Genomic DNA, 56733 nt, shown 5'->3' with positions numbered 1-56733 from the left:
TACGAGCGGGCGGGCTTCGTCCGCACCCCTGACCGGGACTGGAGCCCACTGGCCGACATGGATCCCCTGCACACCTACGCGTTGGAGCTCTGAGCACGGAACGACACAACATGTGGGGGGTGTCTCCAGGGGCGCCCCCCACATGTATGCTCGTGCTCGCTGTCGCCGCAGGGGAATCCGGTGCAAGTCCGGAACTGTCCCGCAACGGTGTGCTTTTGGCGTTTTCATCCGCCAGGTGAGTCCGAGGACCTGCCGACAGTGCGCCCGGTCCGTCCGTTCCGGGTGTCACAGACGTCCGGSCCTCGCGGAGTGGGCCGGCGGCGCGGCGCGCCCTGCGTACGGGTGCCCGGCTGCCCGCTTCCCCCGCCGGCCCCGAGCCGAGCGAGGGAGAGCCCCCACGTGACCATCGCGCCCGCCGATCCGGCCGCAGCGATCGAGAGCGACGGACCCGGGACCGTGCTGCTGCGGATCCTGACCGACCTCACCGCCGATCTCCCCGACACCGACCCCGGCAAGGTCGCCGCCGCCGCGCTGCGCGGCCGGAGCGCCGGCTCGGACGAGGCGGAACTGCGCGAGCTGGCCACCGAGGCGGCCGCCGGCCTGATCGCCGAGGACCCCGCGTACTCCCGGCTCGCCGCCCGGCTCCTGACGATCACCATCGCCGACGAGGCGGCCGGCCAGGGCGCGGTGTGCTTCTCCGCCTCCGTCGCCGTCGGCCACCGCGAGGGCCTGATCGCCGACCGCACGGCCGCCTTCGTCCGGCTGCACGGCGCGACGCTCGACGCGACCGTCGACCCGTCCGGCGACGACCGCTTCGGCTACTTCGGCCTGCGCACCCTGTACTCGCGCTACCTGCTGCGCCACCCGATCACCCGCAAGGTCATCGAGACGCCCCAGCACTTCATGCTGCGCGTGGCCGCCGGGCTCGCCGAGGACAACTCGACGCGCGCGCTGGACGAGGTCACCGCGCTCTACGGCCTGATGAGCCGGCTCGACTACCTGCCCTCCTCCCCGACGCTCTTCAACTCCGGCACCCGCCACCCGCAGATGTCGTCCTGCTACCTGCTCGACTCGCCGCTGGACGAGCTGGACTCCATCTACGACCGGTACCACCAGGTCGCACGGCTCTCGAAGCACGCGGGCGGCATCGGCCTGTCGTACTCCCGCATCCGCGCCCGCGGTTCGCTGATCCGCGGCACCAACGGGCACTCCAACGGCATCGTGCCGTTCCTGAAGACGCTGGACGCCTCCGTCGCGGCCGTGAACCAGGGCGGCCGGCGCAAGGGCGCCGCCGCGGTCTACCTGGAGACCTGGCACGCGGACATCGAGGAGTTCCTGGAGCTGCGCGACAACACCGGCGAGGACGCCCGGCGTACCCACAACCTGAACCTGGCGCACTGGATCCCGGACGAGTTCATGCGCCGGGTCAACGCCGACGCCCCGTGGTCGCTGTTCTCCCCGGCGGACGTGCCCGAGCTGGTCGACCTGTGGGGCGAGGAGTTCGACGCCGCCTACCGCGCCGCCGAGGCGAAGGGCCTGGCCCGCAAGACCATGCCGGCCCGTGACCTGTACGGCCGGATGATGCGGACGCTCGCCCAGACCGGCAACGGCTGGATGACCTTCAAGGACGCCTCGAACCGCACGGCCAACCAGACGGCGGAGCCGGGCCACACGGTCCACTCCTCCAACCTCTGCACGGAGATCCTGGAGGTCACGGACGACGGCGAGACCGCGGTCTGCAACCTGGGCTCGGTCAACCTCGGCGCGTTCGTGGACCTGGCGACCGGTGACATCGACTGGGAGCGGCTCGACGCGACGGTCCGCACGGCCGTCACCTTCCTCGACCGCGTCGTGGACATCAACTTCTACCCGACCGAGCAGGCCGGCCGGTCCAACGCCCGGTGGCGTCCGGTGGGCCTGGGCGCGATGGGCCTCCAGGACGTCTTCTTCCGGCTGAAGCTGCCCTTCGACTCCCCCGAGGCGAGGGCGCTCTCCACGCGGATCGCCGAGCGCATCATGCTCGCCGCCTACGAGGCCTCCGCCGACCTCGCCGAGCGCAACGGCCCGCTGCCCGCCTGGGAGAAGACCCGCGCCGCCCGCGGCGTCCTCCACCCCGACCACTACGACGTGGAGTTCCACTGGCCGGAGCGCTGGGCCGCGCTGCGCGAGCGGATCGCCGCCGTCGGCATGCGCAACTCGCTGCTCCTCGCCATCGCGCCGACCGCGACGATCGCCTCGATCGCCGGTGTGTACGAGTGCATCGAGCCGCAGGTCTCCAACCTCTTCAAGCGCGAGACGCTCTCCGGCGAGTTCCTCCAGGTCAACTCGTACCTCGTCGACGAGCTCAAGAAGCTCGGCGTCTGGGACGCGCAGACCCGTGAGGCGCTGCGCGAGTCCAACGGCTCGGTGGCCGGCTTCACCTGGGTCCCGGCCGAGGTGCGCGAGCTGTACCGCACGGCCTGGGAGATCCCGCAGCGCGGTCTGATCGACATGGCCGCGGCCCGGACGCCGTACCTCGACCAGTCCCAGTCGCTGAACCTGTTCATGGAGACGCCGACGATCGGCAAGCTGTCGTCGATGTACGCGTACGCCTGGAAGCAGGGGCTGAAGACCACCTACTACCTGCGGTCCCGGCCGGCGACCCGGATCGCCCGCGCCGCCCAGGCGTCGACGGCCGCCGCCACCATCCCCGTCCAGCAGGTCGCCGACCCCGACGCGGTCGCCTGCTCCCTGGAAAACCCCGAGTCCTGCGAGGCCTGCCAGTAATGAGCTCGAACGAACAGAAGAACCTTCTCGACCCGGGCTTCGAGCTCACCCTGCGGCCCATGCGGTACCCGGACTTCTACGAGCGCTACCGGGACGCGATCAAGAACACGTGGACGGTGGAGGAGGTCGACCTCCACTCCGACGTCGCCGACCTCGCCAAGCTCACCCCCGGCGAGCAGCACATGATCGGCCGGCTGGTGGCGTTCTTCGCGACCGGCGACTCGATCGTCGCGAACAACCTCGTGCTCACGCTGTACAAGCACATCAACTCCCCCGAGGCGCGCCTGTACCTGTCGCGGCAGCTGTTCGAGGAGGCCGTGCACGTCCAGTTCTATCTGACGCTGCTCGACACCTACCTGCCCGACCCGGACGACCGCACCGCCGCGTTCGCCGCCGTGGAGAACATCCCCTCCATCCGGGAGAAGGCGCAGTTCTGCTTCCGGTGGATGGACTCCGTCGAGAAGATCGACCGGCTGGAGACGCAGGCCGACCGCCGTCGCTTCCTGCTGAACCTGATCTGCTTCGCCGCGTGCATCGAGGGCCTGTTCTTCTACGGCGCCTTCGCCTACGTGTACTGGTTCCGGTCGCGCGGCCTGCTGCACGGCCTGGCCACCGGCACCAACTGGGTCTTCCGTGACGAGACGATGCACATGAACTTCGCCTTCGAGGTCGTGGACACCGTCCGCAAGGAGGAGCCGGAACTGTTCGACGACGAGCTCCGGGAGCAGGTCACCGCGATGCTGCGGGAGGCCGTCGAGGCGGAGCTCCAGTTCGGCCGCGACCTGTGCGGCGACGGCCTGCCGGGCATGAACACCGAGTCGATGCGCGAGTACCTGCAGTGCGTCGCCGACCAGCGTCTGACCCGCCTCGGCTTCGCCCCGGTGTACGGTTCCGAGAACCCGTTCGCGTTCATGGAGCTGCAGGGCGTCCAGGAGCTGACGAACTTCTTCGAGCGCCGTCCGTCCGCCTATCAGGTGGCGGTCGAGGGCTCGGTGGACCTCGACGAGGACTTCTGAGTGATCCGTACGCGGGTGGCGGCCGGCGCCGCCGCCCTGCTCACCGTCGCCGCGGGCCTGGGAATCAGGTCCGCGGCGTCGGGCGTCGTGGCGAAGTACGCGGGTGACGCCCTCTACACGGTGCTGGTGCTGACCCTGGTGGTGCTGATCGCTCCCCGGGTGCGGCCCGCCGTGGCGGCGGGGATCGCACTGGGGTTCAGCGTGGCGGTGGAGTTCTTCCAGCTGACGGGGGCGCCGGCGGAGCTGGCGGCGCGCTCCACGCCGGCCCGGCTGGTGCTCGGCACGTCGTTCAACGCGCCGGACCTGCTCTGGTACGCGATCGGCGCGGCGGTCGGCTGGGCCGTCCACCGCGCCGTGCGCCCGCGTGCGGACGCGGATCAGTCGTTGGCGACGACCGGGTAGCGCGGGGTGCCCTCGGCCATCTGGCGCAGGGCGTCCTTGCGGTCGCGCTTGGAGAGCCGGTCGATGTACAGGTAGCCGTACAGGTGGTCCGTCTCGTGCTGGAGGCAGCGCGCGAAGTAGCCGGTGCCGCGGACCTTGATCGGGTTGCCCTGGGCGTCCTGCCCGCGGACCACCGCGTAGTCGGGGCGGGCGAGTTCGGCGTAGGCCGTCGGCACGGAGAGGCAGCCCTCGTTGGACTCGTCCAGGGCGCGCAGCTCGGCCGGCAGCTCCTCCAGGACGGGGTTGCAGACGACGCCGACGTGACGCACGCCCTCGTCGTCCATGCAGTCGTAGACGAAGACCTTGAGGTCCACACCGATCTGGTTGGCGGCCAGGCCCACGCCCTCGGCGGTCCGCTGGCTGGCGAACATGTCGTCGATCAGCGTCGCGAGCGCGTCGTCGAACTCGGTGACGTCCTTGCACTCCTTGTGGAGCACGGGGTTGCCCACGACCGTGATCGGACGCGACGTCCCCCGCTCGCGGTACGCGAGCTCGCGCGCCTCGCAGTCCTCCGTGTCGACGACGAACCCGTCGTTGATCTGCTCGTCAGTCTCCTGCTGCGCCATTCCGCCGCACGCCTTCCTCAGAACCCCAGTCGATGGTCGCGTACAGCCTACGGGCAGTGGTCAGCAGACTTCTTCGAGATCCCGCCACTCACGGCTGTCGGGGCTGTCGGCGACCCAGCCGTCGAGCAGGCCGCGGACCAGTCCGGCGGGTGCGGCGATCCCGCACTCGCGCTCGGGGACCCACAGCTCGCCGGGCGAGCGGTGGCCGAGCGGCCCCGGGTGGCCGGGTTCGCTGTGGTCGTGCGGGTCGAGGTGCTCGCCCTCGCCCTCCGCGCTCGGCATGGTCGACTCGGAGCACGCGCGGCACAGCAGCCGTACCGACGAGGACCAGTCCTCGGCGGCGAACCCGGCGTCGGCGGCGAGCTTCTCCAGGGCGTCCCGGTCGTCCTCGGTGGCGGCCTCCAGGAGGACCACCCAGGTGGGGACGGGCGACGGCGCCCACAGCTCGATCTCGTCGAAGACGGGGTAGGAGGGACCGGCGCTGGTGGTCCGCTCGCCGTTGGGCACGCCGTCGTGGAGCACGACCTCGCCCCAGCGGCGCCCCGAGGACGGCAGCGGGATGGAGAGCACCTCGATGCGGGCCGGGTCGAGCCGGCGGCCCCACACGACCTCCGCCTCGCCCTCGGGCGAGAGCCGTACGGCCGCGCTGCCCAGCTCCATCCCGGCGGGCTCACCCGTCCCGGCGGAGGCCCCGGGGACCTTCAGCCCGTACGCCTGCCAGGCGCGGCGGGCGAGCGGCCAGTCCTGCAGGGCGGTGGCGGCGATGCCGACGTTCCACCAGTCGGGGGCGCCGGTCTCCTTGTCGAGCAGCGCGACGGCGCGCAGCCCCGCGGCCCGGGCCTGCTCCCAGTCGTGCCGGAACTTGTGCAGCAGCGCCAGGTTGAACCAGGACTCCGAGAGCCAGGGCTCCAGGTCCGCCGCGCGTGTCAGCAGCGCGCCCGCGTCCTCGTACCGGCCGTCGCCGATCAGCGTGAACGCGCGGTCGGTGGCCTGCCGCCACGAGGCGGAGGGCCGATGCCGTACCTTCCCGAAGATCCTCACGATTCCCGCCTGCCGGTCGCTTCACCCTCTTGTTCGCATCCAACCATGCCCGGTTGCACGCGCGCTCATTACCCATGGGTTACCCAGGAGGAGCAGGAGCGACGCCGCCGCGCGCGAGGACTCTGGCGAGGGACTCCACGACCTCGGGGTGGTGGTCGCGGGCGGTGTCCAGCCGGAGGCGTTCGAGGGCCCGCAGGGCGCCGAGGGGGCCGGTGGCGGCGGCTCCGGTGAGATCGTCGTACGCGTTGACGGTCCGGACGATCCGGGCGGGCAGGGGCTGGTCCCGGTACGGGTCGGCCTGGCGCTCCACGACCACGGCCACGGCGGCCGGCACCCCGGTCTGGCGGACCACGGCGCCGCCGAGGAGCGCGATCCGGCGCTGCTCCTCGGGCGCCAGCAGAGCGGTGGCGCCCTCGGGGACCGGGTCGACGAGGGAGAGCTGCCCGATGTCGTGCATGAGCGCGGCGTACTCCAGGACGGTCAGATCGGCTCCGGAAAGCCCCAGCTCCCGGCCCACGGCCCCGCTCAGGGCGGCCACCCGGCGGGCATGCCCCGGTGGGGTGTACCCGGCGATCTCGGTGGCGCGGGCGAGGGAGGCGATGGTCTGCCGGTTCGTGGTCCGCACGGCCGCGTACCGCCGGAAGGACATCTGGGTCAGCAGGAGCGGCACGCAGAAGACGGGCAGTGCCCAGAGTCCGGCGACGGCCGCGCCGAGGGCCATCACGGCGCCGGTGGCGCACACGGCGGAGCCGATGCCGAGCAGGGCGCGCACCTCCCCGCGCAGCAGGGGGCCGAACGGGACGGGGGTGCCGCCCGTGCGGGTGGCGGTGCGGGGGACGGTCCGCGCGCGGTGCATCAGGGCCGCGAGCACGGCGTCGCACAGTGCGGTGAGGACGAGTACGAGGAGCAGGAACAGGGCGTGCAGGGGGCCCTCGCCGAGGCGGCGGGTGAGTTCGCCCGTGTTGTAGAGGGGCTGGAAGCAGAGCCCGGCGAAGCCGACGGTGAGAATGCGCCGGGCCAGGTGGTCGAGCCCGGGCCCCCGGCCGGCGGCCACGTGAGGCACCACCCCGGCGAGCCCGCCGGCGACGACGACGGTCACGACCTGCGGGACTCCGTGGGTGGTGCTGGCCCCGGCGCTGGCGCCAAGCAGGGCGTAGGCGAGGGCGCCGGCGGCGGCGAGCGGCGCGGGCTCCCTGCTCTGCGGCTCCCCGGGGGCGGCGGCGGAGGTTCCCGCGCCCGCGGGGGCGCCCCAGCGGACGAGCTCGCCGAGGGCGATGAGGGTGCCGAAGGCGAGGGCGTGCGCGGGTTCGTCGATCCCCTGCCAGAGCGTGGCGGCGAACCCGGCGACGGTCAGCAGGGCCGCGGCCCCGTACACCGCTGCGACGGTGCCGGCGCCGGGCCTCATCGGCGGCCCTGGCGGCGGGCGAGCGCCTCGGGGCCGCCGGACGCGGGACGCGGGACCGGGCCGGCCGCGCGGGTGCCGCCCGGCGCGGGGGGCCTCGGTGGGGACGGGCTCTCCGCGGGGGGCGCCGTCTCGTCCGCGGTGACCGCCGTCTGCCAGCCGTGCCGGTCCAGTGCCCGGGTCAGGGCGTGGACCATCCGGGGGTCGAACTGGGAGCCCGCGCAGCGCTCCAGCTCCGCGATCGCGGTCTCGACCGGGCGGGCCCGGCTGTAGGACCGGGTCGAGGTCATCGCGTCGAAGGCGTCCGCGACGGCGACCACGCGGGCGAACTCGGGAATCTGGCCGCCCCGGAGGCCGTACGGGTAGCCGCTCCCGTCCATACGTTCGTGGTGGTGCAGGATCGCCGCCCGTGCCTCCCCCAGGAAGCCGATGCCCCGGACCATCTCGTGCCCGTACTCCGGATGCAGTTCGATGACCCGGCGCTCCTCCGGTGTGAGCGGGCCGTCCTTGCGCAGCACCCGGGTGGGCACGCCGAGCTTGCCCACGTCGTGCAGGATGCCCGCGAACCGCACGACCTCCAGCCGTTCCTCGGCCATGCCCAGCTCACGGGCGATCAGCACGGAGGCCCGGCCGACGCGTTCGCTGTGGCCGCGCGTGTAGCGGTCCTTGATGTCGACGGCCTGGACGAGCGCGCGGATCGTCGCCTGGTGCGCGGCCCGCTCGCGGTGGTACTGGGCGAAGACCCAGCAGGAGAGGTACATCGGGAGCAGGACGAAGAGCGCGGCGACCGGGCCGTAGGTGCTGCGCCACAGGACGGCCATCATCAGTCCGGCGAGCCCGTGCACCGCGTGCGGGGCGAGCGCCCGGCCGAACAGGCCCTGCCAGGCGGTGCGCGGTGCCCCGCCACCGCGCGGGGCGACGAGGGGCGCGCCCGTCGCGGCGACCCGCATGGCGCCGTCGAGGGCGGTCAGGACCAGGCAGAAGGTGAGGACCGAGGCCCCGGCGGGCACCAGCGCGTACGGGAAGTCGGGGGCGTACGTGCCCCGGCCGAGCGCGGCGTCCGCCCCGAGGGCACGGGCCACCAGTGCCGCCGCGCCGACGGCGAGGGCGAGCCTGGCGGCGCGCCACACCCGGCGGGGTCCGGCGGGGCGCTGCTCCACCCGGGCGAGCAGGGCCCCGGGCAGCGCGGTGAGCGCGGCGGCGGACGGCGGCAGGAGCAGCGCGGCGGCGAGGAGCACGGGGAAGAAGGGGCCGCTGCCCGTGGGGACCGCGCCGCCGAGCGCGCGGCCGAGCAGCCGGCAGCGCGCGGGCAGCTCGCACCCGGCGTACAGCACGGCGAGCAGCGCGACGGCGCTCCAGGGGGTCCGGGCGCCGGGGCCCAGCGCCGGCAGGACGCAGGCGGCTGCGCCGAGCGCGGCGCAGCCCACGTGGACGCGGGCCGCTCGCGGAATCACCATCACGGCCGTCACGCTAGCGACTTGAGCGGGGCGTGCGGGCCATCAGCCGACGATTCGCACCATCGGGTGGTACAAGCTGATTTACATCGGAGGGCCGCCGCGATGACTCGCGGCGGCCCTCTCCGTACGTGCTTCCCGCACGTGCGGAGGTCACTCCTGGGCGGTCGCCGTCACGTCCTGATCGGGCACCGCGTGGCCCGAACGGATCAGGTCGATCCGGCCCATCACCTTGGCCCGCAGGTCGGTGGGCACGTCGTCACTGCCGCAGCAGCGCTTGACGAGCTTCTTCACCGCCTGTTCCAGGCCGTACTTCTCAAGACAGGGGGAGCACTCCTCGAAGTGCACCTCGAACTTCGTGCAGTCACTGTCGGGCATCTCATGGTCGAGGAACTCGTAGAGATGATCCAGGACCTCTGAGCAATCCGTCTCGTGCGGCTCTCCGCAGCTCATGAGCCCGAGCCTTTCAGATCGTTCGACGACTCTCCGGCGCCCGCGGGTACCAGCCCGCGGTCGCGGGCGTAGTCCTCGAGCATGCCGCGCAACTGGCGGCGGCCCCGGTGCAGTCGGGACATCACCGTACCGATGGGTGTACCCATGATGTCCGCGATCTCCTTGTACGCAAAGCCCTCTACGTCCGCGAGATAGACGGCGATGCGGAACTCCTCGGGGATCGCCTGGAGCGCTTCCTTCACGTCGGAGTCCGGGAGGTGGTCGAGGGCCTGGGACTCCGCGGACCGCAGGCCGGTCGACATGTGCGACTCGGCGCGGGCGAGCTGCCAGTCCTCGATCTCCTCGGCGGCGCTGCGCTGCGGCTCGCGCTGCTTCTTGCGGTACGAGTTGATGAACGTGTTGGTGAGGATGCGGTACAGCCACGCCTTCAGGTTCGTGCCCTCGCGGAACTGGTGGAACGAGCCGTACGCCTTGGCGTACGTCTCCTGCACCAGGTCCTCCGCGTCCGCGGGATTGCGCGTCATGCGCAGCGCGGCGGAGTACATCTGGTCGAGGAAGCCGAGGGCGTCCCGCTCGAAGCGCGCGTTGCGCTCCTCGGTCGTCTCCTCGGGGCCGTCGTCGGTCCCTGTGTCGGTCCCAGTGACCGGACCCACCTCCTCCAGCGCTGCGGCGAATCCGAATGCGGACCCGCTCGTTTCGGAGGATAGACGAGGAACCGCTCCGCCCGCCGCCCGAATAGGGGCGGTCTTGGGCGCGGGCAACACTGTCCAGTCGAGGTCAGCGGCCTGCGCGCGCTCGGGGCAGATGGTCGAACCCATGCGACGGACTCCCTCTTCCTTTGCTCTCACACCGATGTCCGTCACAACCGCCGCCGGGCCCGCCTCATTCCCGAAGTGACGTGAGCCACCCGGAGACTTCACGGACGACGAGCGCGAGGGCCTCGTCCTGACCGAGGGGGGCGCGCTTGGCGACGGCGAAGCCGTGGTCGCCGTGCGGGACCTCGGCCATGGTGTACGTCCCTTCGGGGAACTCCGCCGGTCTGCCGAAGGGGTCGTTGCCGCCCTGGACGACGAGGGTGGGCAGGCCGGTGCCCAGGAGCTCGTCGGCCCGGGACTTCTCGGGCCGGCCGGGCGGGTGGAGCGGGAAGCTGAGCGCGAGCACGGCGTGGGCGCCGAGCTCAGCTCCGGTCCGGCAGGCGACCCGCGCCCCGGCGCTGCGGCCCCCGGCGACCACCGGGAGCCCGGGTGCGGCGAGGGCCTGCCAGATCCCGCGCCAGCCGACGTCCAGGGTCTTCGGCGCGGGCGCCACCTTCTTCCCCGCCACCCGCCAGGGCTGCTCGACGAGCGCCACGGTCACCCCCTGCGCGGGCAGCGCGGCGGCCAGCTCCCGCAGGTCCCGCGCCTCGATCCCGCCGCCGGCCCCGTGCCCCAGGGCCAGTACCGCCCACGGCTCGGTGCCGGCGTGCCAGGTGATCCGCGCGTCCCCGGCCCCGGTCTCCACGATCTCGCTCTTCGTCACCTCCCCATCCTGCCGCGCGGGGGCGGCGCGCACGGACAGGCCGAGGTCAGAACAGCGTGCCGACCTCCGGGGCCGCCAGTTCCTCCAGCAGCTCCGGGCCGTTGTTGCGGACGTTGCTCACCGCCGTCGCCACCGGGTAGGCCCGCATCAGCCCCTCCGCCGGCGCCCCCAGCAGTCCCTGCAGCTCGTCCAGGTCGGTGCGGGCCGGATCCAGCCAGGCGTCCCAGTGGTCCGGCGTCAGCATCAACGGCATCCGCGGATGGATGTCCGCCAGCGAGCGGGGCCCCTCCGCGGGCGCCACGCCCAGCGGCCCGGTCTCGGCCTCGGTCGTGATGACGGAGCAGGTCACCCACCACGCGGAGGGGTGGTCGTCCGGCAGGGTCCGGTCGCGCCAGAACTCGTAGAGCCCTGCCATCGCGAAGACCGAACCGTCCGCCGGGGTCACGAAGTACGGCTGCTTCCGCGGCCTCTTCCGCTTCCCCTCCACCTCCAGGTCCCGCTCGGCGCTCCCGGTCACCCACTCGTAATACCCGTCCGCCGGCAGGATGCAGCGCCGGGAGGAGAACGCCCGGCGGAACGACGGCTTCTCGTGCACCGTCTCCGCCCGCGCGTTGATCATCCGGGCCGCACCCTCGGGCGACTTCGACCACGACGGCACCAGGCCCCACCTCAGCGCCCGCATCTGGCGAACCGGGCGGCGCGATTCCGCGTCTTTCAGAGGACGCTCGAGTATCGCGTACACCTCTTTGGTCGGGGCCACGTTCCAGTCCGGAGCCAGCGTCTCCTCGGGCTCCCACTTCTCGACGTCGAAGAGCTGCACCAGATCCTCGGGTCGACGACTCGCTGCATACCGTCCGCACATACGTGCCACACTGCCACGGTCCACCCCCCACCCGAGGAGCCCCAGCCGGAAATGACCGAAGTCCTCGGCACCCAGACCGCTCCCGAGCAGTGGCTGGTCATCGCGACCGCGATAGCCGCCCTCGCCGCCGTCGTCCCGCGCCGTGTCTGGCGGCTCTCCCGCAACGCGATCACCATCGCCCACGAGGGCGGCCACGGTCTCGTCGCGCTCGTCACCGGCCGCCGGCTCGAATCCATCAGGCTGCACTCGGACACCAGCGGCCTCACGGTCTCCCGAGGCCGCCCCACCGGCATCGGCATGATCCTGACCGCCGCCGCCGGCTACACCGCGGCCCCGCTGCTGGGCCTGGGCGGCGCCTGGCTGCTCACCGAGCACCGGATCACCCTGCTCCTCTGGCTGGCGACCGCGCTGCTCCTCGTCATGCTGGTGATGGTCCGCAACGCCTACGGGATCTTCACCGTCCTCGTCACCGGCGCCGCCTTCCTCCTGGTCTCCTGGCTGACCGGCCCGGACGTCCAGGCCGGGTTCGCGTACTCCGTCGTCTGGTTCCTGCTCCTCGGCGGCGTCCGCCCGGTCTTCGAACTCCAGGGCAAGCGACGCCACGGCGGCGCGCCGGACTCCGACGCCGACCAGCTCGCCCGGCTCACGAACGTCCACCCGGTGCTCTGGCTCTTCCTCTTCCACGCCGTCTCGATCTGCTCCCTGATCGGCGCGAGCCGCTGGCTGCTGGGCCTCTGAGGGGCCTCCTCGACTTCCGGCCGGGGCGCGACGCTCCCTCGCCGACGGGACCCGGCCCGTGTGTGCCCCACTAAAGTGAGGGCATGACCGAAAGCCCCGTGCACACCGCCCCGACCTCCGACCTCTGGCCCGCGCCGTACGCGGACGGAGGCGTCGACGCGACCGTCACCGTGCCCGGATCCAAGTCGGTCACCAACCGCGGCCTCGTCCTCGCCGCGCTCGCCGCAGAGCCGGGCTGGCTGCGCCGTCCGCTGCGCTCCCGCGACACCCTGCTGATGGCCGAGGCGCTGCGCACCCTGGGCGTGAAGATCGACGAGGGCGTCGGCCCCGACGGCACCGGTGAGGCGTGGCGGATCATCCCGGCCGGACTGCGCGGGCCCGCGACCGTCGACGTCGGCAACGCCGGCACGGTGATGCGGTTCCTGCCGCCGGTCGCCGCCCTCGCCGACGGCCCGGTCCACTTCGACGGCGACCCCCGCTCCCACGAACGCCCGCTGCACGGCGTGATCGACGCCCTGCGGGCGCTCGGCGCGCGGATCGACGACGACGGGCGCGGCGCGCTGCCCATGACGGTGCACGGCGGCGGCGGTCTGGAAGGCGGCACCGTCGAGATCGACGCCTCCTCGTCCTCCCAGTTCGTGAGCGCCCTGCTGCTCTCGGCGCCGCGCTTCAACCAGGGCGTGGAGGTGCGCCACGTCGGCGGGAAGCTGCCGTCCATGCCGCACATCCGGATGACCGTCGACATGCTGCGGGTGGTCGGCGCGCAGGTCGACGAGCCCGAGACCGGCGGCGAGCCGAACGTCTGGCGGGTCGCCCCCTCCGTCCTGCTCGGCCGGGACCTGGTGGTGGAGCCGGACCTGTCGAACGCCCAGCCGTTCCTGGCCGCGGCACTGGTCACCGGTGGCCGGGTCACCGTCCCCGACTGGCCGTCCCGCACCACCCAGCCCGGTGACGCGCTGCGCGAGATCTTCACCGAGATGGGCGGCTCCTGCGAGCTGACCGACGCAGGCCTCACCTTCACCGGCACCGGGCGGATCCACGGCATCGACGTGGACCTCGGCGAGGTCGGCGAGCTGACCCCCGGCATCGCGGCCGTCGCCGCCCTCGCCGACTCCCCCTCCACCCTGCGTGGTGTCGCCCACCTGCGCCTGCACGAGACGGATCGCCTGGCCGCCCTGACCAAGGAGATCAACGAGCTCGGCGGCGACGTGACGGAGACCGAGGACGGCCTGCACATCCGGCCCCGGCCCCTGCACGGCGGTGTCTTCCACACCTACCACGACCACCGGATGGCGACGGCCGGGGCGATCATCGGCCTCGCCGTCGAGGGCGTGCGGATCGAGAACGTGGCGACCACGGCGAAGACCTTGCCGGACTTCCCGCTGATGTGGACCGAAATGCTCGGAGTCTGAGGCATGCGGCGTTACGGCAAGCACACCGACGAGGACGACATCCGCCAGCGCCCCAACCGCAAGGGCAACCGTCCCCGGACCAGCATCCGCCCCAAGCACGAGGACGCGGTGGAGGGCATGGTCCTCACCGTGGACCGGGGCCGGCTCACCTGCCTGGTGGACGACCGGATCGTCCTGGCGATGAAGGCGCGCGAGCTCGGCCGCAAGGCCGCCGTCGTCGGCGACCGCGTCTCGATCGTCGGTGACCTCTCCGGCGAGAAGGACACCCTGGCCCGGATCGTCCGGATCGGTGAGCGCAGCTCGGTGCTCCGGCGCACGGCCGACGATGACGACCCGTACGAGCGGGTGGTCGTGGCCAACGCCGACCAGCTGGCGATCGTGACCGCGCTGGCCGACCCCGAGCCACGCCCGCGGCTGATCGACCGCTGCCTGGTCGCCGCGTACGACGGCGGCCTCACCCCGCTGCTCGTCCTGACCAAGTCCGACCTGGCCCCGCCGGACGAGCTCCTGGAGATGTACGGCGCCCTGGGCGTCCCCTATGTGGTGACCACGCGTGACGAGTTCGTGGACGGGGTGGCCGCCGACCGGGTCCACGAGCACCTGACGGGGCGGACCACCGCCTTCGTCGGACACTCGGGCGTCGGCAAGACGACCCTGGTCAACGCCCTGGTGCCAGAGGACCGCCGGCGGAGCACGGGGCACGTGAACGCGGTGACGGGCCGCGGCCGGCACACCACCACCTCGGCGCTGGCGCTCCCGCTCAACGCCGAGGAGGGCGGCTGGGTGATCGACACCCCCGGCGTGCGCTCCTTCGGCCTGCACCACGTCGACCCGTCCCGGGTCATCCTCGCCTTCCCCGACCTCGTCCCGGGGACGGAGAACTGTCCGCGCGCGTGCAGCCACGACGAGCCGGACTGCGCGCTGGACGCGTGGGTGGCCGAGGGCCACGCCGATCCCGCGCGGCTGTACTCGCTGCGGCGCCTGCTCTCCACCCGGGAGCGACGCGAGGGCGACTGAGCCGCGTACGTTTGCCGCCCACCACCACTGGTAAGGGCATAATCGCACCCAGTGAGACGAAGCGGTCGAACGAGCAGTCACCGACGGCGTGGGAGGCACTGACGATGGCGTGGCTGCTGGTGGTGGTCGCCGGGCTCCTGGAGACGGGGTTCGCGGTCTGCCTGAAGCTGTCGCACGGTTTCACCCGGCTGTGGCCGACCATCGCCTTCGCGGCCTTCGCCCTGGGCAGCTTCGGTCTGCTGACCCTCGCCCTGCGGAAGCTGGACGTCGGCCCCGCGTACGCGGTGTGGACCGGCATCGGCGCGGCGGGCACCGCGATCTACGGGATGATCTTCCTCGGCGACGTCGTGTCGACGCTGAAGATCGTCTCGATCACGCTGGTGATCGCGGGGGTCATCGGTCTCCAGCTGTCGGGTTCGGCCCACTGAGCGTTCCGTCGAGCACCCTGCGGACGAGTGGTCCGACGCCCTGGGGGTCAGGGGCGACCAGGTGCGAGAGGGCGAGCCGCACCGTGAGTTCACAGGTCCGGGCCCAGCGGTCGTCCGCGCAGGCGAGGGTGGCGGCGACGAGTTCGGCCGGCGCGGGCGGACCGGCGTCGGCCCGGCGCTGGGCGGGCACTCCGGAACGCAGCGCGCCGGCCCGCGCGGGGCGCGGCACGGGGAGGCGTTCACCCCAGCAGCCGGTGAGGAGCGCGCGCAGCAGGGGGCGGGTGCAGGCCTCGGCGACGATCCACTCGGCGACCCCGGCCAGCCGGTCGGGCATGCCCGCGGGCTCGGCGAGGCGCTGCTGGACCCCCGCGAGGTAGGCGTCCGCCTCGCGCCGCAGCAGTGCGCGGGCCAGGCCCTCCTTGCTGCCGAACTCGTTGTAGAGGGTCTGCCGGGAGACGCGGGCGTCGGCGGCGACGTCGACCATCCTGACCGCGGACCAGGGCAGCCTCCTCAGAGCCGCGAGCGCGGCATCGAGCAGGGCCTCACGGGCAGTAGGCATCGTCGCCTCCCGGCCAGAACGGTTCTTCGCTCAGAGTTGACGGGTGGCCACGCTCTGTCAAGGACTCCCGCAGGGGCACGCCGCTTCGAGGGATAGAGTTCCGACCATGGCCGACTACCACGATGACCTTCGTCTCGCCCATGTCCTGGCGGATGCCGCGGACGCGGCCACCATGGACCGCTTCAAGGCGCTCGACCTGAAGGTCGAGACCAAGCCGGACATGACGCCGGTGAGCGAGGCGGACAAGGCCGCCGAGGAGCTGATCCGCGGTCAGCTCCAGCGCGCACGGCCCCGCGACGCGGTCCTCGGCGAGGAGTACGGCGTCGAGGGCACGGGTCCGCGCCGCTGGGTGATCGACCCGATCGACGGCACCAAGAACTACGTGCGCGGGGTGCCCGTCTGGGCCACGCTGATCGCGCTGATGGAGGCGGGCGACACCGGCTTCCAGCCCGTGGTCGGCGTGGTGTCGGCGCCGGCGCTCGGGCGCCGCTGGTGGGCGGCGAAGGGGGCGGGCGCGTACACCGGCCGCAGCCTGACGTCGGCGACCCGGATCGGGGTCTCGAAGGTGTCGGAGCTCTCCGACGCCTCGTTCGCGTACTCCTCGCTCAGCGGCTGGGAGGAGCAGGGCCGCCTCGACGGCTTCCTCGACCTGACCCGGGCGTGCTGGCGCACCCGGGCCTACGGCGACTTCTGGCCGTACATGATGGTCGCCGAGGGATCGGTGGACATCTGCGCGGAGCCGGAGCTGTCGCTGTGGGACATGGCGGCCGTGGCGATCGTCGTGCAGGAGGCGGGCGGCACGTACACCGGCCTGGACGGGCAGCACGGTCCGCACAGCGGCAACGCGGCGGCCTCGAACGGCCTCCTCCACGGCGAACTCCTGAGCTACCTGAACCAGCAGGGCTGACCGCCGCCGGCCTCGCGGCGTCCCGGCCGCACGCGCGCGGGAGCCCGGGACGCTCCGGCACGCGCCACGCGCGCCCCCTTGTCGGGTCCGGGCCCCGGTGCCACTCTGAGAGTCCCCCCACTTGTGAACTTGTGAATCCCTTCTCGTTGAAGGCGGGACGGGATTCCCCAAGGAGGTGGCTCCATCCATGCTCGTCCGTGACGCCATGAGCACGGTGGTCCTCACCATCGGACCAGCCCACACCCTGCGGCAGGCCGCGCGACTGATGTCGGCGCGCCGCGTCGGCGCGGCCGTCGTCCTGGACGCCGACACCAGCGGCCTCGGCATCATCACCGAACGCGACATCCTCAACTCGATCGGCGCGGACCAGAACCCCGACCACGAGACCGCGGGCGCCCACACGACCACCCACGTGGTGTTCGCGGCTCCCACCTGGACCCTGGAGGAGGCCGCGGAGGCCATGACGCACGGCGGCTTCCGTCATCTCGTCGTCCTGGACGACGCCGGCCCCGTCGGCATCGTCTCCGTACGCGACATCATCCGCTGCTGGACCCCGGCGCACCGGCGCACGGCGACCCTGACCGCCTAGTCCGCCTAGTCCGCCCCGGGCGCCCGGGCGGCATCCGGGTGTGTCGACCCGCGGGACCTGAAGGAGGGCCGGACCTCCACGCGGAGGTCCGGCCCTCTCTCTTCTACGGCAAGCGTCGTCAGCCGCGCAGGGCCTGGACGGCGGCCTCCAGCCGCTTGCCGAAGTCGCCGTCCGCCTGACGGAAGTTGCCGATCGCGCGCTCGACGATGTCGTCGCGCGAGACCTTGGCGATGAAGCCCGCCAGGTTCCCGACGAGGCGGCCCTTCTCGTCCTCGGACATCAGCCGGTAGAGGTCGCCGGCCTGGACGAAGTCGTCGTCCTCGGCGTGCACCGGGGCGGCGTGGTTGCCCGTGCCGCCGGTGACCGGGGTGGACTGCCACAGCGGGCGGTCCGTCTGGAAGGGACCGCCGAAGCTGTTCGGCTCGTAGTTCTTCGCGCCCTTGTGGCGGCCGTCGTAGAGGAAGCCGTCACGGGAGTGGGTGCGCGCCTCGGTGGCGTGCGGGCGGTTGACCGGCAGGTGGTCGGCGTTGATGCCGACGCGGTAGCGGTGCGCGTCGCCGTACGCGAAGAGGCGGCCCTGGAGCATCTTGTCCGGCGAGGGGCCGATGCCCGGGACGAAGTGCGCGGGCGAGAAGATGCTCTGCTCGACCTCGGCGAAGACGTTCTCCGGGTTGCGGTTGAGCTCCAGCGTGCCGATCTCGACCGGCGGGTAGTCCTCGTGCGGCCACACCTTGGTGAGGTCGAACGGGTTGAACCGGTAGGCCGCCGCGTCGGCCGCCGGCATGATCTGCACCTGCACGGTCCAGGTCGGGAAGTCGCCGCGCTCGATGGCCTCGCGCAGGTCGCGCTGGTGGCTGTCCGGGTCCTCGCCGGCGAGCCTGTTGGCCTCGTCCTGCGTGAGGTTCCTGATCCCCTGGTCGGTCTTGAAGTGGTACTTGACCCAGAAGACCTCGCCGGCCTCGTTGTTCCACTGGTAGGTGTGCGAGCCGTAGCCGTTCATGTGGCGGTACGAGGCCGGGATGCCGCGGTCGCCGAAGAGCCAGGTCACCTGGTGGGTCGACTCCGGGGACAGCCCCCAGAAGTCCCAGACGTTGTCCGCCTCCTGCGAGCCCGTGTAGGGGTCGCGCTTCTGGGTGTGGATGAAGTCCGGGAACTTGATGGCGTCCTTGATGAAGAACACCGGGGTGTTGTTGCCGACGAGGTCGTAGTTGCCCTCCTCGGTGTAGAACTTCAGCGCCCAGCCGCGCGGGTCGCGGACCGCGTCGGCCGCGCCGAGGTTGCCCGCGACGGTGGAGAAGCGCAGGAAGGTCTCGGTCTGCTTGCCGACCTCGGAGAGGAACGCGGCACGCGTCCACCGGGAGACGTCACGGGTCAGCGTGAAGGTGCCGTACGCACCGGCGCCGCGCGCGTGGACCACGCGCTCCGGGATGCGCTCGCGGTTGAAGTGGGCGAGCTTCTCGAGGAGGAGCTGGTCCTGGACGAGGACGGGACCGCCGACGCCCGCCGTCTCGCTGTTCTGGTTGTCGGCGACCGGCGCGCCGGCCTCCGTCGTGAGCGGTCCCTGCGTCACGTGCGCCTCCTGCGTCATGTCCTGCGAGTCCTGTCCCTTGTCGGCCGCGTGTCCCTGGACACTCGACCAATGCCGGGATCGATCCTACAATGGACATTGTCTAAGTCAAGTGAACATCCAAAGTCACACCTGTTCGGGACCCTGGGTCCCCGACTGTTAGGCTGGCCCTCATGAGCGACCTGTTGGAACGACTGCGCGGCCGCGGCTGGCGGATGACCGCGCAGCGGCGCGTCGTGGCCGAGGTCCTCGACGGGGACCACGTCCACCTGACCGCCGACGAGGTGCACGCCCGCGCGGTGGACAGGCTCCCGGAGATCTCCCGGGCGACCGTCTACAACACGCTGGGCGAGATGGTCACGCTCGGTGAGGTGATGGAGGTCGCGACGGACGGCCGCGCCAAGCGGTACGACCCGAACGCCCACCGCCCGCACCAGCACCTGGTCTGCGGCCGCTGCGGCGCCATCCGTGACGTCCACCCGGTGGGCGACCCGCTGGCCGACCTCCCCGACACCGAGCGCTTCGGCTTCACGATCTCCAACGTCGAGGTCACCTACCGCGGCCTCTGCCCCGGCTGCGCGACCACCGCCTGAGACACGGCGGGACAGTACGACCCGAGGCCCCCGACCCGTGCGGTCGGGGGCCTCGCGCGTACCGGCGGCCGGAACGACGAAGCAGCAGGACGACGGACCGGGAACGACGAAGGCCCGGATCCAAGAGGATCCGGGCCTTCGTTGCTACTGAGTAGCGGGGACAGGATTTGAACCTGCGACCTCTGGGTTATGAGCCCAGCGAGCTACCGAGCTGCTCCACCCCGCGTCGGTGAACCCAACCTTACGGGACCCCCTCCACCAGCGCAAATCACTTGGCGCCTGTCCCCGGCGGCCCTACGCGGTGAGCTCCTGGTGCAGCGCCTCGCTCAGTCGTGCCGCCCGCTCGGCCACCTCCGCCGGCCCCAGCTCCACGGCCCGCGCGCACCAGCGCCGTCCCTCCGAGAGCTCTCCGCGACGGGCCGCGAGCAGCCCGAGGCGGAGCGCGGCGCGCCCGTGCCCGGCGTGGGCCGCGCGGGTCCACCAGAGGGCGGCCTCCCGCTCGCTGCCCTCGCGGGCGAGCAGCAGCCCGAGGTTGAAGGCGCCGTTGCGGCTGCCCGCCTCGGCCGCCTCGCGGTACCAGCGGGCCGCGTCCGCGATGTCACCGCGCGCGGCGGCGAGCATGCCGACACGGACCTGGGCCCTGCGGTGGCCCTGCTCGGCGGCCCGCTCGTACCACTCCTCGCACTCGCTCTTCTCCTCGCGCGAGGCACCGAGCGCCGGCGGGCCGGGCTCGGGCCTGCGCGCGTCCAGGACGGTCGCGAGCCGGAAGGCCGCCTCGGCGCTGCCGCCGCCCGCCGCGCACCGCAGGTGCCGCTCGGCCCCCTGCTCGTCGCCGTCGCGCAGGGCCGCGATGCCGACCTGGAGCGCGGCCTCGGTGTGCCCGGCGGCCGCGGCCCGCTCGTACCAGCTCAGCGCGGTGCGGTCGTCGTCCCGTCCGGCGTAGAGGATCCCGAGGTTGAAGGCCGCGTCGACGCTACCGGCCTCGGCGGCCTTGGAGAACCAGGGCTCGGCGCCGTTCGCGTCGCCGGCCTGCAGGAGCAGCACGGCGAGCGCGTTGGCCGCCTCGCGGTGACCCGCGTACGCGGCGCGGCGGTACCACTGCTCGGCCGGTACCAGCGCTCGGCGGTCTGCTGCTCGCCGCGGGCGGCGTGCAGCGCACCGAGCGCGTTGGCCGCGTTGCCGTCGCCGTCCTGGGCGGCGCGCAGCCACCACACGGCGGCGCTCTCCTCGTCGCCGGCGTCACGCAGCAGGAAGCCGAGCGCGCAGGCGGCCTTCGCCTCGCCCTCCTTGGCCGAGCTGAGGTACCAGCGGCCCGCCTCCTTGAGCTCGCCGCGCTGCTCCAGGATCGCGCCGAGGTGCAGCGCCGCCCGCCGGTGGCCGCGCGCGGCCGCCTGCCGGTACCACTGCTCGGCCTCTCCGGGCTCGCCGGCCTCCCCGCCGGGCCGGGGGCCCGTCGCGGCGCCGGAGCCGCCCGGAGCCCCCGTCCCGTGCGTCAGGACCTCGCGGGCGGAACGGAGCCGGGTGCCGGTGTCGTAGAGCGCGGCGTGCCCCGGCTCCGTGCCGGCGGCGCGCTTCTCCAGGGCCCGGGCGAGCCGGTAGGCGGCCTCCCGGTGCCCCTGCTCGGCGGCGGCGCGCAGCCAGCGCTCGGCGCCGACGTCGCTGCGGTGCTCCAGCAGGTCGGCGAGGGCGTACGCGCCGAGCGCGTGGCCCTGCTCGGCGGACTGGCGCAGCCAGTACTCGGCGGCGGGCTCGTCCCCGCGCTCGCGGTGGTGCCGGCCGAGCGCGTGCGCGGCCGGCGCGGAGCCCGCGACGGCGGCGACCCGCCACCAGCCGGCGGCCTCGTCGGCGTATCCCCGCTGGTGCAGCAGCACGCCCAGGTTGTTGGCGGCGGCGCGGTCCCCCTCCGCGGTGGCGCCGCGCAGGTACGGCTCGGCGCCGTCCAGGTCGCCGCGGCGCAGCAGCAGCGCGCCCAGCATGCTCATCGAGGCGGTGTCGCCGCTCTCGGCGGCGCGCCGGTGGCGCGCCTCGGTCTCGGTCTCGCTCTCGGCGGTGGTGTCGACGGTCGCATCGACGGCCACGACGGCCTCGATGATGTCATCTACGGCATTCTTGGCATGCCGCTGCACAAACCGCCCTGTCTCCAACAGAGTTGCCCTGTCCCCCATAAATTCCATCGTCGCACCACCCGCAACGCCCGTACACCTGGTATACCGCAGCCAGTGAGGTCACTTCAGCGTTTTGTCGACATGCCCACAGAGAGATAAGTCAAACACGTTCCGGCCCAACTCGCCCCCTCCGAACGGCTCTTCGGGTCGCGTGGCGCGCGTGCCCGGACATGACGAAGGCCCGGATCCAGATGGATCCGGGCCTTCGTCTTCAGTAGCGGGGACAGGATTTGAACCTGCGACCTCTGGGTTATGAGCCCAGCGAGCTACCGAGCTGCTCCACCCCGCGTCGTTGTGTCGTAACCGTACCACGACGCGGGGGTGGGTCCTGTCAGCCGCTCGGCGGGCTCGCGCTGGTGGACGGGGTCGCCCCCGGCTTGGGTGTGTTCCCGGCGGGCTTCTGGTCCGCCGGCTTCTGGTCCGACTTCAGCTTGGCGCCCGCGTCCGCGGCCCGCTGGAGGGCGTCCTGCAGGGCCTCCTGGGCCTTGCCGTACGCGGTCCAGTCGCCCTTCTTCAGCGCGGCCTCGCCCTCGTCGTAGGCCTTCTGCGCGTCGGCGATGGCCTGCTTCAGCGCGGCGTCGTTGGTGGTCGGCGTCGTCGGCGGCGTCGTGCCCGGCTGCTCGGGCTGGGGCGGTGTGACGCCCTCCACCCCGAAGACGGCGTTCAGCGCGAGGGTGAGGTTGTCCTCGAACACCGTGGTGTCCTTGGTCGTGTCACCGTCCGGCTGGTCCGCGTCCACGTACGACACCGCGACCTTCTTCAGCAGCGGGTAGTGCGCGTTGCGGCCCTGGGCGTAGACCGGCTCGACGTAGAGGAAGCCGCCGTCGAGCGGGACCGTCAGCAGGTTGCCGTACTGGATGTCGGAGTCGGCGCCCTTCATGTCCCGGACGAACGTGGCCACCGACGGGAGGCTGTTGAGCTTGTTCTGCACCTGCTCGGGTCCGGGGACCTCCGAGGTCACCCGCAGCAGCCTTATGCGTCCGTAGTCCTTGCTCGTGGCGTCGGCCTCGACCGCCATGAAGGCGCCCAGGTTGGGCCGCCCGTTCGGGGTGAACGTCGTCGTCAGCGAGAACTGCTGGCGGGCGTCACCGGGCATCTTCATGCTCAGGTAGTACGGCGGGACCGCGTTGCCGTCCTTGTTCGTCGGGTCGTCCGGCACCTGCCAGGCGTCGGAACCGCTGTAGAACTGCGCCGGGTCCTGCACGTGGTACCGGGTGAGCAGCTCACGCTGGACCTTGAACATGTCCTGCGGGTACCGCAGGTGCTGCATGAGGCTGTCCTTGATCGCCTCGCGCGGCTTCACGGTGTCCGGGAACGCCTTCATCCAGGTCTTGAGGACAGGGTCCTCCTTGTCCCACTGGTACAGCGTGACCGTGCCGTCGTACGCGTCGACGGTGGCCTTGACCGAGTTGCGGATGTAGTTGACCTGGTTCTGCTGGGCGACCACCGCGCGCTGCTGGTTGCCCACGGTCAGGGAGTCCGCCGTGGTGTCGCCGAGCGTGGTGCGCGAGGCGTACGGGTAGCCGTTGGTGGTCGTGTAGGCGTCGACGATCCACTGGATCTTGCCGTCCACGACCGCCGGGTAGGCGTCGCCGTCGATGGTCAGCCACGGGGCGACCGCCTCGACGCGCTCCTTGGGCGTGCGGTTGTACAGGATCCGCGAGCCGTCGCCGATGGCTCCCGAGTAGAGGATCTGCGGCTCGCTGAACGCGACCGCGTAGGCGGCGCGGTTGAAGGTGTTGGAGAGGTTGACCCCGCTCTTGCCCTGGTAGCTGGTGGTCTTCTCGCCGTTCTCCTCGTAGTCCAGCTCCTTCTGCGGGCCGCCGACGATCGAGTACTGGTCCGTCTTCTCGCCGTAGTAGACCCGCTGCTGGTACGGGCCGAGCTGCCCCGTGGTCGGCAGGCCGGCCTCGGTGAAGACCGGGGAGCCGTTGGCGTCCGTCTGCGTACCCCGCGCCATGATCGCGCCGTAGCCGTGGGTGTACGTGAAGTGGTCGTTGATCCAGTTCCGCTTCGGGATGCCCTTGATGTTGAGCTCACGCAGGCCGACGACCGTGTCCTGGCCCCTGTAGCGGTCCACGTCGAGGGTGGTCGGGAACTGGTAGTACTTCCGCTTCTGCTCCAGCTGCTGGAACGTCGGCGAGACGATGTTCGGGTCGATCAGGCGGTAGCTGGCGGCCGTGTCGGAGTTCGCGCGGAGCTGCTCCTTGTTCTTGACCGTCGACTTGCCCGAGTAGTTCTCCGGCTTCGTCGAGTCGATCGCGTACGCCTGGCGGGTCGCGTCGATGTTCTTCTGGATGTACGGCGCTTCCTTGGCCTGCTCGTTCGGCTGGACCTGGAACTTCTGCACGATGGCCGGGTACAGGCCGCCGATGAGGATCGCCGACAGGACCATGAGGCCGAAGCCGATCACCGGCAGCTGCCAGGTGCGGCGCCACAGCGTCGCGAAGAACAGCACGGCGCAGATCACGGCGATGCAGAAGAGGATCGTCTTCGCCGGGAGGTAGGCGTTGGCGTCGACGTAGCGCAGGCCCGTCCAGTTGCCGGCGGCCTTGAAGTCGCTGGACTTCACGGCCAGGCCGTACCGGTCGAGCCAGTAGGCCACGGCCTTCAGGGAGACGAAGACCCCGAGCAGCACCGACAGGTGGCCGGTCGCGGCGGCGGTGGCCCGCGCGCCGGGGCTGGTGACGCGGAGTCCGCCGTACAGGTAGTGGGTGAGCGCGGCGGCGATCAGCGAGAGCACGGCGGCGGCGAAGCCGAAGGCCAGCAGGAAGCGGTACCAGGGCAGGTCGAAGGCGTAGAACGACACGTCCAGCTGGAACTGGGGGTCCTTCTGGCCGAACGGCACGCCGTTGACCCACATCAGCCAGGTGCGCCACTGGCCGGAGGCCGAGGCACCGGCGATCAGCCCCACCAGGGCGGTGATCGCCAGGAGCACCCACTTCTTGTAGGGCGCCAGACCCATCCGGTACCGGTCGAGGCTCTGCTGCTCCAGCGACATCGCGCTGAGCGGCGGCCGCAGCCGGTGTGCCAGCCAGATGTTCAGGCCGACGGCGAACGCCATCAGCAGGCCGAAGACCAGGAACAGCCCGATCTTGGTCCACAACGTGGTGGTGAACACGGACGAGTACTGCACCGAGCGGTACCAGAGCCAGTCGGTCCAGAACCCGGCGAACATGACGAACGCCATCGCCAGAACGGCCAGCACGCCCAGGGTCATGAGCAGCGTGCGGGCGCGCCGGGACGGCCGGCCGACCCTCATCCTTGGCCCGGTCGGGCCCCCGCCGCCTCCGCGGTCCGGCATCTGGAAAGCCAACGTGCGCCCCTCGAGGTTGATGCGTCGTAATGCAGGCCCCGCGATCGTAGAGCCCACTGATGCAACTTACTGAGGCTTTACCTAGTTCCCGCCTTCGGGGGATGAGGAGGCAGGATGTTGGTCATGTCCAACGTTTCCCCCTCCGGTCCCCCGATGGCCGCGAGTCCCCTCACCCGCGCGGTGCTCGAGATCGACGAGTACGCCTCCGGTCTCGGCTGGGACCGTCCGGCCCGGCTCTTCGCCCTCGTCGACACCGCCAGGCTGCGTGCCCAGGAGCCGGGACTGGCGTCCCAGCTGGGCCTGGCCGACGCCGAGGCCGCCGCCTTCACCCCCATCGAGCAGGAGGAGCTGCCGGCCGGCAAGCCCCTCGACGAGTTCCTCGGCAGGATCGCCTGGCCCGACGCGGTGGCCGGCTGCGCGCTGACCGTGGAGCGCCTGATGCTGCCGCCGTCCGCCGAGGCGTCCGTGCCGGACGGCCTGGACGAGGCCGGCCTCGTCCAGTGGGTGGCCCGGCACCCCGACCGTCAGGAGGTCCGGATGACCGTCGCGGTGCTGCGGAACGGCACCCGCGAGGCGGCGATCCGGCTGCGCGCCAAGGACTCGCCGAACGAGGTGCTGACCGGCGCGGACCTGGTGCCGGGGCTCGCGGAGGCCCTGGCGGCGACCTTCGAGTCCTGAGCCGTACGCACGTGAGGGGGCGCCCCGGTCGGTCGACCGGGGCGCCCCCTCACGTGCGGGTGGGATCAGCCCTTGGCGCAGGCGGGCAGGGAGGCGGTGTCGCCCTTGCGGAGCTTCTCCAGCGACTTCGTCGCGTCGTCGATGGTGTCCACCTTGATCAGCGTGAGCCCGGCGGGGGTGTCGCCGGCCGCCGCCTCGCAGTTCTCGGCGGGGGTGAGGAAGTACCGGGCGCCGGCGTTGCGGGCGCCGACGAGCTTCATCTCGATACCGCCGATCGGGCCCACCTTGCCCTTCTCGTCGATCGTGCCGGTACCGGCGATGAACTTGCCATCCGTGAGGCTCTCGGGCGTCAGCTTGTCGACGATGCCGAGCGCGAACATCAGGCCGGCGCTCGGGCCGCCGACGTCGTCGAGCTTGATGTCGATGGCGAACGGGAAGACGTGGTCCGTACCGGCCTGGATCCCGACGATGGCCCGGTCGCCCTCCGGCGACTTCACCGTGGTGATCTCGACCGTCCGGGTGGCGGTGGGCTCCTTGCCGGCCTTCTCGGCCGCCGCCGCCTCCTTGGCCGGGACGATCGTGAAGGCGACCTTGTCCCCCGGCTTGCGCTTCGTGACCTGCTCGGCGACGTCGCCGGGCTCCTTGACCGCGACGCCGTCGACGGCCTTGACCACGTCGCCCGCGTGCAGGACGCCCTGCGCGGGGCTGTCCTTCACCACGGAGGCGACGATCACCCGGGTGGTGACCGGGATGCCCAGCTCGCTCAGGGCGGCGACCTTCGCGGCCTCCTGGGACTGGCTGAACTCCTCGGCGTTCTCCTGGGTCGACTCCTCCTCGGTCTTGCCGTCCGGGTAGATCGTCTCCCTGGGCACGACCACGCTGTCGTGGGCCAGCCAGCCGTAGACGGCCTCGACGGCGTTCATCCGGTAGTCCGCACCGGTGACGCGGACCGTCGTCATGTTGAGGTGCCCGGAGGTGGGGTACGTCTTGTGACCGTCGATCTGGAGCACCGGCTCACCGCGGGCTTCCCCGAGGGTGTTGAAGGTGGGTCCAGGGCTCATCAGCGCGTACGGCACCGGGAGGAGAACGCCCACACAGAGCAGAGTGATCAGGACCAGGGTGGAGGCGAGCATCGTCACAGTGCGGCGTGGCATGGAACGACAGTACGGGACGGGCCTGTGAGTGCACCCGCGGGGCGGGTCCGTACGAGGCGGCCGGCGGGAGGTCCTCAGCCGGAGACTTGGCTACTGCGTACGGAGGAGGGCGAGGCCGCGGGGGCCATCTCGATCTCGACGTCGGCGGTACCGGAATGGGACCGCTCCATCGCGTCACGGAACCGGGCGTAGCCGGCGAGCTCGGCGACGTCGCCGATGGTCTTGTTCCTCGATGCCCAGCTTCCCCATATCGCCGCGCCGACGACTGCGAAAAGCGGAATCAGCAACCAGGCGAGCACTGCCATCCCGACCTCCCATCCCCAATGAGCGACCGCAACCGACCGAGTCCGGTCGATCAGCAGATTAACGATCTGCAGCAACAACGCTGCTGCCGGGGTGGCGGTTACGCAAATCGGGCCGTTCGGCTACAGGACGTCGGCGCGTCGCTGGACAGGACCGGTGATGCCGTGTGAAAGACGCCCGGGTGGTCGGAGGAGGCTCAGCYGGCCCCGACCCACTCTTCGGTGCCGTCCGAGAAGGTCTGGTGCTTCCAGATGGGGACCTCGTGCTTGAGGTCGTCGATGAGCTTGCGGCAGGCCTCGAAGGCCTCGCCGCGGTGCGGGCAGGAGACCGCGACGACGACCGCGAGGTCGCCGACCCGCAGATCGCCCACCCGGTGGACGGCGGCCAGGGCGCGGACCGGATAGTCGGCCACGACCTTCTCGGCGACCCGGCGCAGCTCGGCCTCGGCCGAGGGGTGGCAGGAGTAGCCCAGCGCGTCCACGTCCGCGCCGCCGTCGTGGTTGCGCACGGTGCCCACGAAGAGGGTGGTGCCTCCGGAGGCGTCGTCGCCGACGGCCCGGAAGACCTCGTCGACGGAGAGCGGCGTGTCCCGGATCGCCAGCAGCTTGATCGGGTCGGCTGCGGCCTGCTCGCCGGGGTGGTCGTGGGTGGGTGCCATGGTGCCCATGGTGCCGTACTCCCCGGACATCCCGGAATAGCGGATTCGACCGGCTGTGCGGAGTCTTCCTCGGAGAGACCTACAGGGGATCCGCGCCGCCGGATTCCGCGCCGGACCTGCGTGCCCGGCCTACAGGCCGCGCCGCTTCCGCATCTGGCGGACCAGTGCCGCCGTGCCCAGCAGCGCCACCGTCGCACCGGCCGCTCCGGCAGCCGTCGCGTCCTTGCGCCCGAGGCGGCGGCCCGCGACCGTGTGCCGGCCCTCCACCTCCTCCAGGAGCGCGGCGAGCACCTCCTCGTTGGTCCACTGCGGGCGCCAGCCGGCGTCGTGCAGCCGGCCGACGCTGACCACCCACGGATGCATCGTGTAGGCGAGGTCGCCCGCCGGCGACGGGGTCAGCCCGATGCGGTGCAGGCGGGCCGCCGCGCCCAGGGCGACGGCGGAGGGCAGCTCCATGCGCCGGATCCCGGAGAGCTCCTCGACCTCCTCCTGCTCGAGCCAGCCGTCGCAGCCGACGGCGAACTCCCCGTCGACCTTCCCGAGGGCCGCGTACTCCAGCGCGCCGACCAGGTCCTCGACGTGGCAGAACTGCCAGGTCGGACGGGATCCGGCGACGACCAGCAGCCGGGGCGACTCGAAGTAGCGGGTCAGCGCGGTGTCCGTGCCGCCGACGAGGACGGCCGGGCGCACCACGGTGACGTTGAGGCCGGGGTGGGCGCGCGGTGCCCGGCGGCCGAGCCGCTCGATCTCCAGCATGTCGCCGACCCCGGTGGCCTCGGCGGTCGCCCGCAGCTCGGCGTCCTCGGACAGCGGGATGTCGTTGTCGGGCAGGGCGCCGTAGACCATGGCGGAGGTGCAGAGCACCACCCGGTGCACGCCGGCCGCGGCGGCGGCCGTGAGGACGGTCTGGGTGCCCCGCACGTTGTACGCCGTCCGGGCGGCGGCGTCCGCCTCCAGGTCGAGATCGACGGCGAGGTGCACGACCACGTCGGCACCCCGCAGCTTCTCGGCGATGGCGGGGTCGCGGACGTCGAGGATGTGCCACTGCGCCTCGGAGACCTCGCCGCGGCGCTCGTCGATCGCGATGACCTGCTTGATCTCCTCCGAGGCCGCGAGGCGCCTGGTCAGCAGGTCGCCGACCCCGGAGGCGGCACCGGTGACCGCGACCACCGGGCCGCGCCCGGCGGACCGGGTCGATGGGTTTCGCGCTGCGCGAACCTGAGGATCTGGGGAACTCACCGGGCGTCTCCAGCGGTTGTCTTCAGTACGTGCACGAATGACGCGTACGTACCAGGTGGCGTCCATCCTGCCGCAGGCCACGGCCCGGCGGAGCACCGAGCCCATATCCGGCCCGGATGTCTACGCTGGTGGTGTGTATCGGGCACCGAGGCGAGCCGAAGGGGCGCGCCGGGGGAACAGGGCCGAGCGCGCCGCCCCGAGGAACGAGGGGGCGAGCACGTACGGGCCTGTGAGCCCGGCACGAGGCGCCCCGGAGGAGAGCCGCGCCGGGACAAGTCGCCGTCGGCAGGAAGCCGGCGGCCCTACGAGCCGAGGAAACCTGTGAGTGACACCCCATTCGGATTCGGCCTTCCGCCGGAGGAGCCGGAGAACGGCGACGAGGGCAAGAAGAAGGACCCCGCCGGAGGTGGCCAGGGGTCCGGTGGCCAGGGCGGCGGTAATCCGTTCGGTGCCAATCCGTTCGGCTTCGGCGGTCTGCCCGGCGGAGCCGCCGGCGGCGACAACCCGTTCGCCGCGATGTTCGGCTCGCTGAACCCCAACGACCTGGGCGCCGCCTTCCAGCAGCTCGGCCAGATGCTCTCGTACGAGGGCGGCCCGGTGAACTGGGACATGGCCAAGCAGATCGCCCGGCAGGTCGTCGCCCAGGGCACGGCCGACGGCACGAAGGACTCCAGCGTGGGCCCGGCCGAGAAGTCCGCGGTCGAGGAGGCCGTGCGACTGGCCGACCTGTGGCTGGACGGCGTGACCTCGCTGCCCTCGGGCGCGCACACGGCCGTGGCGTGGAGCCGCGCCGAGTGGGTCGAGGCGACCCTGCCCGCGTGGCAGCAGCTGGTCGACCCGGTCGCGGAGCGGGTCGGGGCGGCGATGGGTGACGTCCTGCCCGAGGAGATGCAGGCCATGGCGGGCCCGCTGATCGGCATGATGCGCTCCATGGGCGGCGCCATGTTCGGCCAGCAGATCGGCCAGGCCGTCGGCGCGCTCGCGGGCGAGGTCGTCGGTTCGACGGACGTCGGTCTGCCGCTCGGTCCGGCCGGGCGCGCCGCGCTGCTGCCGCTGAACATCGAGGCCTTCGGCAAGGACCTGGGCGTCCCCAAGGACGAGGTGCGGCTCTACCTGGCCCTGCGCGAGGCCGCCCACCAGCGGCTCTTCGCCCACGTGCCGTGGCTGCGCTCGCATCTGTTCGGTGCGGTCGAGGGCTACGCCCGCGGGATCAAGGTCGACACCTCCAAGCTGGAGGACGCCGTCGGCCAGCTGGACCCGACGCACCCGGAGCAGCTGCAGGAGGCCCTTCAGCAGGGCATGTTCCAGCCGGAGGACACGCCGGAGCAGAAGGCCGCCCTGGCGCGGCTGGAGACGGCGCTCGCGCTGGTCGAGGGCTGGGTCGACGCGGTGGTCCACGAGGCCGCCAAGTCGCGGCTGACCTCGGCGGACGCGCTGCGGGAGACGCTGCGCCGGCGCCGGGCGAGCGGCGGACCCGCCGAGCAGACGTTCGCCACCCTGATCGGTCTGGAGCTGCGTCCGCGCCGGCTGCGGGACGCCTCGCGGCTGTGGGCCTCGCTCACCGACGCGCGGGGTGTCGACGGCCGCGACCACCTGTGGGAGCACCCCGACATGCTGCCGACGGCGTCCGACCTGGACGACCCGGACGGCTTCGTGCACCGTGAGCAGCTCGACTTCTCGGAGCTGGACAAGATGCTCGGGGAGGCGGCCGGCAAGCAGAACCGGGCCGAGGAGACCGGCGGCGACCAGGGCGAGGGCGACGAGACCGGTAAGGACGACAGCGACAAGTGAGCCTGCACGACGACGCCGTCCTCGTACTGAAGTCGTACGCGCCGGACGGGGCGCAGGACGAGCTGCGCGGGATCTATCTGGACCATCTCGCCGCGCACGAGGACGCCCTGTGGAAGGCGTGCGGGGCCGGGCATCTGACGGCCAGCGCGCTGGTCGTCGATCCGGAGCGCGGCCGGGTGCTGCTGACGCTGCACCGGAAGCTCGGCCTGTGGCTGCAGATGGGCGGCCACTGCGAGCCCGGTGACGCGACGCTGGCCGCGGCGGCGCTGCGGGAGGCGACCGAGGAGTCCGGGATCGCGGGGCTGACGCTGCTGCCGGGCGGTCCGGTGCGACTGGACCGGCACCCGATCCCGGCGCCCTGCCACTGGCATCTGGACGTCCAGTACGCGGCGCTGGCGCCGGCCGGTGCGGTGGAGGCGATCAGCGACGAGTCGCTGGACCTGCGCTGGTACGCGTACGACGAGGTGGCCGACGTGGCCGACGCCTCCGTGGTGCGACTGGTGGAGGGCACCCGGGAGCGCCTCGGCTGACCGGCGGACGACGCACGGACGAGGGGCGGTCGCCGTGGCGACCGCCCCTCGTCCGTGTCCTCGCGGCCGGGTCCGGCCCACCGCCCTTCGCGGCGGCCGGGCCCGGGCGGTGCTCAGTTCCAGGCGTTGTTCTGGTTCTGCGCGTGCGAGCCGTGCTGTCCGGCACCGAACTGGGCGGCGAGGCCCTGTCCGATGGCGGCGTTCTGCGGCGGCATGACCTCGCTGGGCTGGACGAGGGCGAAGCCCTGGCCGAGGAAGCTCAGTTCCCAGCCCTCGCCGGTGTCGCCGCGCCGGCGTCGAACGCTGGAGCTGTGCGTCTGGGCCTGCATCTGCACCCGCAGCCCGGTGGACCAGGCGACGATGGCGTCCGCGTCGACGCTGACGTACTTCTCCGGCGTGACCTGCATCATCAGCGGCTGACCCGAGGTCATCAGGGCGACCTTGCCGCGGCCGGAGATGTTGAGCTGGTACTTGCCGGTGCCGGAAACGCCGTACTGGCTGTCCACGGCGATGACCTCGGTGTGCAGGGTCGAGTCCAGCGCCAGCACGTAGGCGCTGTCGACGGTCATGCCCTCCTGCTCGACCTCCACGACGTGGATGTACTGGGCGAGGTTGGCGAAGTAGACCGTGCCCTGGCCGGAGCAGCGCATGAGGTCCAGGCCCTCACCGGTGCGGGCGCGGGCCCGGCGCTGGCTCGCGTTCTGGTACTCGCCGTCGAAGTCGACGAGGCCCTGGTAGGCGACCATCGCGCCCTTGCGGGCGAGGATGTCGTCCTGGCCGGTGAGCGCCACCCGCAGCAGCTGCGGGTTCTGGACGACGTACCGGTCCTGGCTCTGCTGCTCGGCGTAGTTGAAAAGCGGGCTCTGCATGGTGTTCTCGCTCCCCCTCAGCCCCGGACCCGCAGGCGGTCGGTGCTGTCCTCGCTCGGCTGTACGACGACGATGCCCTGGCCGGAGAAGGCCATCTGGTAGGCCTCGCCGCTGCCCCGCCCGATGAGGGAGGAGGCCTTGAAGCTGCGCTTGCCCTTGACCTTGAGCGCCGGGGACCAGGCGACGAGCGCGTCCGGGTCGACGTAGGTCTCGTCCTCGCCGCGACCGCAGTCGACGACGATCGGGGTGCCGCGCGAGGTCAGGGCGACCCAGCCGGTGCCGGCGATCTCGACGTTGAACAGGCCCTGGCCGGCGAACTTGGCGAGGCCCTTGACCCGCTCCACGCCCCACTGGAGGTGCGCGTCGAAGGCGAGGAGGTTGGTGCCGTTCACCGACAGCGAGTCGTTGTTGAGGTTGATCACGACGACGTCCGCGCCGTAGTCGGCGAGGTAGAGCAGGCCGTCGCCGGAGCACTTCATGACGGGCGTGCCCTCACCGGTGGCCCAGGCCTGCGCGACCTGGCGGACGGCGGGCGGGTTGGGCTCGTAGGTGATGAAGCCCTCGTAGGCGACCATCGAGCCGGTGCGCGCGTACAGGTCCTGGCCGGAGGCCATGGCGACCTTGAGCATGGAGCGCCCGTGGTTCTCCATCCGGGCGGCCATCGGAGTCGGGGCGTAGCCCGCGAGTTGCTGGTTCATGGTTCGGGCTCCCTCAGACCTCGTACGGCTGGACGACGATGAAGTTGCCGGGGGCTCCCCGGAACTGGAGGTTCACCGTCTCCCCGCTGTGTCCGGGGTACGCGTTGCGGCGCAGCCGGACCTGGCTGGAGAGGATCACCTGGGACGCGGACGACCAGGCGACGACGGCGTTGCAGTCGGCGAAGGTCGTCGGCGTGACGGGCAGGACGACCGGAACGCCGTGCGTCTTGACGACGACGGTGCCGGTGCCCTGGAACTGCATGGTGAACAGGGCGCCGCCGGGGATGCCGTGACCCTCGATCCGCCGGACCTCGTACTGCAGCGTCTCGTCGAAGGCGAGGACGTTCTCGGCGGAGACGCAGATGCCGTCGCCCTGCAGCTCGATCGGGTGCAGGTGGGCGCCCTCCTCGGCGAGGAAGACCTGCCCGCGGCCGGTACAGCGCATGAGCTGCATCTCCTGGCCGGTGGCGTTGCCGACGATCCGGCCGGCGAAACCGGCACCCTTGTGGCTGAAGTCCACCTTGCCCTGGTACATCACCATGCTGCCCTGCCGGGCGAGGACGGGGACGCCGCCCATGCTCAGGTCGACCCGCATGAGCTGCTGGTTCTGCGGTGCCCAGCGCGCGCCGGTCGCGGTCTCCTTGTACGGCTGGAGCGCGGCGGCGAGTCCGGCACCGCCGGCCGGGACGCCCTGGGGCACTCCCTGCGGAACACCCGGCTGGCCGGGCATGCCGGGGGGCTGCTGCCCGTACGGCGGCTGACCGTAGGGCGCGGGCTGACCGTACGGGGCCGGGGCCGGCTGGCCGTAGGGCGCGGGCGCGGCCGGCGGCTGCGCCTGGCCCGGGACCTGGCCGTACTGCGGCTGCTGGGGCGCCTGCGGGGGCTGGCCGTAGGGCGCGGCCGGCGGGGCCAGGGGCGCCGCCATCGTGGGCGCCGTGTGCATCGGCTGGGCCGGTGCCGGCGCGGCGGGCGGGGCGCCGAACGACGGGGCGGGCTGAGGCGCCTGGGGCGCGGCGGGCGCGCCGAAGGCCGGCGGCGCGGTGGCCCGGACTCGCCGCCGCGCTCCAGCCGTACAAGGAGACCGCGACCGGCGCGCCGAAGGCCGGCGGCGCGGTGGCCTGCGGGGGCGGTGCGAAGCCGGGGGCGCCCTGGGCCTGCGGGGCCTGGGCCTCGGGCTGCTCCTCCGCGACCTCTCCGCCGAAGTTCTTCAGCAGCGCGTCGAGGCCGCCGTCGAAGCCCTGGCCGACGGCGGCGAAGCGCCACACGTCCTTGAGGTAGAAGTCGCCGAGCATCACCGCGCGCTCGGTGGAGAACTCCGAGCCGGTGAAGGCGTACCGGACGACCTCCTCGCCGCCGGCGACGATCCGGATGTAGCCCGGGCCGATCTGCGACATCTGGCCGGCGCCGTCGACGGTGGCGGTGAAGGACAGCTTGTGGATGTTCGCCGGGACGCGGTCGAGCGTGACGCGGAAGGACTCCGTGTCACCGGACTGCGCGCCCAGGAGCTGGATGGACTCCTCCGGCGACTTCGGCTGGTTGAAGAAGATGAAGTACCGGTCGTCCGAGAGCTGCTCGTTCGCGTCGAGGCCGAAGCAGCTGATGTCGAACGTCAGCCCGGGGGCCGCGATCTGCACACCCACGTACAGATCCGTTCCCGGTGTCAGATCACTGATCTTGGCCTTGTGGCCGCGTTGGAATTCCCTGGCCATGCGTAACGACCGTCCCCCATCCCGAATGTGAATGCGTCGCGCCAGGCTAACGGCTGGATGCGACATTGAGGCAAGCCGGTACACATTCGGTACAGGACTGGCGGGATTGACGGGACGGGCGGCGGGTCACGCCTCGCGGGCCGCCGGCAGGTGGGGCAGACGGTCCGCCGCGACCACGCCCTCCAGATAGCCGCGCGCCCTTTCCGTCCGGGGATACGCCTCCAGGAGCCGCCAGAACCGGGGCCCGTGACCCGGCACCAGGAGGTGCGCCAGCTCGTGGACGAGGACGTAGTCGACGACGTACTCGGGCATCCCCTGGAGCCGGTGGGACAGCCGGATGCTGCCTTCCGAGGGGGTGCACGAGCCCCAGCGGGTGTTCTGGTTCGTCACCCAGCGCACCGACGCCGGGCGCGCGCGGCCGCTCAGGTACTGCTCCGACAGCCGCTGCGCGCGGGCGTTCAGCTCGGTGTCACCGAGGACGCGGCGGCTCTCCTGGGCGGCGAGTTTGTCCAGCATGACCGTCACCCAGCGTTGCTCCTCGGCCTCGGACATCCGGGCCGGGATGAGCACGATGGTCCGGTCGCCCTCGCGGTAGGCGGAGACGGTTCTGTTCCGTCGGGCGCTCCTGCGGACCTCGACCGCACTCGTCGCCGCGGGGCGGGGCGGCTTTCTCGTCACGCTGCGCTGTGGATCGGCGGGCACGGCCCCGACGTTACCCGTAGCCGGTACGGGAAGTCCCGCCTCCGGGCGGTTGTGCCGCGATCCCACACCGTGCCGCATTCGAATGATGAGAACACCGGTGCTGTGGACAACTTTCGGCAGCGGGCGCGCGGTCCGGGCAATCTGACGACGGCTCGGGAAGAGGACCCGGGACGGAAGAAGATCGACATCGGGAATCCACGGGGGTGGAAATGCATCCGATGGTGAAACCCGCGCTGCGGCGCGCCTGGCGAAATCTACGGCTCGTCCAGTTCGGCGCCACTCCGGCCCACGCGGTGGTGGTGGGTCCGGTCGACACGGCCACCGGCGGCCTGATCGCGTTGCTCGACGGCACGCGCGGCATGGAGCTGCTGCGCGCGGAGGCCCGTGCGCTGGGGCTGCCCGACGGCCGGCTGGAAGGACTGCTCGGCCGGCTGGCCGCCGCCGGGCTGATCGCGGACGCCTCGGCGCAGCGGCCCGGGAAGGCCGGCGCGCCGGGGCCCGGGGACCCTCGGCTCGACCCGCTGCGCGCCGACCTGGCCTCCCTCTCCGTGGTCCATCCGGAAGCGGACGGCGCGCCGCGGCGGCTGGCCGCCCGGCGCGCCCTGCGGGTCCAGGTCAGGGGCGCCGGACGGGTCGGCGCCGCGGTGGCGGCGCTGCTCTCGGCGTCGGGCGTGGGCCGGGTGGACGTGCTGGACTCCGGCGTCGTGGAGCCGTGGGAGGTGTCACCGGGCGGGCTGCCGGCCGAAGCGGTCGGTGAGCGCAGGGCGGTGGCCGCGCACCGGCTGGTGGGCCGGGCCGCTCCCGGCGGGCGGCTGCCGCGCGCCCCGCGGGCCGGTCCGGGTGAGAGCGGGGGCGAGCCCGGGATCTCACTCGTCGTGGTGACACCGAGAGACGGGCTCGGGGCGTACGTCCCCGATCCGCTGCCGGCCCACGGATGGCTGGAGACCGGCACACCCCATCTGTACGCGGGCGTCCTGGAGGCCACGGGCGTCGTCGGACCACTGGTGCTGCCCGGCGCGACCGCCTGCGCCGGCTGCGTGCAGGAGGAGCGGACCGACCGGGAGCCGTACTGGCCGAGGATGCTGGCCCAGTGGCGCTCGGGACCGCCCCCTCCCCTGCCCGCCTGCGACCTGGCTCTCGCCACGGCGGTGGCGGGGCTCGCGGCGGCCCACGCGCTGGCCTTCCTTGACGGGGGGCTGCCCGCGAGCACGGGGACGCGGTGGGAGACGTCGCTCCCGCTGCTGGAGTGGCGGACGGAGCGGTTGAGACCGCACCCGGCGTGTCCGTGCGGTGCGGTACGTCACGAAGAGGGGGAGCATGCCACGGGGGCCACCACCCCGCAGGACACAATGGCGGGGTAACGGCCCTGCGCGGCACGGCAGCGTGGGGCAACGGCCCTGCGCGGCACGGCAGTCTGGGAACTGGAGGGGCGCATGTCTGATCTTCCCCGGAAGGCGGTCACTCGGACCGCCAAATTGGCCGCGTTGCCCCTGGGCTTCGCCGGCCGGGCCACCTGGGGCCTGGGCAAGCGGATCGGAGGGAAGTCCGCCGAGATCGTCGCCCGCGAGCTGCAACAGCGCACGGCCGAGCAGCTGTTCAAGGTCCTGGGGGAGCTGAAGGGCGGGGCGATGAAGTTCGGGCAGGCGCTGTCCGTCTTCGAGTCCGCGCTGCCGGAGGAGGTGGCCGGCCCGTACCGGGCGGCGCTCACCAAGCTCCAGGAGGCGGCGCCGCCGATGCCGACCCGCACGGTCCACGGCGTCCTGGAGGAGCGGCTCGGCGCCGGGTGGCGGGAGCTCTTCCTGGAGTTCGAGGACAAGCCCGCGGCGGCGGCCTCGATCGGGCAGGTGCACCGGGCGGTGTGGCACGACGGCCGCGAGGTCGCGGTCAAGGTGCAGTACCCGGGGGCGGGTGAGGCGCTGCTGTCCGACCTGGCGCAGCTGAGCCGGTTCGCGCGGCTGCTCGGTCCGCTGATCCCCGGTATGGACATCAAGCCGCTGATCACCGAGATGCGCGACCGGGTCTCCGAGGAACTGGACTACGCGCTGGAGGCCCGGGCCCAGCGGGAGCACGCGGAGGAGTTCGCGGACGACCCCGACGTCGTGGTGCCCGGGGTGGTGCACCAGTCGGAGCAGGTACTGGTCACCGAGTGGATCGACGGGATCCCGCTCTCGGAGGTGATCGCGGACGGTACCGAGGAGCAGCGGGACAGGGCCGGTCAGCTCCTCGCGCGGTTCCTCTTCTCCGGGCCGGCGCGTACGGGGCTGCTGCACGCGGATCCGCACCCCGGCAACTTCCGGCTGCTGCCCGGCACGGGCGAGTCGCGGGACCCGGAGGGCTGGCGGCTCGGAGTGCTGGACTTCGGCACGGTGGACCGGCTGCCGGGCGGGCTGCCCGAGACCATCGGCACCTGTCTGCGGATGACGCTGGAGGGCGACGCCGACGGGGTCTACGCGCTGCTGTGCGAGGAGGGGTTCGTCAAGAAGTCCATCGACCTCGATCCGGACGCGGTGCTGGAGTACCTCCTGCCGATCATCGAACCGGCCGAGGCGGACGAGTTCGGCTTCACCCGCGGCTGGATCCGGACCCAGGCCGCGCGCATCGCCGATCCGCGCTCCCCGGCGCACCAGTTGGGCAAGCAGCTCAACCTGCCGCCCTCGTACCTGCTGATCCACCGTGTGACGCTCAGCACGATCGGGGTGCTCTGCCAGCTGAACGCGACGGTGCGACTGCGCGACGAGCTGGAGGAGTGGCTGCCCGGCTTCGTCGCGGCGGAGTGAGCCGGCCGGCCGGTCACCACCAGTCGGAGTCGAGACGACCCTCGATGGAGCGGATGTTCTCGCGGGCGCAGGTGTCGCAGATGTAGTGGCGGCTGCCGTTCTCCACGGAACAGGTCCAGGTCACCGGGAGTTCCTCGGCGGTCTTGCCGCAGCGGGCACAGACGATGGGCTGCTGTTCGGGGCGGGCGTCGTTCACCCCTGTGACGATAGCCCGGCCCGGGTCCGGTCGCAGGACAACGCACCGCGGGGGCCGGTCCGTTCGGACCGGCCCCCGCGAGGGTTCATCGAGTGGAACCTGTGCCCTGGGGCACTCAGTGCATGACGGCCATGGCCAGCGCGCGGCGGGCGCGCAGGGACACGCGCTCGGCACGCCGCTGCATCCGTCGGGCGGCGACCAGGCGCGCGGCCTGGCGTTCCGCGTCGGCTTCGCGCATGCGGTCGTGCATATGGGCACGAGCCAGGGCTTCTGGGATGAGTTGCATTTCACGGGTCCTGTTCTGACGCGAGGCGTTCGCGCCGGTGATGTACACGTCTGGGGTCGCGGAGCCGGAGGGCTCGCTGGTGGAGGAGGTCATCGGGGCCAGCTTCTGGGGATCGTGCGTGAGGGGTCGGTCGATGGTTCCGGTGACGTTCATGCCGCGACCGGGTTCTTGCGCGGGCGACCACGCGGCCGCTTGCGGGCGACGACGACACCCTGGACGAACAGCTCGCCACCCCAGACACCCCACGGCTCACGCCGCTCCTGGGCACCGGCGAGGCACGCGGCCATCAGCGGGCAGGTACGGCAGAGGGACTTGGCGTACTCGACGTCCGCCGGGGACTCGGCGAAGAAGACCTCCGGGTCGTACGAGCGGCAGGGGACGGGTACGCCGAGGTTCTCGATGGCGTCGTCGAGCGCGGTGAGCGTCGTGAGGGGGGTCAAGGTGGAGTCCTCCGTGAGGCCGGGCGGGGGGATCGTTTCGGAAGGCGGTACGGACGGGGCGTGCGCTTCGAGTTGCACGGTGGTCGTTCCTCGTCTGGTTGTTCCGGCCTGTTGGCCGGGGTTTCGGCTGGTACCGGGTGTTGCTTGTCCCGAGGCCCCTTCGGTCCGTCATCCCCGTTCGGGGACAAACAGAAGGGCCGCGGATCCCGGGTGGGGTTCCGCGGCCCTGAAGGCGCCGGCCTGATCGAAGATCAGACTGGATCACTCCAGGGTTCGAGCCCACGGATGGCCCACATCGTGTAGTGCTTCGTCGTCTGCTGCTCGGTTCCGGCACCGGTCGCCGCAAAGGCATGGGCCGAGGCCTTGCCTGCTGCTACTCCTGCTTCCAGTGCCTTGGTCGGTCGCTCATCGCGCTCCATGACGGGAAGACCCGTCAGAACGGCCGCCGGACGCAGGGACGCGTAGCCGGGCATGGCGGTACCGGAGATACCGGTGCCGACAAGACCGCTGCCGATGAACGCCGAGGCGGAGACGCCGAGCGAGCAGGCGGAGACGACCGAGCGATCGGTCATTTTGTTGATGCCGACGAAGCGGATGCTGCTGTTGCTGTCGGTGTAGCTGATCACTGGAATCGCCTCCTCTCGGCGTCTCGGAGGGCTCGGCTGTGAACCGGGCCCTCATGTATTCGGATAAGTACAGCACGAAGACAGGGCTTCGAAGAAGCCGCCGTGTCCGTGGTTAAGAACCTATGGGGCTTGACGGGGCGGGCGCAAACTATTTTTCCGACGAGTTTTCCTCAGGTGGTCTCGTCCTCTCCTCCAGGCTCCTCGCCTGCGCAGATGGCCAGGACATCGGCCCCGAACCGGTCCAGCTTGCGCGCGCCGACGCCGGAGATCCCGGCGAGCTCGCCGTCGGTCGACGGCACGCACTCGGCGATCGCCATCAGCGTCTTGTCGGTGAAGACGCAGTAGGCCGGCTGCCCCAGCTCCTTCGCCTGGTCCGAGCGCCACTCGCGCAGCCGCTCGTACAGCGCCTCGTCCATGTCCGAGGGGCAGTCCTCGCAGCGCATCAGCTTCATCTCGCCGGCCTCGGTGAGCGTGGAGCCGCAGACCCGGCAGAGCACGGGACCTCGGCGCTTGCGCCGGCCGCCGGCGCCGCGCTCGACGGAGCCGCCTCCCCCGGCACCCGCGGCGCCCAGGGCGCCGGAGCCGGGTCGAAGCCCCTTGAGGAAGCGGGTCGGGCGCCGGGAGGCACGGCCGCCCGGCGAGCGGGAGAGCGCCCACGACAGCGAGAGGTGGAGCCGGGCCCGGGTCACCCCGACGTAGAGCAGCCGGCGCTCCTCCTCGACCTGCTCGTCGGTCTTGGCGTAGGTGATCGGCATCATGCCCTCGGTGAGACCGACCAGGAAGACGGCGTCCCACTCCAGACCCTTGGCGGCGTGCAGGGAGGCCAGCGTCACGCCCTGGACGGTGGGCGCGTGCTGGGCCGCGGCCCGCTCGTCCAGTTCGGCGACGAGGTCGGAGAGGGTGGCCCCCGGCTTGGCGCGGGCGAAGTCCTGCGCGAGACGGACCAGCGCGGCGAGCGACTCCCAGCGGTCGCGGACGGCGCCGGAGCCGGCGGGCGGCTCGGTGGTCCAGCCCTTCGTGGAGAGCACGGCGCGGACCTGTGCGGGCAGGTCCTCGGCGTCGTCGAGCAGCGGGTCGTTGCCGCCGGCGCGGGCCGCGCCGCGCAGGGCGACCCCGGCCTCGCGCACCTCCTGGCGCTCGAAGAAGCGTTCGGCGCCGCGGAGCTGGTAGGGCACCCCGGCGTCCGAGAGGGCCTGCTCGTAGACCTCGGACTGGGCGTTCACGCGGTAGAGCACGGCGATCTCGCCGGCCGGGACGCCGGCGGCGATCAGATCACGGATGCGGCGGGCGGTGCCCTCGGCCTCGGCGGGCTCGTCGGCGTACTCGGTGTAGGCCGGGTCGGGGCCGGGGTCGCGCTGGGAGATCAGCTCGAGACGGTGCTCGGCGGCCCGGCCGCGGGCCTGGCTGAGCAGCCCGTTCGCGAGGTGGACGACCTGGGGCGTGGAACGGTAGTCCCGCACCAGCTTCACGACCGTGGCGTTCGGGTGCCGGGTGCGGAAGTTCAGCAGGTGGTCCGGGGTGGCTCCGGTGAAGGAGTAGATCGTCTGGCTGGCGTCGCCGACGACGCAGAGGTTGTCCCGGTCGCCGAGCCAGAGGTCGAGCATCCGCTGCTGGAGCGGGGAGACGTCCTGGTACTCGTCCACCACGAAGTGCTGGTACTGCCGGCGGATCTGGTCGGCGATGTCGTGGCGGTCCTGCAGGATGCCGACCGTGAGAAGCAGCACATCCTCGAAGTCGATCACCGAGCGGTCCCGCTTGAGCTGCTCGTACATCGCGTAGATCTGGCTGATCTCCGCGGGGTCGCGAGGGGCGTCGCGGACGGACTTGGCGACGCTCGCGGGGTAGTCGGCGGGAACGGTCTGGGTGACCTTGGCCCACTCGATCTCGCTGGTGACGTCCCGAAGCTCGTTGCGGTCGAGCCGGATGCGGCAGCGCGCGGCGGCCTCGGCCACGAGCTGGATCTTGCGCTCCAGGAGCCGGGGAAGATCGCCACCGACGACTTTCGGCCAGAAGTACTGGAGCTGACGCAGGGCCGCGGAGTGGAAGGTCCGGGCCTGGACGCCGCCCGCGCCGAGCTCCCGCAGCCGCCCTCGCATCTCGCCGGCGGCACGGTTGGTGAAGGTGACGGCCAGCACGCTGGCGGGCTGGAGGATCCCGGCCCGCACTCCGTAGGCGATGCGGTGCGTGATGGCCCGCGTCTTGCCCGTGCCGGCTCCCGCCAGCACGCACACCGGGCCGTGCAGGGCGAGCGCCACCTCACGCTGCTCGGGGTCGAGCCCGTCGAGCACCGCGTCGGCCGAGTCGGGGWCCTGCGGGAAGAGAGTGGAGTGCGTTGCTGCTGTCACCCCGCCATGCTGCCAGGTTCCGGGGGGTGGATGCGGCGGCTTGTCCACAGGCCCCGGTCTCCGGTCGTACGAATGCGGGAATGGCGGGGCCGGGGCGTACGTTCACTCCTTCGGCACCCACCAGCGAACAGAGGAGCGCCAGGCCATGCAGGGCACTGTGACGATGTACAGCACCACGTGGTGCGGCTACTGCCGTCGGCTGAAGAGCCAGATGGACCGCGAGGGCATCGCGTACACGGAGATCAACATCGAGCAGGACCCCGACTCCGCCGCGTTCGTCGAGAAGGCCAACGGGGGCAACCAGACCGTGCCGACCGTGCTCTTCGCCGACGGCACGACGCTGACGAACCCCTCGCTCGCCCAGGTCAAGCAGAAGGTCGGCGTCTGAGCGCACGCCTCTGAGCAGCTGTGGCGCCTCTGAGCAGCTGTGGCGCCTCTGAGCGGCGCGTACGGGAAGAGCCCCTGTCCGGTGGTCCGGACAGGGGCTCTTTTCGGCCGGCGGGCGAGGTCGTCAGACGACGTCGCCCGGCTTGGGCAGCGGCCGGCCGTACCAGAGCTCGATCAGCCGGGAGGCGATCGAGATGCCGTACGGCGGCAGCACCTCGCCCGACTCGAAGGCGGCGGCCAGCTCCTCGCGGGAGAACCAGCGGGCCTCGTGGATCTCCTCGCCGTCCACGTGGATCTCCGAGGAGGTGGCGCGGGCCATGAAACCGAGCATCAGGCTGGACGGGAAGGGCCAGGGCTGGCTGGCCACGTACTCGACCTCGCCGACCGTGACGCCCGCCTCCTCGAAGACCTCGCGTGCCACCGACTGCTCGATCGACTCGCCGGGCTCGACGAAGCCCGCGAGGGTGGAGAAGCGGCCCTCGGGCCAGTGCACCTGGCGGCCGAGGAGGGCGCGGTCCTGCTCGTCGGTGACGAGCATGATCACGGCGGGGTCGGTGCGCGGGTAGTGCTCGGCGCCGCAGGCCTGGCAGCGGCGGATGTGGCCGGCGGCGGCGATGACGGTGCGCTCGCCGCAGCGGGAGCAGAAGCGGTGGAGCCGCTGCCAGTTCTCCAGCGCGACGGCGTGCACCATGAGCCCGGCGTCGCGGGGCGACAGCAGGAGCCCGGCCTCGCGCAGCCCGGCCGGGCGGGCCGACTGGTCCATGCGGCCGGGCAGCGCGTCCTTCTGCAGGGCGAAGTAGGAGACGCCTTCGGCGTCGGTGCCCAGGAAGTAGCGGTGGGTCTCGGTGACCGGGGCCTCGAAGGCCGGGGTCATGACGAGTTCGGTCCGGCCGTCGGGGGTGTCGTCGATCAGCACCTGTCCGCCGGAGACCACGAAGACGCGCGTGGTGGGGTGGCTCCAGGCCGCCGCCAGCCATGCCTCGTCGAGGCGGTGGTGGGCCGCGCGGTCGATGCCGCTCGGGGCGGTGAGCCCGATCGGCCGGTCCGCGGTCTCGTCGTTCTTGGTGCTCACAGGTGCTTCCAACTCCCCCGGTTCGGTGATGGGTGCGGCGTTCAGCGCTGCGGGACGGCCGCCGCCAGGGCGGCGGGCAGGTCGCCCCACAGGTGCGCGGTGGTCTCGACGCCCTTCATGAGCAGGTCGAGCTCGACCTTCTCGTTCGGGGCGTGCCAGCCGTCGGACGGCACCGAGATGCCGAGGAACAGGACCGGGGCGTCCAGGACGTCCTGGAGGTCCGCGGCGGGGCCCGACCCGCCCTCGCGGGTGTACCGGACCGTGGCGCCGTCGAAGGCGGTGCTCATGGCCCGGGCGACCGACCGCAGCGCCGGGTGGTCGAGCGGGGTCAGGCAGGGCCGGGTCGGGGCTCCGAAGGCGATCTCGTACCGGATGCCCGCGGGGACCAGGGCGCCGAGCCAGTCGCGGACCGCGAGCTCGATCTTCTCCGGATCCTGTCCGGCGACCAGCCGGAAGGACAGCTTGAGCTGGGCGGAGGCGGGGACGATCGTCTTGCCGCCGGGGCCCTGGTAGCCGCCGCCGATGCCGTTGACCTCGGCCGTGGGCCGGGCCCAGACGCGCTCCAGGGTGGAGTAGCCCGCCTCGCCGAGGGTGCCGTGGGACTTCGCGGTGCGCAGCCAGGCGGCCTCGTCGAACGGCAGCTCGGCGACGAGGGCCCGCTCGGTCTCGGACAGCTCGGTGACGCCGTCGTAGAAGCCCGGGATGGCGACGTGCTCGTCCTCGTCGTGCAGGGCCGCGACGATCCGGCCGGCGACGGTGGCCGGGTTGGGCACGGCTCCGCCGAAGGATCCCGAGTGGATGTCCTGGTCGGGCCCGTACAGCTCGATCTCGCAGTCCGCGACGCCGCGCATGCCGGTGCAGACGGTCGGGGTGTCCTCGGACCACATGCCGGTGTCGGAGACGATCACGGCGTCGGCGGCGAGCCGGTCGGCGTGGGCCTCGACGAGCGCGCGGAAGTGCGGGGAGCCGGACTCCTCCTCGCCCTCGACGATCAGCTTGAGGTTGACGGCGGGGGCGGTGCGGCCGGTCGCGGCGAGGTGGGCGCGGACGCCGAGGGTGTGGAAGAACACCTGGCCCTTGTCGTCGGCGGCACCCCGCGCGTACATCCGGCCGTCGGTGACGTGCGGCTCGAACGGGTCGGTGTGCCAGCCGTCCTCGCGGGCGGCGGGCTGGACGTCGTGGTGGCCGTAGACCAGGACGGTCGGGGCGTCGGCGTCCCCGGAGGGCCATTCGGCGAAGACGGCGGGCAGGCCGTCGGTCTCCCAGACCTCGACCGTCTCGAATCCGGTCGCGGTGAGTGCGGCGGCGAGCCACTCGGCGCTGCGCCGCACGTCCCCGGCGTGGTCGGGCTGCGCCGACACGGACGGGATGCGCAGCCACGCGGCGAGGTCGTCGAGGAAGGCGGCGCGGTGCTGCTCGATGTACGTGCGGACCGCCTGCACGCGGGCGGTCTGGACGGCGCTGTCCGGGGTGTCGCTCATGCTCCTGAGCCTATCCGGCCTCGGACGGGGCTCCGTCCGGGGCCGGCCCGTCCCGGGCTCCGGGGGTGTCCTGTCGGGCAGACCGGGTCAGCGGGCGTCGTCCGGGGGCTCCTCGGGCGCCGTTCCGAGGAGGATCTCCTCCAGCTCGGCGCGGTCCGGGAGACGGGCCGGGCGTACGACGTCCCCGGTCCGTACGTAGACGAAACAGGCGGCGACCTCGTCGGCGGACAGGCCGTGCTGCTCGGCCCAGGCGAGGCGGTAGAGGGCGAGCTGGAGCGGGTCGGCGGTGCGCAGGTGACTGGTCTTCCAGTCGACGATCTCGTACGCGCCGGTCTCCGGGTCCCGGTAGACCGCGTCGATCCGGCCGCGGACGACACGGCCGGCGAGGGACAGGTGGACGGGGACCTCGACGCGGTACGGGGTGCGGTGGGCGTAGGGGGTGAGCGCGAACGCGTCCTTGAGGGCGTCGAGGTCGCGCTCGTCGGCGATCTCGGGTTCGCCGGCGAAGTCCTCGCCGCCGGGGAGCTCGTCGGGGCCCAGCATGGGCAGCGGCAGCTCCTCGAAGCGGGACTCGACCCAGGCGTGGAACCGGGTGCCGCGCCGGGCGGCGGGCTGCGGCGGACGGGGCATGGGCCGGGCCAGGTCCTGGGCGAAGCCGTCGGGGTCGGCCGCGAGGCGCAGGACCTGGGAGGCCGAGAGGTAGGCGGGCAGGACGACGTCGCGGGTGGTGGCGCGGGCCCGGCGGAGTTCGGTGGTGAGGGAGCCCAGGTCGCGGTCCCAGGACGCGAGGGTGCGGGCCTCCTCGGGGGTCAGGCCGCGGGTCTCCTCCGCCTCGGTGCCGTGGGGGTCGCGCGCCGGGTCCCGGGGCGCCGGCACCCGGCTCCCGTGTCGGCCGGGGTCGCCGGACGGCGGTCCGGCGGAGGCGTCGGCCGGTGCGGCCGCCGCGGGGCCCTCACCCGACTCGACCGCGGTGTCGGGCCACGCCCCGTCCGGCCACGCCTCCTCGTCGCTCCACGGCTCCTCGCCCGGCCAGGGCTCGTCCTGCGGCCAGGGCTCCTCCTCGGGCCAGGGAGCGTCGTCGACGGCGTCGGCCGCGGCGGGGAAGGTCCCGGCGGCACCGGTGTCCGGCTCGTCCGTGAGCGACGCGTCCGCCCGCAGGGCCGCCAGGACCTGCTCCGCGGCCCTGCGGCGGAGCCGCATGCCGTCGGGGTCCAGCGGGAGCGGCCACGCCTCGTCGGGGCGGCGCCCGCTGAGGGCGGGGTTCTCGGCGTCCTTCTCCGGTTCGTCCGCCCATGCCTCGATCTCGCCGAAGCCGGCCGCGCAGTGGTCGTACAGCGCCCCGAGGAACGCGGAGGGTCCGCGGGGCTTCTTCTGCGCCGGGCCCCACCAGTGGGCGGAGCCGAGCAGCAGGGAGCGGGGGCGGGTGAAGGTCACGTACCCGAGGCGGAGCTCCTCGGTGTGCTGGTGCTCCCGCATGGCGTCCTTGAACGACGCGAGGGCCTTGGCGTCCCAGCCGTCGACCGCCGGCAGCGTCGGGGCGTCGCCGCGCAGTGCGTGCGGCAGCACCTGTGGCTGCGAGGTCCACGCCTCGCGGGCCCGGGTGCTGGGGAACTGGGAGGCGACCAGGCCCGGTACCGCGACCACGTCCCACTCCAGGCCCTTGGACTTGTGCGCGGTCAGGACCTTGACCGTGTTCTCGCCGCCCGGGAGGGCGTTGTCGAGGCCCTTCTCGTACTGCGCGGCGGTGCGCAGGAAGCCGAGGAACGCCAGCAGGGTCGCCTCGCCGTCCAGGGACGCGAAACCGGCCGCGATGTCGAGGAAGTGGGACAGCGTCTCGCGGCGGCGGGCGGCCAGGGCGTGCGGCGAGGCGGAGAGCTCGACCTCCAGGCCGGTGGCCGCGAGCACCCGGTGCAGGACGTCCATCAGCGGGTCGGCCAGCGAGGAACGCAGCGCGCGCAGTTCCGTGGCCAGGCGGGCGAAGCGGACCCGGGCGTCGGCGGAGAACGGCAGGCCGTCGTCCTCCCCGCCGGAGTCCAGGAAGGTGTCGAGCGCGTCGGCGAGCGAGACGACCTCGGCCGGATCGACGCCCTCGACCGCCGCCGCGAGCCGCTCGTCGGCGTCCGCCCCGTCGATGCCCCGCTCGCGGTGCACGAGGAGGCGGGCGCGGCGGCCGAGGAGGGCCAGGTCGCGGGGGCCGATGCGCCAGCGGGGGCCGGTCAGGAGCCGTACCAGGGAGGCGTTGGCGCCGGGGTCCTGGAGGACCTCGGAGACGGCGACCAGGTCGGCCACCTCGGGCAGGTGCAGGAGTCCGGAGAGCCCGACGACCTCGACCGGCACGTCCCGGGCGACGAGGGCGGCCTGGATCGCCGGGAAGTCGGTGGCCGTACGGCACAGCACGGCGATCTCGCCGGGCTCCTTGCCGGTGCGGACGAGGTGGGCGAGGGAGTCGGCGAGCCAGTCGATCTCCTCGGCGTGGGTGGGGAGCAGGGCGATGCGGACCGTGCCGTCGCGCTCCGCGCCCGGCGCGGGGCGCAGGGCCTCCACCCCCTCGTGCATGGCCCGCAGGGGCGCGGCGAGCCCGTTGGCGAGGTCGAGAAGCCGGCCGCCGCTGCGCCGGTTCTCCGAGAGGGCGTACCGGGTGGCGGGGCTGCCGTCCCGGTACGGGAAGTGGTCGGGGAAGTCGTCGAGGTTGGCGACGGAGGCGCCCCGCCAGCCGTAGATCGCCTGGCAGGGGTCGCCGACCGCGGTCACGGCGTGGCCGGTGCCCTGGCCGAACAGGCCGGAGAGCAGCAGCCGCTGGGCGACCGAGGTGTCCTGGTACTCGTCGAGGAGCACGACCCGGAACTCGTCCCGCAGGATCGCGCCGACCTCGGGCCGGGTGGTGGCGAGCTCGGCGGACAGGGCGATCTGGTCGCCGAAGTCGAGGAGGTCGCGGGTGCGTTTGGCCGCGCGGTAGCGGACGACGAGGTCGAGCAGCTCGCGGCGCCCGGAGGCGGTCTCGGGCACCTTGCGCAGGTCGGCGTTGGTGAGTTTGGCGCCGGCCAGCACGGCGAGCAGCTCGGTGTCGTGGGCCGCCAGGTCGGCGGGGCGGACGAGGTGCTCGGCGAGTTCGGCGTCGAGCGCCAGCAGGTCGCTGACGAGGTTCGGGAAGGACCGGGTCAGCGCGGGGTACGGGCCGGGCGCCTCGCGCAGGACGCGTGCGGCGAGCTGGTAGCGGGTGGCGTCGGCCAGCAGGCGTGAGGTGGGCTCCAGACCGATGCGCAGGCCGTGGTCGGTCAGCAGCTGCCCGGCGAAGGCGTGGTACGTGGAGATGCGGGGCTCGCCCGGCGGGTTGTCGGGGTCGATGACGTCCGGGTCGGTGACACCGGCCCGGACGAGCGCGGTGCGGACGCGTTCCGCGAGCTCGCCCGCGGCCTTGTTGGTGAAGGTCAGGCCGAGGACCTGCTCGGGGGCGACCTGGCCGGTGCCGACCAGCCAGACCACCCGGGCGGCCATCACCGTCGTCTTGCCGGAGCCGGCTCCGGCCACGATGACCTGCGGGGCGGGCGGCGCGATGATGCAGGCCGTCTGCTCCGGGGTGAACGGGATGCCGAGGAGCTCCTTGAGCTGCTCGGGGTCGGTGATGCGTGCGGTCACCCCAAAGAGGCTAACGGGGACCACCGACAGCTCCGACCGCCCGACGGCGGAGCGGCGCCGCCCGTCGCGCGTCCGCCGCCGGGAAACCGGCGGTCGCGCCCCGCGTGGTCAGACGCTCGTACCGGGGTCCAGCTTGGTGAGGTCGACCGTCTCGTCCTCCGGGGGCACCACGACCTTCACGGGCTTGTCGTAGGCGGACAGGACCATCGTCCCGGGCTCCTCTCCGCCGGTCTTGACGATCTTGAGGATGCGGGGCTTGCCCTCCTGCGAGACGGACACCGTGGTCGTCCCGCCCGTGGGCTCCTGCTTCACGAGGGTGGCGACGGGTGTGCCGGCCACCTCGGCGTCCGGCCCCCGGGTCAGCCCGCGGCGGTCGGCCTCGTCCTTGTCCAGGTCCGCGAGCAGGGCCTTGAGGTCGCAGACGCCGCCCAGGTCGCCGCTGCCCGCCTGCCCGGGGGTGATCTTCAGCCAGCGGCCCTTGAGGAGCTCGATGGTGGCGTCGATCTGGGGCTCGGGGAGCCCCTGGGAGGTCATGGAGGCACGCCAGAACTTCTCGTCCCCCTTCATGTACGTGACGCCGTCGATCTGCCGGAGCTCGGCGCCGCCGCCGCCGATCCGGAGCTTGCCGGTGCACTGCTTGTGGTCGTTGACGGCGAAGTCGACGTCCAGCGGCTGCCCGTCGGTCACGACGCGTCCGGTCATCCGCAGCGAGGTCGCGGACTGGGTGGCGGTGACGGCCCGGTCGGCGATCTGGTCGGCGGTCAGGCCCCGGAAGGGATCGGGCGAGGGGCTGGGGGCGAGATCCGCGAACCCCACGGCGGGGGCGGCGGCCGGCGCGAAGGCGGGCGCCGGACCGGCCGGGGAGGCCGCCGCGGCCCAGCCCGCCGGGCCCGCGCCGGCCAGTACGGCCGTGCAGAGCGCCGTCGCGATCCGGAGCTTTCGATGGGTGGCCATGCGGGCCTCCTCGCGCCTGCCCCCGACCACCAGGGTGACCCCGGGCGGGTGCTCCCGCGACCGCACGGACCGGCCTCCCGGGTTCGCACGGGCCCGCCGGGCGCGCCCCGGAGACCGGCGACTCACCGGCTGCGGCGACGCCAGGTCACTCCACGATGTGGCGGCCCTCCGGCTGCGCGCTGCACGAGGCCCGGAAGGTGCACTGGGCGCAGTGCTGGCCGGTGCTGGGGGTGAAGCGCTCGTCCAGGACCCGGCCCGCCGCGGTGGCCAGCAGGTCGCCGACCCACTCCCCCGCGAGCGGCTCCTGCGCCTGGACCTTGGGGAGCGCCTCCCCGCCTTCCTTCTTGGGCGCGGGCTGGCGCAGCTGGACGAGCTCGGCGCCTCCCGGCTCGGGGCGGTGGCCGTCGAAGGCCTCGTCCAGGGCGCCCTCGCGCACCGCCAGCTGGTAGACCGCCAGCTGGGGATGGTGGGCCACCTCGTCCCTGGTGGGCGCGGACTTGCCGGTCTTGAAGTCGACGACGTAGGCGCGGCCGTGCTCGTCGGCCTCGACGCGGTCCATGGAGCCGCGGATGCGGACCTCGTACGCGCCGGCTTCGAGGGTCACGTCGAAGTCGTGCTCGGTCGCGGCGGGCGTCCGCCCGCCGCGGTCCGTGACGTGCCAGCGCAGGAAGCGTTCGAGCGCCACGCGCGCGTGCTCCTTCTCCTGCGAGGACTTCCAGGGGGCGTCGAAGGCGAGGGCGTCCCAGACGGAGTCCAGGCGGGCCATGAGCACGTCGAGGTCGGCCGGGGTCCGGCCGGAGGCGACCTCGTCGGCCAGCACGTGGACGACGTTGCCGAAGCCCTGGGCGGCGGTGGCGGGGGTGTCGGCCTTGACCTCGCGGCCCAGGAACCACTGCAGGGCGCAGGTGTTGGCGAGCTGGTCGAGGGCCGAGCCGGAGAGGGCGACGGGGCGGTCGCGGTCGCGGAGGGGCACCTTGCTGTGGGTGGGCTCGTACAGACCCCACCAGCGGTCCGGGTGGGCGGCGGGGACGAGCGGCTGGCCCTCGTCGTCGGTGAGCGCGGCGAGCCGGGCGAGGCGCCGGGCGGCGGCCTCGCGCAGCGCGTCCGAGGCCGCCGGGTCGACGGTGGTCGCCCGGAGTTCGGCGACGAGCGCGGCCACGGCGAGGGGACGGCGGGGACGGCCGGTGACGTCCCTGGGCTCGGCGCCGAGTTCGGTCAGGAAGCGGGAGGGCTGGTCGCCGTCGTCGGCCGGGGCCTTGACGGCGGTGACGACGAGGCGGTCGCGGGCGCGGGTGGCGGCGACGTAGAAGAGGCGGCGCTCCTCGGCGAGGAGGGCGCCGGGGGTGAGGGGTTCGGCGAGGCCGTCGCGGCCGATGCGGTCGGCTTCGAGGAGCGAACCGCGCCGGCGCAGGTCGGGCCACAGGCCCTCCTGGACACCGCAGACCACGACCAGGCTCCATTCGAGGCCCTTGGATCGGTGGGCGGTCATGAGGCGGACGGCGTCGGGGGCGGCCTGGCGCTTGGAGAGGGTGTCGGCGGCGATGTCCTGGGCGTCGAGCTCCTCGAGGAAGTTGAGGACGCCCCGGCCGCCGACCCGGTCCTCGGCGCGGGCGGCGCTCTCGAAGAGGGCGCAGACCGCGTCGAGGTCACGGTCCGCGTTGCGGCCGGCGGCGCCGCCGCGCAGGGCCGCGCGCTCCAGGCGGCCGGGCCAGGGGGTGCCGTCCCAGAGCAGCCAGAGCGCTTCCTCGGCGGTGCCGCCGGCGGCGAGCCGGGCGCGGGTGCGGCGGAGCAGCTCGCCGAGCCGGCGGGCGCCGCGGGCGAAGGACTGGTCGTGGGCGACGAGCCGCTCGGGCTCGGCGAGGGCCCGGGTGAGCAGGACGTCGGAGGCGGGCGGCACCTTGTTCCCGCCGGCCCGCTCCTCGTCCCGCAGGGCGCGCCCGAGGCGGCGCAGGTCGGCGGGGTCCATCCCGGCGAGGGGCGAGGCGAGCAGGGCGAGGGCGGTCTCGGTGTCGAGCCAGCCGGCGGACCCCTCGGCGTCGTCCGCGGGCACGCCGGCCGACGTGCCCGGCTCCACCGAGCCCTCCGCACCGACCGTGCGGCCCGCGCCCTCCGCGCTGTCCACGCCGCCCGCACCGCCCGCGCCGCCCGCGCCGCCCGCGTCGTACGTACCGCCCGCGCCCTCCGCGCTGTCCACGCCGCCCGCACCGTCCGTGCCGTCCGCGCCGTCCGCCGGCTCCCCCGCCCCCGGCTCCCTGTCGTCGGACGGCGTCGCCGCCGCCCGCAGGGCCAGCAGGAGCGGCGCCACCGCCGGCTCGTGCCGGAGCGGGGTGTCGGCGGAGTCCGTCTCGAGGGGGACGCCCGCGGAGGTGAGGGCCCGGCGCAGCACCGGGATCGGCGTGCCGGAGCGGACCAGGACGGCCATGGCGTGCCAGGGCACGCCGTCCTCCAGGTGGGCGCGGCGCAGCAGGTCGGCGATGTTGTCGAGTTCGGTGGAGGCCGTGGGGTAGGTGTACGTCTCCACCGAGCCGCCGCCCCGCAGGGGCGCGAGCTCGCGGTGGGCGCGCACCTTGTCGGCGGGCAGGCGCGGCAGCGGCATGCGCTGGGTGAGCCGCCGGGTGGCCTCCAGCAGACCGGCGCCGGAGCGGCGGGAGGCCGTCAGGACCCGGACGTCGGCCGGGCGGCCGTCGCCGTGCGGGAAGGCGTCGGGGAAGTCGAGGATGCCGTTGACGTCCGCGCCCCGGAACGCGTAGATCGACTGGTCGGGGTCGCCGAACGCGACCACCGTGCGTCCGCCGCCGCCGGCGAGCGCGCGCAGCAGGCGTACCTGCGCCGGGTCGGTGTCCTGGTACTCGTCGACGAACACCGCGTCGTACGCGGGCAGCGTCACGCTCTCGGAGAGCAGCACCGCGCGGTGCACCAGCTCCGTGTAGTCGAGCACGCCCTGGAGGTCCAGGACGTCCAGGTACTCGGCCAGGAACCCGGCCGCCGCCTTCCAGTCCGGGCGGCCCACCCGCTGGGCGAAGTCGGCCAGCGCCCGCGGACCGAGGCCGAGCTCGCGCGAGCGGGCCAGCACGGCGCGCACCTCGTCGGCGAAGCCGCGCGTGGTCAGGCAGGCCCGCAGTTCGTCGGGCCACCGGACCCGGCCGAGACCCGAGCGCTCCAGGTCGATCTGGCCGGCGAGGAGCTCCCGGACGGCCAGGTCCTGCTCGGGTCCGGAGAGCAGCCGCAGGGGCTCGGCGAACAGCTCGGCGTCCTGGTGCGCGCGGATCAGGGCGTAGCAGTACGAGTGGAAGGTCGTCGCCTGCGGCGGGCGGACGCCGCCGAGGCGCGCGGCCATCCGGTCGCGCAGTTCCACGGCCGCCTTGCGGCTGAAGGTGAGGACGAGGATCCGCTCGGGGTCCGCCCCCTTCTCGATCCGCGCCGCCACCGCCTCGACCAGCGTCGTCGTCTTGCCGGTGCCAGGGCCGGCCAGGACGAGCAGTGGTCCGCCCGCGTGGTCAACCACTTCCCGTTGCGCTGCGTCCAGCACAGGGGGATCCACCGGAACCGGCGCGGTACGCACCAGTCGGTACGCGCCGGGGCCCCGTCGCGTACGTCGGGTGATGGAGGAGGTGCTCACGTGGATCGCCGGTCCTGGAGGAGTGTGTGGTGCGGGTGCCGGTGCCGGGGCACGGTGTGCGGGACGGACGTCGACGTTACGGGAAGAGGGCGGCGACCGACGCGCACTCCGTCCGGTCGGCGCAGCGCCCGCCCGGTCCTCCCATGGCCGAAGCTGTCAGATGTGAGCTCCGCCATCCCACCGTGCGAGGCGCATGTCGAGCCTCGGCATGTGCCCCTCGGCGCTGCGTCCCGCCTCGCGGAGGGGGGTGTCCTCCTCGCGGTAGTGGCCGAGGGCGCTCAGCTCGTGGCCCGGCAGCAGGGTCCCGTCGGCGCGCACCACGCGCCACCACGGAACCGCCCCGCCGTACAGGGCCATCACCCGGCCGACCTGGCGTGGACCGCCCTCACCCAGCCATTCGGCCACGTCGCCGTAGGTCATCACCCGGCCCGGCGGGATCAGCTCGGCGACCTCCAGGACCCGTTCCGCGTACTCCGGAAGCTCCTCGACGCTCATCCGCCCCATCCTGCCTCACCCCACCGACAACACCCTGATGCCTCCGCGAGGCGCCGCTTCGTGCCACCATCGTCCGGGCGGTGACTGGTGATACGAGATCAAGAGCGACAAGAGCACCAAGACGGACTAGACAGAGAAGACAGGCAAGCGGCGCGAGTGGCACAGGCAGAGACGGACATGGCGATGGGGCACGACGCTCGGCCTCCTGGGGAGGAGGCTGACTCCGGCGTGCCCGGCACACCCGAACCCGAGCGGGTGTCCGGTGACGAGCCGCTGCTCGCCGCCCGCGTCCACCGGCCCTCCGACCTGATGCGGCTCCTGGTAGGCCTCCTCGCGATCGCGGTCGTCATCGGGATCGCCGCCTTCGCCCACGGGACCACCTCCGGCCTGGAGCAGGACATCAACAAGGGCGCCGGCGGCGCCCCCGACGTCTTCGTCAAGATCGCCGGCCTGGTCTCCAGCATCGCCGTGCTGCTCGTACCCGTCGCCTTCGCCATCGAGCGCCTGATCAAACGGGACGGCCTGCGGATCGCCGACGGCGTCCTCGCCGCCGTCCTCGCCCACGGCGTGACCCTCGCCACCGACCTGTGGGTCGCCAAGGCCGCCCCCGGCACCATCCAGGACGCCCTGACCCAGCCGCAGTCCGGGGGCGGGCTCACCGACCCCGTGCACAACTACCTCGCCCCCGTCATCGCCTACATGACGGCCGTCGGCATGGCCCGCAGACCCCGCTGGCGGGTGATCCTGTGGATGGTGCTGCTGCTCGACGCGTTCACGATGCTGGTGGCCGGCTACACCACCGCGTTCTCGATCATCCTGACCGTGCTGATCGGCTGGACCGTCGCGTACGGGACGCTGTACGCGGTCGGCTCCCCCAACGTCCGGCCCACCGGCCAGACCCTCCTCGCCGGTCTGCGCAGGGTGGGCTTCCGCCCGGTCTCCGCCCTGCGGGCGGAAGGCGTGCCGGACTCGGCCGACAGCGGTGACCGCGGACGCCGGTACATCGTCACGCTGGAGGACGGACCACCCCTCGACGTCACCGTCGTCGACCGGGAGCAGCAGGCGCACGGCTTCTTCTACCGCGCGTGGCGCCGGCTCACCCTGCGCGCCATCACCACCCGCCGCTCGATCGTCTCCCTGCGCCAGGCGCTCGAACAGGAGGCACTGCTCGCGTACGCGGCGATCGCCGCCGGCGCCAACGCCCCGAAGCTGATCGCCACCTCCGAGCTCGGCCCGGACGCCGTGATGCTCGTCTACGAGCACCTGGGCGGCCGCACCCTGGACTCGCTGGACGACACGGAGATCACCGACGACCTGGTGCGCAGCGCCTGGCGTCAGGTACGGGCGCTCCAGTCGCGCCGCATCGCGCACCGCAGGCTCGCGGGCGACGCGATCATGGTGGATCGTTCCGGCAACGTGATCCTGACCGATCTGCGCGGCGGCGAGATCGCCGCCGGCGATCTGGTGCTGAGGATGGACATCGCCCAGCTCCTGACCACCCTCGGCCTGCGGGTGGGCGCCGAGCGGGTGGTCGCGGCGGCCGTGGAGATCCTCGGTCCGGACCCGATCGCCGACTGTCTCCCGCTCCTCCAGCCGATCGCGCTGAGCCGCTCGACCCGGGCGACGCTGCGCAGGCAGGCACGCGAGCGCTCGCAGCGGGAGCGCGAGGCCGTCCTCGAAGCCTCGGAGGCCGCGAAGCAGGCCCGGGCCGAGGCCGCCGGCCACCCGACCGACACCAAGGCGGACCGCAAGTCCGACCGGAAGATCGAGAAGGCGGAGAAGCAGGCCGAGAAGCGGGCCCTGGACGAGGCACGCGACGAGGCGCGCGAGGAGGACCTGCTGGCCCAGATCCGCCAGCAGGTCCTGCTGATCCGCCCGCAGGCGCCGGTGGAACCGGTCCGCCTGGAGCGGATCAAGCCGCGCACGCTCGTCAGCCTGATCGCGGGCGCCGTGGCCGCCTACTTCCTGCTCTCGCAGATCGCCCGCACCCCGCTCTCCACGGTCAGCCAGGCCGACTGGCGGTGGGTCGCCGCGGCCGTGCTGTTCTCCGCGCTGAGCTACCTGGCGGCGGCGATGAGCCTGCTCGGCTTCGTGCCGGAGCGCGTCGGCTTCTGGCGGACCGTGGCCGCACAGGTGGCCGGGTCGTTCGTGAAGATCGTCGCCCCGGCGGCGGTCGGCGGCGTCGCGCTGAACACCCGCTTCCTCCAGCGCTCGGGCGTCCGGCCCGGGCTGGCGGTGGCGAGCGTCGGCGCCTCCCAGCTGTTCGGCCTCGGCTCGCACATCCTGCTGCTGCTGCTGTTCGGCTACCTGACGGGTACCGAGAAGTCGCCGTCCTTCACCCCGTCGAGGACGGTCATCGCCGGTCTGCTGACCGTGGCGGTGCTGGTCCTCGTGGTGACCGCGATCCCGTTCATGCGGAAGTTCGTCTCCACCCGGGTGCGCTCGCTGTTCGCCGGCGTGGTGCCGCGCATGCTGGACGTGCTCCAGCGGCCGATGAAGCTGGTCACCGGCATCGGCGGCATGCTCCTGCTGACCGGCGTCTTCGTGCTCTGCCTCGACGCCTCGATCCGCGCGTTCGGGCACGACAGCGAAGGCCTCAGCTACGCGAGCGTGGCCGTCGTCTTCCTCGCGGGCAACGCGCTGGGCTCGGCGGCGCCGACCCCGGGCGGCGTCGGCGCGGTCGAGGGCGCGCTGATCGGCGGCCTCGTCGCGGTCGGCCTCCCGCTGGAGGTGGCCACCCCGGCGGTGCTGCTCTTCCGCCTCCTGACGCTGTGGCTCCCGGTCCTGCCGGGCTGGCTCTGCTTCAACTGGCTGACCAAGCGGGGCGACCTCTAGGTCCTGTCCGTCCGGGGGCCGTACGTGCCCGCGGACACCGCGGCGGGCGTGCCACCCGCGTGGCCCACTCGCCCGCGCGGGGGCCCTGCGCACGGCCCACGATGGCTCTATGCCGATCTCCGCAGCACAGCGCGCCGCCCTGCTCACCGCGACCACCGTGCTGCTCGCCGCCGGATGTTCGGACAGCGGCGACTCGGCCTCCGAACCGGCCCGGCCCTCCGGCTCCGCCGGGCTGGCCGGACTCGCCTCGCAGAAGCTGGAATGGGCGCCCTGCCCGCCGCCAGGTAGCTCAGCGCGGAGAACAGCACGGCCGCGGCGACCCACCGCCAGTCGGCCTGGCTGACCGTGGAGAGCGGGGTGCGGGCGATCTGCGAGAGCAGGAAGTAGGCGGCCACGGCGCCCGCGATCAGGCTGACGAGCGTGCGCGGCTTGATCCGCTCCAG

General features: G+C 72.8%; 48 protein-coding genes, 2 tRNA genes, 2 pseudogenes and 1 riboswitch (1 of these 53 running past the window's edge). Of the genes and pseudogenes, 18 read left to right on the top strand and 34 right to left on the bottom strand.

Translation table 11 applies throughout. The features are described 5' to 3' along the window. The 4 genes from EAO71_RS31305 to EAO71_RS31290 all read left to right on the top strand — a co-directional run. Nucleotides 1-93 carry the 3' portion of a GNAT family N-acetyltransferase gene (locus EAO71_RS31305; RefSeq protein ID WP_147981153.1) on the top strand. It extends 408 nt beyond the left edge of the window, so 93 of the gene's 501 nt are visible here — the last part of the coding sequence; its start codon lies beyond the left edge, outside the window; the stop codon is at nt 91-93. 53 nt (nt 94-146) lie between these two features. Then, nucleotides 147-271: riboswitch (cobalamin riboswitch) on the top strand. A 128-nt stretch (nt 272-399) separates the two neighbouring features. Further along, entirely contained in the window at nt 400-2766 is a 2367-nt protein-coding gene (locus tag EAO71_RS31300) for a ribonucleoside-diphosphate reductase subunit alpha (RefSeq protein WP_147981152.1), read from the top strand. After that, nucleotides 2766-3782 carry a ribonucleotide-diphosphate reductase subunit beta gene (locus EAO71_RS31295; RefSeq protein WP_147981151.1) on the top strand — a complete coding sequence of 339 codons (1017 nt, stop codon included), beginning with the start codon at nt 2766-2768 and terminating at the stop codon, nt 3780-3782. Before EAO71_RS31300 ends, EAO71_RS31295 begins: the two co-directional genes overlap by 1 nt. Beyond that, nucleotides 3783-4184: a ribosomal maturation YjgA family protein gene (locus tag EAO71_RS31290; protein WP_261992429.1), complete on the top strand. Its 402-nt coding sequence runs from the start codon at nt 3783-3785 to the stop codon at nt 4182-4184. Here EAO71_RS31290 and def read toward each other — a convergent pair. The 8 genes from def to EAO71_RS31250 all read right to left on the bottom strand — a co-directional run bounded on the left by def (nt 4160) and on the right by EAO71_RS31250 (nt 11519). Further along, a complete protein-coding gene (def, locus tag EAO71_RS31285; protein WP_147981150.1) occupies nt 4160-4789 on the bottom strand; it encodes a peptide deformylase in 630 nt (209 codons plus the stop codon). The genes EAO71_RS31290 and def overlap by 25 nt on opposite strands. 60 nt (nt 4790-4849) lie before the next feature. Beyond that, entirely contained in the window at nt 4850-5830 is a 981-nt protein-coding gene (locus EAO71_RS31280) for a tetratricopeptide repeat protein (RefSeq protein ID WP_147981149.1), read from the bottom strand. 79 nt (nt 5831-5909) lie between these two features. Continuing rightward, on the bottom strand, nt 5910-7235 hold the full coding sequence (locus EAO71_RS31275) for an HD-GYP domain-containing protein (protein ID WP_147981148.1): 1326 nt from the start codon (nt 7233-7235) through the stop codon (nt 5910-5912). After that, entirely contained in the window at nt 7232-8689 is a 1458-nt protein-coding gene (locus EAO71_RS31270; protein WP_147981147.1) for an HD-GYP domain-containing protein, read from the bottom strand. Before EAO71_RS31270 ends, EAO71_RS31275 begins: the two co-directional genes overlap by 4 nt. A 150-nt stretch (nt 8690-8839) precedes the next feature. Continuing rightward, a complete protein-coding gene (gene rsrA, locus EAO71_RS31265; RefSeq protein WP_147981146.1) occupies nt 8840-9139 on the bottom strand; it encodes a mycothiol system anti-sigma-R factor in 300 nt (99 codons plus the stop codon). Further along, nucleotides 9136-9792 (bottom strand): sigma-70 family RNA polymerase sigma factor, encoded by a 657-nt coding sequence (locus EAO71_RS31260; RefSeq protein WP_187282890.1) that lies wholly within the window; start codon nt 9790-9792, stop codon nt 9136-9138. Before EAO71_RS31260 ends, rsrA begins: the two co-directional genes overlap by 4 nt. A 229-nt stretch (nt 9793-10021) precedes the next feature. Then, a complete protein-coding gene (locus tag EAO71_RS31255) occupies nt 10022-10657 on the bottom strand; it encodes an alpha/beta hydrolase family protein (RefSeq protein WP_147981144.1) in 636 nt (211 codons plus the stop codon). Nucleotides 10658-10703: 46 nt separating this feature from the next. Then, a complete protein-coding gene (locus tag EAO71_RS31250; protein ID WP_147981143.1) occupies nt 10704-11519 on the bottom strand; it encodes an SOS response-associated peptidase in 816 nt (271 codons plus the stop codon). Nucleotides 11520-11570: 51 nt separating this feature from the next. Here EAO71_RS31250 and EAO71_RS31245 point away from each other — a divergent pair, with 51 nt between their 5' ends. From EAO71_RS31245 to EAO71_RS31230, 4 genes are all read left to right on the top strand, one after another. Continuing rightward, the gene (locus EAO71_RS31245; protein ID WP_147981142.1) at nt 11571-12257 is read left to right on the top strand and encodes a M50 family metallopeptidase; all 687 of its coding nucleotides are present in this window, start codon (nt 11571-11573) and stop codon (nt 12255-12257) included. An 83-nt stretch (nt 12258-12340) separates the two neighbouring features. Continuing rightward, nucleotides 12341-13669 carry a 3-phosphoshikimate 1-carboxyvinyltransferase gene (gene aroA / locus EAO71_RS31240; protein WP_147981141.1) on the top strand — a complete coding sequence of 443 codons (1329 nt, stop codon included), beginning with the start codon at nt 12341-12343 and terminating at the stop codon, nt 13667-13669. A 3-nt stretch (nt 13670-13672) separates the two neighbouring features. Continuing rightward, the gene (gene rsgA, locus EAO71_RS31235) at nt 13673-14686 is read left to right on the top strand and encodes a ribosome small subunit-dependent GTPase A (protein WP_147981140.1); all 1014 of its coding nucleotides are present in this window, start codon (nt 13673-13675) and stop codon (nt 14684-14686) included. A 104-nt stretch (nt 14687-14790) separates the two neighbouring features. Further along, nucleotides 14791-15114: a DMT family transporter gene (locus EAO71_RS31230; protein WP_147981139.1), complete on the top strand. Its 324-nt coding sequence runs from the start codon at nt 14791-14793 to the stop codon at nt 15112-15114. Here the strand turns inward: EAO71_RS31230 and EAO71_RS31225 are convergent. Next, entirely contained in the window at nt 15080-15673 is a 594-nt protein-coding gene (locus tag EAO71_RS31225) for a TetR/AcrR family transcriptional regulator (protein WP_147981138.1), read from the bottom strand. The genes EAO71_RS31230 and EAO71_RS31225 overlap by 35 nt on opposite strands. Nucleotides 15674-15779: 106 nt before the next feature. Here EAO71_RS31225 and hisN point away from each other — a divergent pair, with 106 nt between their 5' ends. Together hisN and EAO71_RS31215 are read left to right on the top strand one after the other, a co-directional pair. Continuing rightward, nucleotides 15780-16580 carry a histidinol-phosphatase gene (hisN, locus tag EAO71_RS31220; protein WP_147981137.1) on the top strand — a complete coding sequence of 267 codons (801 nt, stop codon included), beginning with the start codon at nt 15780-15782 and terminating at the stop codon, nt 16578-16580. Between the two features lie 187 nt (nt 16581-16767). Further along, on the top strand, nt 16768-17169 hold the full coding sequence (locus EAO71_RS31215; RefSeq protein WP_147981136.1) for a CBS domain-containing protein: 402 nt from the start codon (nt 16768-16770) through the stop codon (nt 17167-17169). 118 nt (nt 17170-17287) lie between these two features. Here EAO71_RS31215 and EAO71_RS31210 read toward each other — a convergent pair whose 3' ends face one another. After that, nucleotides 17288-18757, bottom strand: coding sequence for a catalase (locus EAO71_RS31210; RefSeq protein ID WP_147981135.1), 1470 nt, complete (start codon nt 18755-18757; stop codon nt 17288-17290). A 152-nt stretch (nt 18758-18909) separates the two neighbouring features. Between EAO71_RS31210 and EAO71_RS31205 the strand changes: the two genes are divergently transcribed. Beyond that, nucleotides 18910-19329, top strand: a complete 420-nt coding sequence (locus EAO71_RS31205) for a Fur family transcriptional regulator (RefSeq protein ID WP_147981134.1) — start codon at nt 18910-18912, stop codon at nt 19327-19329. A 152-nt stretch (nt 19330-19481) separates the two neighbouring features. Here the strand turns inward: EAO71_RS31205 and EAO71_RS31200 are convergent. The 4 genes and pseudogenes from EAO71_RS31200 to EAO71_RS31185 all read right to left on the bottom strand — a co-directional run bounded on the left by EAO71_RS31200 (nt 19482) and on the right by EAO71_RS31185 (nt 24798). Beyond that, nucleotides 19482-19555, bottom strand: a tRNA-Met gene (locus EAO71_RS31200). A 68-nt stretch (nt 19556-19623) separates the two neighbouring features. Continuing rightward, nucleotides 19624-21503, bottom strand: a pseudogene (locus tag EAO71_RS31195) (tetratricopeptide repeat protein). Nucleotides 21504-21709: 206 nt separating this feature from the next. Further along, nucleotides 21710-21783, bottom strand: a tRNA-Met gene (locus tag EAO71_RS31190). 42 nt (nt 21784-21825) lie between these two features. Further along, on the bottom strand, nt 21826-24798 hold the full coding sequence (locus EAO71_RS31185; protein WP_147981133.1) for a UPF0182 family membrane protein: 2973 nt from the start codon (nt 24796-24798) through the stop codon (nt 21826-21828). Nucleotides 24799-24933: 135 nt separating this feature from the next. Here EAO71_RS31185 and EAO71_RS31180 point away from each other — a divergent pair, with 135 nt between their 5' ends. Continuing rightward, nucleotides 24934-25488 carry a PPA1309 family protein gene (locus tag EAO71_RS31180; protein WP_147981132.1) on the top strand — a complete coding sequence of 185 codons (555 nt, stop codon included), beginning with the start codon at nt 24934-24936 and terminating at the stop codon, nt 25486-25488. Nucleotides 25489-25553: 65 nt separating this feature from the next. Here EAO71_RS31180 and EAO71_RS31175 read toward each other — a convergent pair whose 3' ends face one another. The 4 genes from EAO71_RS31175 to EAO71_RS31160 all read right to left on the bottom strand — a co-directional run bounded on the left by EAO71_RS31175 (nt 25554) and on the right by EAO71_RS31160 (nt 28842). Beyond that, the gene (locus EAO71_RS31175) at nt 25554-26642 is read right to left on the bottom strand and encodes a YlbL family protein (RefSeq protein WP_147981131.1); all 1089 of its coding nucleotides are present in this window, start codon (nt 26640-26642) and stop codon (nt 25554-25556) included. Between the two features lie 74 nt (nt 26643-26716). Next, on the bottom strand, nt 26717-26947 hold the full coding sequence (locus tag EAO71_RS31170; protein ID WP_147981130.1) for a hypothetical protein: 231 nt from the start codon (nt 26945-26947) through the stop codon (nt 26717-26719). Between the two features lie 194 nt (nt 26948-27141). Next, a complete protein-coding gene (locus EAO71_RS31165; RefSeq protein WP_147981129.1) occupies nt 27142-27603 on the bottom strand; it encodes a molybdenum cofactor biosynthesis protein MoaE in 462 nt (153 codons plus the stop codon). 129 nt (nt 27604-27732) lie between these two features. Next, nucleotides 27733-28842, bottom strand: a complete 1110-nt coding sequence (locus tag EAO71_RS31160; protein WP_147981128.1) for an SDR family oxidoreductase — start codon at nt 28840-28842, stop codon at nt 27733-27735. 321 nt (nt 28843-29163) lie between these two features. Here EAO71_RS31160 and EAO71_RS31155 point away from each other — a divergent pair, with 321 nt between their 5' ends. Together EAO71_RS31155 and EAO71_RS31150 are read left to right on the top strand one after the other, a co-directional pair. Beyond that, nucleotides 29164-30633 carry a zinc-dependent metalloprotease gene (locus tag EAO71_RS31155; protein ID WP_147981127.1) on the top strand — a complete coding sequence of 490 codons (1470 nt, stop codon included), beginning with the start codon at nt 29164-29166 and terminating at the stop codon, nt 30631-30633. Then, entirely contained in the window at nt 30630-31163 is a 534-nt protein-coding gene (locus tag EAO71_RS31150) for an NUDIX hydrolase (RefSeq protein ID WP_147981126.1), read from the top strand. Before EAO71_RS31155 ends, EAO71_RS31150 begins: the two co-directional genes overlap by 4 nt. Nucleotides 31164-31276: 113 nt before the next feature. Here the strand turns inward: EAO71_RS31150 and EAO71_RS31145 are convergent, their stop codons facing one another. The 4 genes and pseudogenes from EAO71_RS31145 to EAO71_RS31130 form a co-directional block, all read right to left on the bottom strand. Then, complete coding sequence (locus EAO71_RS31145) at nt 31277-32032, bottom strand: AIM24 family protein (protein WP_147981125.1); 756 nt, start codon at nt 32030-32032, stop codon at nt 31277-31279. Between the two features lie 17 nt (nt 32033-32049). Beyond that, nucleotides 32050-32730 carry an AIM24 family protein gene (locus tag EAO71_RS31140; protein ID WP_147981124.1) on the bottom strand — a complete coding sequence of 227 codons (681 nt, stop codon included), beginning with the start codon at nt 32728-32730 and terminating at the stop codon, nt 32050-32052. Between the two features lie 13 nt (nt 32731-32743). Next, a pseudogene (locus EAO71_RS31135) lies at nt 32744-34439 on the bottom strand (TerD family protein). A 126-nt stretch (nt 34440-34565) separates the two neighbouring features. Then, nucleotides 34566-35141, bottom strand: a complete 576-nt coding sequence (locus EAO71_RS31130) for a M48 metallopeptidase family protein (protein WP_147981123.1) — start codon at nt 35139-35141, stop codon at nt 34566-34568. Nucleotides 35142-35350: 209 nt separating this feature from the next. On the opposite strand from EAO71_RS31130, the gene EAO71_RS31125 reads away from it, so the two are divergent. Both EAO71_RS31125 and EAO71_RS31120 read left to right on the top strand, forming a co-directional pair. Further along, a complete protein-coding gene (locus EAO71_RS31125) occupies nt 35351-36502 on the top strand; it encodes a TOMM precursor leader peptide-binding protein (RefSeq protein ID WP_147981122.1) in 1152 nt (383 codons plus the stop codon). A 72-nt stretch (nt 36503-36574) separates the two neighbouring features. Then, a complete protein-coding gene (locus tag EAO71_RS31120; RefSeq protein ID WP_147981121.1) occupies nt 36575-37918 on the top strand; it encodes an ABC1 kinase family protein in 1344 nt (447 codons plus the stop codon). A gap of 13 nt (nt 37919-37931) precedes the next feature. On the opposite strand, the gene EAO71_RS31115 is transcribed toward EAO71_RS31120, so the two are convergent. The 5 genes from EAO71_RS31115 to EAO71_RS31095 all read right to left on the bottom strand — a co-directional run bounded on the left by EAO71_RS31115 (nt 37932) and on the right by EAO71_RS31095 (nt 41811). After that, nucleotides 37932-38114 (bottom strand): hypothetical protein, encoded by a 183-nt coding sequence (locus EAO71_RS31115; RefSeq protein WP_147981120.1) that lies wholly within the window; start codon nt 38112-38114, stop codon nt 37932-37934. Between the two features lie 115 nt (nt 38115-38229). Next, nucleotides 38230-38553, bottom strand: coding sequence for a hypothetical protein (locus EAO71_RS31110; RefSeq protein ID WP_147981119.1), 324 nt, complete (start codon nt 38551-38553; stop codon nt 38230-38232). Next, nucleotides 38550-38918, bottom strand: a complete 369-nt coding sequence (locus EAO71_RS31105; RefSeq protein ID WP_147981118.1) for a WhiB family transcriptional regulator — start codon at nt 38916-38918, stop codon at nt 38550-38552. The genes EAO71_RS31110 and EAO71_RS31105 overlap by 4 nt, the downstream gene beginning before the upstream one ends. Before the next feature lie 173 nt (nt 38919-39091). Further along, complete coding sequence (locus EAO71_RS31100) at nt 39092-39466, bottom strand: hypothetical protein (RefSeq protein ID WP_147981117.1); 375 nt, start codon at nt 39464-39466, stop codon at nt 39092-39094. A 170-nt stretch (nt 39467-39636) separates the two neighbouring features. Beyond that, the gene (locus EAO71_RS31095) at nt 39637-41811 is read right to left on the bottom strand and encodes an ATP-dependent DNA helicase UvrD2 (RefSeq protein ID WP_187282889.1); all 2175 of its coding nucleotides are present in this window, start codon (nt 41809-41811) and stop codon (nt 39637-39639) included. A 145-nt stretch (nt 41812-41956) separates the two neighbouring features. Between EAO71_RS31095 and EAO71_RS31090 the strand changes: the two genes are divergently transcribed. Continuing rightward, nucleotides 41957-42199: a mycoredoxin gene (locus EAO71_RS31090; RefSeq protein WP_147981115.1), complete on the top strand. Its 243-nt coding sequence runs from the start codon at nt 41957-41959 to the stop codon at nt 42197-42199. A 123-nt stretch (nt 42200-42322) separates the two neighbouring features. On the opposite strand, the gene nudC is transcribed toward EAO71_RS31090, so the two are convergent. The 6 genes from nudC to EAO71_RS31060 form a co-directional block, all read right to left on the bottom strand. Beyond that, nucleotides 42323-43270, bottom strand: coding sequence for an NAD(+) diphosphatase (nudC, locus tag EAO71_RS31085; RefSeq protein WP_147981114.1), 948 nt, complete (start codon nt 43268-43270; stop codon nt 42323-42325). A gap of 41 nt (nt 43271-43311) precedes the next feature. After that, nucleotides 43312-44751: a dipeptidase gene (locus EAO71_RS31080; protein WP_147981113.1), complete on the bottom strand. Its 1440-nt coding sequence runs from the start codon at nt 44749-44751 to the stop codon at nt 43312-43314. An 87-nt stretch (nt 44752-44838) separates the two neighbouring features. Continuing rightward, on the bottom strand, nt 44839-48387 hold the full coding sequence (locus tag EAO71_RS31075; protein WP_147981112.1) for an ATP-dependent DNA helicase: 3549 nt from the start codon (nt 48385-48387) through the stop codon (nt 44839-44841). A 108-nt stretch (nt 48388-48495) separates the two neighbouring features. Then, nucleotides 48496-49341, bottom strand: a complete 846-nt coding sequence (locus tag EAO71_RS31070; protein WP_147981111.1) for a hypothetical protein — start codon at nt 49339-49341, stop codon at nt 48496-48498. Between the two features lie 145 nt (nt 49342-49486). Next, a complete protein-coding gene (locus EAO71_RS31065) occupies nt 49487-52960 on the bottom strand; it encodes an ATP-dependent helicase (protein WP_147981110.1) in 3474 nt (1157 codons plus the stop codon). A 156-nt stretch (nt 52961-53116) separates the two neighbouring features. Then, nucleotides 53117-53464, bottom strand: coding sequence for an MGMT family protein (locus tag EAO71_RS31060; protein ID WP_147981109.1), 348 nt, complete (start codon nt 53462-53464; stop codon nt 53117-53119). A 174-nt stretch (nt 53465-53638) separates the two neighbouring features. Between EAO71_RS31060 and EAO71_RS31055 the strand changes: the two genes are divergently transcribed. After that, on the top strand, nt 53639-56290 hold the full coding sequence (locus EAO71_RS31055; RefSeq protein ID WP_399758268.1) for a lysylphosphatidylglycerol synthase domain-containing protein: 2652 nt from the start codon (nt 53639-53641) through the stop codon (nt 56288-56290). A 143-nt stretch (nt 56291-56433) separates the two neighbouring features. On the opposite strand, the gene EAO71_RS38305 is transcribed toward EAO71_RS31055, so the two are convergent. After that, nucleotides 56434-56733, bottom strand: a 300-nt coding sequence (locus EAO71_RS38305; RefSeq protein WP_222723605.1) for a hypothetical protein, incomplete at its 5' end; no start/stop codon positions are given.

It is taken from the genome of Streptomyces sp. MS191 (genome assembly GCF_008042125.1).
Lineage (GTDB): Bacteria > Actinomycetota > Actinomycetes > Streptomycetales > Streptomycetaceae > Streptomyces.
This window is presented reverse-complemented; position numbering and strand designations above follow the sequence as displayed.

Excerpts from the sequence above, each read along its gene's own strand:
- hisN (WP_147981137.1), top strand. The coding sequence starts at position 15,780 with ATGGCCGACTACCACGATGACCTTCGTCTCGCCCATGTCCTGGCGGAT.
- EAO71_RS31275 (WP_147981148.1), bottom strand. The coding sequence starts at position 7,235 with ATGAGGCCCGGCGCCGGCACCGTCGCAGCGGTGTACGGGGCCGCGGCC.
- EAO71_RS31055 (WP_399758268.1), top strand. The coding sequence starts at position 53,639 with ATGGGGCACGACGCTCGGCCTCCTGGGGAGGAGGCTGACTCCGGCGTG.
- EAO71_RS31175 (WP_147981131.1), bottom strand. The coding sequence starts at position 26,642 with ATGCCACGCCGCACTGTGACGATGCTCGCCTCCACCCTGGTCCTGATC.
- EAO71_RS31120 (WP_147981121.1), top strand. The coding sequence starts at position 36,575 with ATGTCTGATCTTCCCCGGAAGGCGGTCACTCGGACCGCCAAATTGGCC.
- EAO71_RS31250 (WP_147981143.1), bottom strand. The coding sequence starts at position 11,519 with ATGTGCGGACGGTATGCAGCGAGTCGTCGACCCGAGGATCTGGTGCAG.
- EAO71_RS31185 (WP_147981133.1), bottom strand. The coding sequence starts at position 24,798 with ATGCCGGACCGCGGAGGCGGCGGGGGCCCGACCGGGCCAAGGATGAGG.
- EAO71_RS31080 (WP_147981113.1), bottom strand. The coding sequence starts at position 44,751 with ATGAGCGACACCCCGGACAGCGCCGTCCAGACCGCCCGCGTGCAGGCG.
- EAO71_RS31225 (WP_147981138.1), bottom strand. The coding sequence starts at position 15,673 with ATGCCTACTGCCCGTGAGGCCCTGCTCGATGCCGCGCTCGCGGCTCTG.
- EAO71_RS31230 (WP_147981139.1), top strand. The coding sequence starts at position 14,791 with ATGGCGTGGCTGCTGGTGGTGGTCGCCGGGCTCCTGGAGACGGGGTTC.
- EAO71_RS31295 (WP_147981151.1), top strand. The coding sequence starts at position 2,766 with ATGAGCTCGAACGAACAGAAGAACCTTCTCGACCCGGGCTTCGAGCTC.
- EAO71_RS31090 (WP_147981115.1), top strand. The coding sequence starts at position 41,957 with ATGCAGGGCACTGTGACGATGTACAGCACCACGTGGTGCGGCTACTGC.
- def (WP_147981150.1), bottom strand. The coding sequence starts at position 4,789 with ATGGCGCAGCAGGAGACTGACGAGCAGATCAACGACGGGTTCGTCGTC.
- EAO71_RS31125 (WP_147981122.1), top strand. The coding sequence starts at position 35,351 with ATGCATCCGATGGTGAAACCCGCGCTGCGGCGCGCCTGGCGAAATCTA.
- EAO71_RS31140 (WP_147981124.1), bottom strand. The coding sequence starts at position 32,730 with ATGAACCAGCAACTCGCGGGCTACGCCCCGACTCCGATGGCCGCCCGG.
- EAO71_RS31245 (WP_147981142.1), top strand. The coding sequence starts at position 11,571 with ATGACCGAAGTCCTCGGCACCCAGACCGCTCCCGAGCAGTGGCTGGTC.
- EAO71_RS31070 (WP_147981111.1), bottom strand. The coding sequence starts at position 49,341 with ATGGCCACCCATCGAAAGCTCCGGATCGCGACGGCGCTCTGCACGGCC.
- EAO71_RS31110 (WP_147981119.1), bottom strand. The coding sequence starts at position 38,553 with ATGAACGTCACCGGAACCATCGACCGACCCCTCACGCACGATCCCCAG.
- aroA (WP_147981141.1), top strand. The coding sequence starts at position 12,341 with ATGACCGAAAGCCCCGTGCACACCGCCCCGACCTCCGACCTCTGGCCC.
- EAO71_RS31170 (WP_147981130.1), bottom strand. The coding sequence starts at position 26,947 with ATGGCAGTGCTCGCCTGGTTGCTGATTCCGCTTTTCGCAGTCGTCGGC.
- EAO71_RS31270 (WP_147981147.1), bottom strand. The coding sequence starts at position 8,689 with ATGGTGATTCCGCGAGCGGCCCGCGTCCACGTGGGCTGCGCCGCGCTC.
- EAO71_RS31205 (WP_147981134.1), top strand. The coding sequence starts at position 18,910 with ATGAGCGACCTGTTGGAACGACTGCGCGGCCGCGGCTGGCGGATGACC.
- EAO71_RS31145 (WP_147981125.1), bottom strand. The coding sequence starts at position 32,032 with ATGCAGAGCCCGCTTTTCAACTACGCCGAGCAGCAGAGCCAGGACCGG.
- EAO71_RS31180 (WP_147981132.1), top strand. The coding sequence starts at position 24,934 with ATGTCCAACGTTTCCCCCTCCGGTCCCCCGATGGCCGCGAGTCCCCTC.
- EAO71_RS31210 (WP_147981135.1), bottom strand. The coding sequence starts at position 18,757 with ATGACGCAGGAGGCGCACGTGACGCAGGGACCGCTCACGACGGAGGCC.
- rsgA (WP_147981140.1), top strand. The coding sequence starts at position 13,673 with ATGCGGCGTTACGGCAAGCACACCGACGAGGACGACATCCGCCAGCGC.
- EAO71_RS31215 (WP_147981136.1), top strand. The coding sequence starts at position 16,768 with ATGCTCGTCCGTGACGCCATGAGCACGGTGGTCCTCACCATCGGACCA.
- EAO71_RS31060 (WP_147981109.1), bottom strand. The coding sequence starts at position 53,464 with ATGGGGCGGATGAGCGTCGAGGAGCTTCCGGAGTACGCGGAACGGGTC.
- rsrA (WP_147981146.1), bottom strand. The coding sequence starts at position 9,139 with ATGAGCTGCGGAGAGCCGCACGAGACGGATTGCTCAGAGGTCCTGGAT.